Below are 56,516 nucleotides of genomic sequence, written 5' to 3'. Positions count from 1 at the left end.
GCGTTGCTGAATGAGGTAGACGGCGCCACCGATGAGGATGGCGATAGTTAACGCGAGAATCATTACTTCTCCCCTCCTCGGTTGGCGTTAGAACGGCGACGTTGCTTTGTCTTTGTCCTTGCCTCTTTGGGGCTCAGCAAAGCGAGCGGATCCGTCGACGGGTTGATTGGGTCTGGATACGGATCGTCCGCATCCTCAACGGCAATGCGCGGCGTGGCCGGCAGGGCCGAGTCATCGTCATGAATCCACGGCAGGTAGTCCCGCTCGGTACCAGGCCTGAGGTAGCCGCCCAAGGCGTTGATGGCCATCGTGAGCATGCCCAACACGGCCAGGTAAATACCGAGGTCGAAGATGAGGGACGTCGTCCAGTGCTGGCCAAAGGCTTCGCCGTGCAGGGCGGTGAGGAAACCACCATTGCCAAAGCCGTCGTGCCAGAAACCAATAAAGCCTGCCAATAGCGCCGTAATGATGCCAATGCCGGTGAGGTGCACTGGGGTCATCCGGCCGAAGACGATTTCATCGGAACCGCGGGACAGGTAGGTCAGGCCAATAGCCGCACCCATGATGAGCGCCGCGGGGAATCCGCCGCCGGAGGCATTGTGCCCGCGGAAGAAGACGATGACGGACATAATGATGAGCAAAGGAATGACAATATTGATTCCCTTGCGCAGCGGCACGGAGTTCAGCTGCGACTGACCGAATGGCGCCGGGCGCGTACCCGAGCTGAACGGGAAGCGCGGCAGCGTCGTAGTAATGGCTGCGATAACGACGGCGGCCATCCCCAGCACGGACAGCTCGCCCAAGGTATCGAGTGCACGGAATTCCACGATGATGGTGGCCACGACGTTATCGCCACCCGTGATATCCGGTGCCTTGTCGAGGTACCACAGCGCCAAATCCGAGCGTTCGTGGCGGCCCATCAGGCCCCACACGCCGAGGAAGGCCGCAATACCGGCCAAGACGGCAATGACGATGGAGCCTACCCTGCGGGATTTATCAGTAACCGGCTGGAAAGTCTCCGGCAGATAACGCAGCACCATCATCATGACGACCACAGAGAGTGCTTCCACCATGAACTGGGTAAGTGCCACGTCCGGTGCACCCAAGAGGAACATCTGCAAGGTAACTCCCGTACCTGCAATGCCGATCATGACGGCGCCGGTAAGGCGGTTCTTGGTGCGAACCAACCCAAATACGGACAAAGCAATGATGCCCAAAGGCAGCAGGTCCCACGGGTTGTCGAGGCCATCGACGCGCGGTTGCAACGGTACGCCGTCGACACCCTCACCAAACAAGGTAGTACCCGCGAGGACGATAACCACGATGACGATCGGCAGGATATGACGGGAAGGGTTGTGGGAATCGGACATCTTGCCCAATACCTGGCCGAGCTTGGCGCAGCCATCTTGCAGGCTTTGTAGGAGCTCGTTGCCGCTGCGCGGCATGAAGTTCCGGCCTTCGAAGGCCGGCCACATCTTCTTGCGGGCAAAGAGACCGGTGATGCCGGCCACCAGCACGAGGATCGAGATGATAAATGGCACGTTGATTCCATGCCATACCGCAAGGTGCGAATGCGTTTCCATGCCCACGGCGCCAACGGCATGCTCCAAAGGCTCATCGAAAATACCCAGGACGAAGACGAGCGGCAGGGACATAAAGCCTGGCAATGCCGCGGGAAGCCACAGGGCAACTGGGGCTTCGTGGACATCGTCCATAGAGCGCGGTCCATCGAAGAATGCGCCGAAGACGATCTTCGCAGAGTAGGTGAAGGTAAAGAAGGCACCGATACCTGCCACGATGAGCAGGATTGCTTGACCTGCGCCGCCGATCGGGGCGTCCTCGAAGGCGGTAAGCATGCCTTCCTTGGATACAAAGCCCAGTAGTGGAGGTACCGCAGCCATGGATGCGGCGCCGATGACTACAGAACCAAACGTCCACGGCATCTTATTCCACAGCGGGCCAAGGCGGCGGATATCGCGCGACCCTGCTTCATGGTCAATGACGCCGATGAGCATGAACAGCGAGGACTTAAAGAGCGCGTGTGCCAAGGTGTGCACCAGTGCTGCCCCAATAGCAAACGGGGTGCCCACACCGATGGTGGCGACAATCCAACCCAGGTGAGACACGGTGGAATAAGCGGTCAGCTTCTTCAGGTCCGTCTTTTGCACCGCGAATACCGCGGACATAACCGCCGTGCCCATACCGACGACGATGAGCACCCAGTTCCATACCGCGACATCGTAGAAGACCGTGGAGAAGCGAATAAGCAAGTAGATACCCGCCTTAACCACGGCCGCGGCGTGCAGGAACGCCGAGACTGGCGTAGCGGCGGCCATGGCTTCTGGCAGCCAGAAGTGGAATGGGAATTGAGCGGACTTGGTAAAGGCAGAAGCCGCGATAAGCACGGCAACGCTTGCAGTCACGCCTGGACGTTCATCCCATACCGAGGATGCAAGGATCTCAGAGATGGTGGTCGAACCGGTGGTCACCGCGGCGATGCCCAATGCCGTCAATAGCGTCAGGCCACCGATGAACGTCAGGATTAAGGTGCGCTGCGAACCTGCCTCTCCCCCAGAGCCAGAGCGCGCAATGAGCATGAAGGAAGCCAAGGAGACAAGCTCCCAAGCGAGGAATAGGACAACAACGTCATTGGCCAGAACCAGCAACAAGATAGACAGCGTGAATGCCGTCATCAATGTATAAAAGCTCGTATTTCCCTCATTTTTCGGGAGATACGCTGCCGAGTACGTCAACACGACAGCGCCAATAACGAGAGCCAACATGGCGAAGAAGATGCTCAATGCATCTCCGCGCAGAGCGAAACTTACGTCAACCCCCGGTGCAATAAAATCGCGTACCCAGGTGGCTTGGAAACTGAGTTCCTCCCCCGCTGCAATGGCAGAAAAATCCTTAGCAATGAGCACCGCTGCGATGAGAAAGAGGACGGCTAATGGATAGCCCGCCTGTCGGTCCATGACCTTTACGGTCACCGGTGCCAAGATCACTGCCAATGCCGCAAGGAGGACAGCAAAAAGTAGCGTCACGAAATACTTGCCTCACGAACCTTGGTCTTGGATTGGTGCGAATTTCGCACAAATCACTAAATACAGCCATACCAGATTACCATTGCTCACCAGCCCAATCCAGATCACAGTAATCCACGGCTCCCCATGCTCGCGGGGCATACGTGCACGGCACATAGACGAGCGAAAACTCCCCAGCGTCCGCGGCTCTCTCGCTTTTGTAAGCAGCCGGGGTACTGAGGAGTTATCTAAAACGATTGAGAGAGAAGACCCTATTTCTCACCTAACAAGGCATCGACGAATCCTTCGACTTCAAATGGCGCAAGGTCATCGGCGCCCTCGCCCAAGCCCACAAGCTTGACTGGAACGCCCAGCTCCTCTTGCACCTGGAAGACGATGCCGCCCTTAGCCGTGCCGTCCAGCTTGGTAAGCACCACGCCGGAGATGTCCACTACCTCGCGGAAAATGCGGGCCTGTGCCAGGCCGTTTTGGCCCACCGTGGCATCGAGGACCAAGAGAACCTCATCAACCTCGGTCTTCTTTTCTACAACGCGCTTGACTTTGCCCAGCTGATCCATCAGGTCGGTCGAGGTGTGCAGGCGGCCGGCCGTATCAACCAAGACGACATCGACCTGCTGCTCCACACCGGTGGCCACGGCGTCAAAAGCCACGGAGGCGGGATCTGCGCCTTCCTTGCCGCGCACGGTTTCGGCGCCCACGCGGCGTCCCCACGTTTCTAGCTGATCAGCTGCTGCGGCACGGAAGGTATCTGCCGCACCCAGCAGGACGCTGTGATCCATCGATACGAGGACGCGGGCGAGCTTACCGGTGGTGGTGGTCTTACCGGTGCCGTTAACGCCTACGACCATGACGATGGCTGGCTTGCCATCATTAGGCATCGCGCGAATGGAGCGATCCATTTCTGGGTGGCAGGCCTCGATGAGGCATTCACGCAGCATCGCACGCGCTTCTTCTTCGCTCGACACGCCACGCTCTGCGATCTTGTCACGCAAAGAATCGGTGACCTTCATCGTGGACTTGGTGCCGAGATCCGCCATGATGAGGGTATCTTCGATTTCCTCCCAGGCGTCTTCATCCAGATCACCGGCGGAAAGAATTCCCATCAGGCCTTGGCCGATGGCGTTCTGAGAACGAGAGAGGCGGCCGCGCAGACGGCCGAGGCGGCCTCCCGCCGGAGCGATGTCCTCGGTGGGTTGGGCCGCCGCAGCAGGTTCGCCATCTGGTACCGGGGTTTGTTCCTTCGCTGCTTCCGCGGCATCCGTTTGTGCATCGGCTGCAGCTGCGGCTTCTTCGGCTTCCTCGTGGTTATCGACGCGTTCTTCGATGTGGTCTGCGTCTTTATCATCTACTACCGCGTCAAAGACCGGCGATTCGTCCTCTACCTCGGCGGCCTCGACGGATACAACGTCTTCTGGGTCTTTTTCTTCATGGTCCAGCGCGCCGCGGTCGTCCGCACTTTCTGCCGCAGGTTTCTCGGCGGCGGCTGGGGCGGATTGCTCGCTGCCGTTCGCTTCTTTACCTTCTGCTTCCTTCTCACCAGAAGCAGGCATAGAAGCCTGCGCGGAATCCGGCTTACCAGAGTGATCCTCTGCTTGGCCTGCAGCTTCCTTTTCCGCTTCGTTATCTGCGGCGGATTCTTGTCGGTCACCAGAGGCTGCAGCAGCGGCACCGACTCCCCCAGTGGCGGCTGCAGCGGCAGCGGCCGTGCCGGCAGTGCCCTTACCCTCAGACTTATCCGCGACAGGCTTGGACTCGGACTCGGCCTTAGCTTCATCGCCAGCGCCGTCGTCTTTTCTTATGCCCTTATCCTGCTTGGCTACGCCGCCCTCGTCTGCAGGTTGCTCAGGTTCTGCGGGCTTCTTTGACTGCTCGTCAGATGCAGGTTCTTGGCGCTGCGGTTCTTCCTGCTTGGCCGCTTTATCGGGGGCAGCGTCCTTGTCCTTAGCCGGTTCAAGCCGCTTAGCCGCCGGTGGCTCTTCACCGTTGAGCTGGGCATTCGCGATATCGGTGGCGCTGGGCTCCGACTGCTCCGAAGATTCCGGCTGCTGCGGCTGCTTAGCCTGCTGCGGTTGGGTCTGCCGTGGCTTCTCCTGCGCTACCTTTTCGGGGTCTTTTGAGCCCGCTGGGGCAAAGTTGAAGCCGGACTTCGCCTGGTAATTGCCGGACTTTTGCTCTTGGGTTAGCTGTTTGGGCTCTTCTTCCTTGGGTTTTTCGAAAGAAACCTTCTTGGATTCACCGCGCTTTTTGCCGATTGCAATGAAGACGACAATCAGCACAATGACAACGATTGCTATGCCGATCCATAACCATAAAGAATTCATGCCTCTATAGTGCCAGCCTTTCGGGCTTGCGGCACATAGGGGCGGCGAAATCTTCTATTCCGTTGATTGCGGTGCATCAACTCCAAGCCGCGTCGCATCCCGGCTTGCTTGCTCGGCTCCCGGCGCGAGACCGGCTGGATTCATGCGCTGGGAAATGACCCGGGTGATGCCATCGCCGCGCATGGTCACGCCATAGAGGACATTGGCCACATCCATGGTCGGCTTCTGGTGCGTGATGACAATGAGCTGGGAATCTTTCCGCAGTTCCTCGAATAGGGCGATGAGCCGACGCAGGTTGACATCATCAAGCGCTGCCTCGACCTCATCCATGACGTAGAACGGGCTGGGGCGCGCGCGGAAGATCGCCACGAGCATGGCCAGCGCGGTAAGGGATTTCTCGCCGCCAGAAAGCAGCGATAGGCGCTTGACCTTCTTGCCTGGCGGGCGGGCTTCGACCTCGATGCCGGTGGTGAGCATGTCTTCTGGCTCGGTAAGGATCAACCGGCCCTCCCCACCCGGGAAGAGGGTATTGAATACCTTGGGAAATTCCGCTTCCACATCGCGCCAGGCATCGGTAAAGAGCTGCAGGATTTGCTTATCCACGTCCGAAATCACCCCGGCGAGATCCTGGCGGGCTTGGATGACATCGTCTAGCTGCGTAGAAAGGTAGCTGTATCGCTCCTCTAGCGCCTTATATTCCTCCAAGGCCAAGGGGTTGACCTTACCCAAGGAGTTCAAATCCTTTTCCGCCTGCTGCAGCCGCGACTTTTCCGCGCTGCGGTCAAAGTCTTCGCCCGGGGTGAAATCGCGCAGCAGGTCAGCGATGGCGATACCCAGCTGTTCGCCAATCTTTTTCTCCGCTTCATCTAGGCGCACCTGCGCCTGCGAGCGCGCCAGCTCTGCTTCGTGCGCCCGCGCCGTTAGCCGGTCGCTATTTTGGCGTGCGGCCGATACCGCCTGCTTGGCCTGCTGCAATTGGGAATTTAAGGAGTTGCGCTCGTGGACAAACTCATCGCGCTCAGAGGTGGCGCGGCTTAAAAGCTGGTTCGCCCGCGCGGCCAAATCCTGTGCATGCCGTGCCACTGCCGATGCCAATCGCCCCTGCGCCTTGCGGCGGGCCATCGCCTGTTCATGGCGGGCCTTTGCTTGGCGCTCGTGTTGAGCCTGGCGCCGCAAATTATCGGCCTTGCCGGCAACTTGACCCACGCGCTCTTGCGCCGAGCGGGCCGCGACTTGGGCCTCCATTTCCATGGATTTTACCTCTTCCAGCGCGGCCGAGGCGGCATCCCTATCGGCGGACGAGGGCTCGTCTGGTTGATCGTCGGCATCGACGCGGGCGAGCCTATCGCGGGCATCGGCAAGCTCCTGGTTGGCTTTCTGCAACCGGATCTCGATCTCGGTGGCGCGCTGCGCGGACTTTTCCAGCTCCGCCTTATTTGCCTCGTACTGCTTCTCCAGGCGGTGATGATCGCGCTTCCAGGCATCAACCTCGGTATCGTGCTCCCGCAATGCTGCCTTGGCGGATGCGGCCGTCACGCGGGCATCCTCGGCGGCAATCTTTGCCCCCTTCAAGGTGCCAGAAAGCTCGTGCAGGGCTTGATTTGCCTGCTCTAACTCCTCTTCAGCCTCCGCGATGCGGGCGGTGACCTCCACGGTGGACGAGGAACCGGTGCCGACCTCGACCCACCCTTCGCCGATGACAACCCCGGACGCGGTCACGGCGCGCAGGCGCGGATCATCGGCCACGAGGCGCCGGCCGTGGGCAATATCGGGGACGAGGGCGACATCGGCAAGCAGCCGGTGCAACGCCACCGAAACCTCAGGTTGCACCGTGACGTGATCCAGCAACCAGGAAGCTTGCGGCGGCAGATCGGCATCGACGCGCCACGAACTCGCGGGCGCTGAAGCCGCCGCATCTAGCAGCGCCGAGCGCGGGCCCTTCTCCAGATCCGCAATCAAGCCCTCGGTCAACTGCCCCGCCTGCGCCTCTGCGAAGGTGCCCAACGCGGCCGCAACCGCCGATTCATAGGTGGTGGAAATATACGCGGCCAATGGCTGGAATTCTTCGCCCACCTCGACCGACTCGGGGATGGTCTGGGACAGCGTATCGATGCGGGACCGCAACGTATAGACACTGCGCTCGCGCTCGCGCTGGGCATCGCGGAGCTGATCCAAGCGCTTATCGGCAGCACCGGACTCGCTGGCAGCCCGCGTATGCGCCTCCTCCAAAGGCTGGCGCTCCGCGGCATAATTATCCAACTTCTGCGCTACCTCAGCGGCTTCTGCCTGCGCATTCTGGGTGCGGCGCTGCAGCGAAGCCACGGCCTCTTCCTGCCGCGCCAGCTCTTCTTCCGCGCTGGCTACCTGCCCCGCCGCCTTTTCTTCGGCGGCAAAAAGGCGCACAACTCCCTCGCGGCGGTCCGCAATGGCGCGCACCTGTGCCATATGTTCGTGCTCGGCGGCCTCGAATGCTTGCCGACGCTCCGCCACTTCCTCCCGAATGCTTTCTAACCGCTCCGCAGCTTCTTCTGCCGCTACCACGAGCTCCTCGTGTTCCTCGTCCGCGCGCGTCGCCTTGGCCTCAAGATCATCCGGATCCTGGCCGGCATAGGCGACCTGGGACCCGGCATTATCCGCCCGCTCCTCTGCGATGCGCTGGGTCGCCGCAATGCGCTCGGACAAGGTCGAGAGATCAAACCACAGTTTTTGGGCCGCTTCCGCTTGCGGATTGACCTCCTCCAGCTGGGTTTCCAGCTCCATTTGGTGCTCGGTCGCTTCTTCGAGCTGCGCCGTGGTCTCTTCCACCTGGGTAGATAAGACCGTCGCGGTCTGCTCGGCAGCGGAAAGCTTCTGCCGCAGGCCGACGATGCGGTCTCCGGCCAGGCGCAGGCGCGCATCGCGCACATCAGCCTGCACCGTGGCCGCGCGCTGGGCAGCTTCTGCCTGCCGCGCCAAGGGCTTGAGTTGTTTTCCCAGCTCATCAGTCAAATCCTGCAGGCGGTCCAAATTGGCCTGCATGCCCGTGAGTTTGCGCTGGGCTTTTTCTTTGCGGCGGCGGTGTTTGAGGACACCTGCGGCTTCCTCGATATAGGAGCGGCGATCCTCGGGGCGCGATTCTAGAATTTCAGAAAGCTTGCCCTGCCCCACGATGATGTGCATCTCTCGGCCAATGCCGGAATCAGAAAGCAGCTCCTGGATATCCATCAACCGGGCCTTTGCCCCATTGATTTCGTATTCGCTCGCGCCGTCGCGGAACATGCGGCGGGTAACAGATACCTCGGAGTACTCGATGGGCAGCGCACCATCGGCATTATCGATGGTGAGCGTGACCTCGGCTCGGCCCAGTTGCTTGCGGTCGCCTGCCCCGGCGAAGATGACGTCTTGCATCTTGCCGCCGCGCAGGGTCTTTGCGCTAGCCTCTCCCATGACCCAGGCAAGGGCATCGACCACGTTGGATTTGCCGGAACCGTTCGGGCCGACAACAGCGCAGATGCCCGGCTCAAATTTGAGAGACGTCGCCGACGCGAATGACTTAAAGCCTTTGAGCGTCAGCGATTTCAGGTGCATTTGGGATAGTGTAGCAAGCCTTTAAGACACGAGTTGCAGCAAGCATTGGGTTGGCTATTAGCGCTCGACAAAGCCGCTTTCGCCCTTCGCAGCAGCCCACTGCTCGACCACTAAATCGACGCTGCCGGGGCGGCGGGTGGTGCTCGGTTGCTCCTGCAATAGTTCCAAGAGCTTCTCGCAGTCTGTGCGCGGGCCCTCAGCAACAACCTGCACGCGGCCGTCTGCCAGGTTGGTCGCATGCCCAGAAAGGCCTAATTCCAGTGCGCGCGACCGCGTCCACCAGCGAAAGCCCACTCCTTGCACGTTGCCGTGCACAAAAGCCGTCATTCTTTCCATGTCACTGCACCATCCTCATTAGTAGCGATCGGCCTCGCCGCGATCGCGCAAGATTTTACGGTCCGCAGCGCTGCGGCGGGTCACTGGGTCAGAACCGTCCCAGCACTCCACGCCGGGCACACCCGGAAGCATATCGCGGTGGAAGACCGGATCGACTCCCTTACTGCGCTGCTCGTTGAAGTTCTTCAGCAATTGAATGGCCACGCCGGATAACGGAACAATGGCGATGATATTCAGGATCACCATCGTCGCCGCACCGGTATCCGCCAGGGCGAAGACCAATGGCAGGGACCCGACGGCACCGAACCAGACAAAGAACAGCACCACGAGGCGGAAGGTATTGAGCACCGTCTTATTGGTGGTGAGGTATTCCAGGTTGGCTTCTGCCAAATAGTAATTGCCCAAGATGGAAGAAAAAGCCAGGAAGAACAGGATGAAGCTGACGAAGTGAATGCCCCAGTGGCCAACCTCGGCGGACAAGGCCGCCTGGGTAAGGGAAACGCCCTCGGCCTCTTCACCGTAGGCAACTTCCGGGCCAAGCAGGATCAGGAAGGCGGTAATGGTACAGACCACGATGGTGTCGAAGTACACGCCCAAGGTCTGCACCAGGCCCTGCTTTACCGGGTGGGAGACGGTGGCGGTCGCCGCCGCGTTAGGAGCAGAACCTTCGCCGGCCTCATTGGAAAACAGGCCACGCTGGATGCCCTTCATCATAGCGGTGCTGATGCCCGCACCGGCGATTTCCTTAAAGCCAAGCGCGTGGCCGATGATATCGCCCAGCATGCCCGGGACCTTGTCAAAGTTCGTAATGACCACGAAGCCACCTATGAGCAGGTACGCCAGGGCCATAAACGGAACGACTACCTGGGTGATATTGGCAATGCGCTTCACGCCGCCAAAAATGATGAGGCCCGCGGCAATCGCGATGATGATGCCAATGATGGAGCCAAAGGTGGCATCGTCTTCGCGGCCGAAGGAAAAGGCCACGGCCTCTACAATGGCGTTGGTCTGGAAGGAGTTATAGACCAAGCCAAAGGTAAAGACGATAGCAATAGAGAAAAGAACGCCGAGCGGGCCCCAGCCCAGGCCACGCTTCATGTAGTAGGCCGGCCCGCCGCGGTACGTATCGCCATTGCGGACCTTCCACAGCTGCGCCAGGGTGGATTCCACGAAGGCGGTCGCACCACCAAGGAGGGCGATGATCCACATCCAGAAGACGGCGCCAGGTCCGCCTACGGAGATGGCCACCGCGACGCCGGCAACGTTGCCGGTGCCCACGCGCGATGCTGCGGAGATGGTAAATGCCTTAAATGCGGAGATTCCCCCGCTTCCTGCGCCCTCATCCTCATCATCGCTGTTGGGTCGCTCGACCACGGCGCGCAGCATATCGGGTACTTTGCGAATCTGCACCACCGCGGTACGAGCGCCAAATAACAGGCCTGCACCGATAAGCAGCCAGGGCAGGATGTATGTCCACACGCCATCGTTAAATGTCGTGACGACATTTTCGAGAAATTCCATGCGAATTAATTTACTGCCTGAAGGTGCACAACGTGAACCTCACGGGTGCGAGATTATTGGCAGTGGGGGCAATAATGGCTCGAGCGTCCCCCGATAACACACCGCTCAATGGGCGTGCCGCAGCGGGAACATGGCTGGCCAGCGCGGCCATAAGCTGCAAGCGAGCGCGCGAAATAGCCGGATTCACCATTGACGTTAACGTACAAAGAATCAAAGCTCGTTCCCCCCGCTTTGAGGGCGGCAGACATCACGGTCTGCGCCGCGCTTAATAGCGCCACGGCGTCTTTTTGCCGCAGCGCAGAAGCTTTCTTGCGCGGTGAAATGCGTGCTGCCCACAGCGCTTCATCTGCGTAGATATTGCCAATGCCAGATACCAGCGATTGATCCAATAGCGCCGTTTTTGCCGCGGTTTTCTTCTGCCGCAGGCGGCGCGCAGCGCTAGCGATATCAAAATCGGGTTCCAGGGGATCCAAGCCGATATGGGAGATCTTGGACCACGGCGCATATAGCCAGTATCCAAAGGTGCGCTGGTCCACAAAGTGCAGGTCGGTGCCATCGCTGAGCCCTACCGTGATGCGGCGGTGCGGCGAATCGGTAGGGCCGATGCGCAACTGACCCGACATGCCTAAGTGAATAAAAAGCACGTCGCGGTGGCTATCCATCGGATCCTCCCCCACGAATTCCAGCCACATGAATTTGCCGCGGCGGGCGACCGCTGCGATTTCCTTACCCACTACAAGGCCCGCTAGCGGTTCATCTTGGCCGCGGTTCGCCCGCGGATGCGCAATGTCTACCGCCGTAATCTCTTGGCCCACGACATAGCTTTCCACCCCGCGGCGCACCGATTCCACTTCGGGCAATTCTGGCATTAGTTAGCCTTCTTTATGGGCGGTTCCTTGCACCAGCAACGGGGTTTCGCGCAGGGTTTGGCACGCCTCTTGCGCGGCCTGCTGCTCCGCTAATTTCTTATTGTGGCCCTGCCCATGGCCCACGGTCAGCCCGGCAACGGTCGCGACCGCGCTGAAGGTTTGATCGTGTTCTGGGCCGGTAGCGGTAGCCGAATAGACCGGCATGGGCGCCTTCAACTCGGCACACAGCTCTTGCAAGGTGGTCTTCCAGTCCAAATGGCGGCCGCTGACGGAGGCATTATCAATCTTTTCCGCGAAGAGGCGCAGGATCACATCGCGGGCGGTTTCAAAGCCGTGCTCGCGGTAAATGGCGCCGAAAATCGCCTCGGTGGTATCCGCAAGGATGGAATCCTTATCGCGCCCACCGGTGGACTGTTCGCCCTTGCCCAGCAGGATATGCGGGCCCAGGTTGATTTCACGCGCGATATCGGAAAGCCCATAGCGCGAGACAATGGACGCACGCATCTTCGAGATATCGGATTCGGGGCGCGATGGATACGTCACGTACAGCTTCGCGGCCACCGACAGACCCAAGACGGCATCGCCCAAGAACTCGAGGCGCTCATTATTAGGCAAGTGCCCGTTTTCATTAGCAAAAGAACGGTGCGTCAGCGCCAAGCGCAGGTTTTCCGGTTCAAGGGCAACACCGAGCGATTCCAAGAGCGGGGTGTGATCGACCGCCGCAAAGGTGGCCTCCCACGCTTCTTGCCCGGTTAGCTTCTTCGTGCGGCTCATAGGAATTTCTCCAGACCTGCCCAGCGCGGGTCTATCTTCTCCTCTTCCTCTTCTTCCCCGGAGATTCCGGTGGTCACACCCTCGGGGGTCTGGATATCGCAGCCGTCTTCGCAGACGGGGGCGAAGGGAAGATTCAGGCCTGCTTCATCGATAACCGCCTGGAGTAGATCCAGTTCATCGTCCTGGATTTCGGGGATTTCATCGCCCGAACCGGCATCGTCGGATTCGGCTTCGTCGCCGCTGACAAAGGACTCATCGGCGGCGAAGACCTGGGTCACGTGCAGGTCTAGCTGCGGGTGGAGCTCTTTTAAGCAGCGCGCACATTCGCCCGTGAGGACACCGGAGATATCCGCATCAACCAGCACTCCTGAGCCCAACGGGGTCAGGGTCGCGGCAACGGTGAGATCTTCGCCCTTGGGGATGGCGATCATTTCCACGCCGATCCTTTCCGGTGCAGGGCCCGTCTGGGTGCGTTGTTCCGGCATTGCGTCAGCGCCTTGGGCGTTTAATAATTCGCCCACATCGAACTTCAATGGAGATGTCATAACAGTTGGTAGTCTACCCTGCCTCGCAAACTCCGCGTAGTTGCTGGCACGACCGCATTTTCTGGCAAGAAACTGAAGGTTTGGGCATAAAGCGCTATGGCTTGCCGGTTTTCCCTTTCCTGCAGGCCGCGGCGGCCTTAGCCTAAAGACATGACTTACAACTTGGCCGCGGCCTCAGGAGATTTGAGCGCTATCGCTCCAAGATTCGGAGTGTTGTGCTGCCTTCCCGCCACCTTCTTGGTCATCTCTGGGGCAGTCCTCCATCGCCTGCCCAAGGCTGACCACTCTGGCATCTACGGCGACAAGGGCCTGCGCCTTTCCTCCGCCCTCATCCTCAGCATGTGCGCCGGGCTTATCGCCGGCGCGATTTTGGTCATCCCCTCCGGCCTCGACCTCACGGTGCTTACCGGCGCCCTTGTATTTTCTGCCAGCGCCGCCGCCATCACGTGGCTCTCGCGCGAAGCCCTTGCCTGCGCGTTGCTTAGCGTCGGCGCCATGTTCCTTACCGCGGGCGCGGTCATTAGTCTTAGCGCGATGTTCTTCCCCCAAGACTTTATGAACGGTTCGGTGACCTCACTCTCGTCCTACTTCACCACGGCCTTGGTCACCTTCCTCTTCCCCGGCCTGGTCAGCGCGGGAATCGTGGCCTTCGTGGCGGTCCAGAGCCAGCGCCCTCATTCCGCGAATTATGCTGATGCCGCCGCGCTTGCCGATGCCCCCTCATCGTCCCCCACCCCGCGCTACTCCAACTCGCGCAGCTCGGTCTAGCCTCCCACAGGCACAATAAGTCCTGCTACACGGTGCCGCGATTTTCTTTTCGCGAATAACCCCGTGCAGCAGGACTTTTTTAAGCGTCGTGCCTTGTAAATTAAGCGTTTAGCGCTCGGTATAACGGCGATCGTAGCCGTCGTCTGCGCCATAGCGCGGAGCACCAGCACCGCCGGCACCACCGGTAGCACCACCGCGGGAAGACCCAGCGTTAGGGGACGGCAGGTAGTCGCCGCCGCGAGAGCGCACGCCAGCCCCACCGCGCAGGGCGGAACGATCGGAGTTTACGGTGCGCAGCAGTCCGCTAAGAGAGCTTTCAAATTCGCTGAGCTTGCTATCTACAAAGTCATCGCATTCCGTGCGCAGCCGGTTAGATTCGGTGTATGCGGTTTCCACGATCCGGTTGGCTTCTTCATTGGCGCGGCGGACGACTTCAGACTCGGAGACCAACCGCTCTTGTTCCTGGCGGCCTTCCGCCACCGAGCGTTCATATTCCTCGTTGGCCTGAGCAATGGTGCGGTCTGCATCTGCCCGGGCTTGCTCCACGGTGTTTTGAGCGCGCGCCTCAGCATCGGCCACCAGCCGCTGGGCATGTTCTTCTGCCTGCGCGACCGTGGTATCGGCCTCTTGGCGCGCCTGATTCACCATGTCGGTGGCCTCCGCAGACGCCTCATTAATGGTGTTATCCGCGCGCTCTTCGGCGCCGCGGATAATCTCGTCTTGCTTGTCTAAAACGTCCTGCGCATCGTCGATTTCTACAGGTAGCGCGTTGCGTAGGTCATCGAGAAGCGCCAGCATCTCATGGCGGGGGACCAAGCAATTGGAGGTCATGGGAAAGCCAGAAGCCTGCTCCAAATGCTGAACTAATTCATCAAGGGATTCAAAGACACGGTACATGCTGGGAATTCTACAACGCAGGACCTCCATTGTGTGGAGGGCGCGCCTTGGGTTCTCAGGCCGGGGCAAGGAAGGCTAAAGCTCTCCGAGTTCGATTCGCTTCCCGTGTTCGTTTAACCTATTTTCCCTCCACATACCCGCGGCACTGGCGCACACGGCCGCCGTATCCTCGCAGCAATGCAGAAACTCCCCACCTCTCCGCGAGTACGGAGAAATGGGGAGCCGTGGTTTATGGGAGTTTAGATAACACCCTGTGCCAGCATGGCGTCAGCCACCTTCTTGAAGCCGGCGATATTGGAGCCAGCCACGTAATCGCCTTCACGGTCGTATTCCTTGGCCGTGTTGTCGATGTTCTTGAAGATGTTGCTCATGATGCCACGCAGGCGGTCATCGGTGTACTCGAAGGACCAAGAGTCGCGGGAAGCGTTCTGCTGCATCTCCAGTGCGGAGGTTGCCACACCACCGGCGTTGGCAGCCTTGCCGGGGGCGAAGTTGATCTTGGAGTCCTGGAAGACGTGTACCGCATCCGGGGTAGACGGCATGTTAGCTCCCTCTGCAACGTAGCGCACGCCGCCCTCGACGAGCTTCTTAGCGGATTCGCCATCGAGCTCGTTCTGGGTTGCACACGGCAGTGCAACGTCAGCCTGCACATCCCAGATGTTGCCACCCTCGTGGAACTCCACGCCGTTGCCAGCTTCCTTGGCGTAGGTGGAGATGCGCTCGCGGCGAACTTCCTTGACATCGCGAAGCAGGTCAACGTCTACGCCATTCGGGGTGGTGATGTAGCCGGAGGAGTCAGACATTGCGACGACGGTAGCGCCCAATTCCTGTGCCTTTGCGGCGGCGTAGATGGCAACGTTACCGGAGCCGGACACGATGACCTTGGCGCCATCGAAGGACTCGCCGTGGGTCTTCATCATTTCTTCGGTGATGTAGACGGCACCGAAACCGGTCGCCTCGGTACGTACCAAGGAACCGCCCCAGGTCAGGCCCTTACCGGTCAGGACGCCGGACTCGTGCTGGGTGGTCAGGCGGCGGAACTGACCGAAGAGGAAGCCGATTTCGCGGCCGCCGACGCCGATATCGCCGGCAGGAACGTCGCGGTACTCACCGATGTGGCGGTGCAGCTCGGTCATAAAGGACTGGCAGAAGCGCATAACTTCCTGCTCAGACTTGCCCTTCGGGTCAAAGTCGGAACCACCCTTGCCGCCACCGATGGGCAGGCCGGTCAGGGAGTTCTTAAAGATCTGCTCGAAGCCCAAGAACTTAATGATGCCCAGGTTTACCGAGGGGTGGAAACGCAGACCGCCCTTGTACGGGCCGAGCGCGGAGTTGAACTGCACACGGAAACCGCGGTTGACCTGCACCTCGCCGTTGTCATCAACCCATGGGACGCGGAAGATGAGCTGGCGCTCCGGCTCACACAGGCGCTCAACCAGACCGTAGTCTGCGTAGTGCGGATCCTTATCCAGGACGATCTTGAGCGAATCCAGCACCTCGGACACCGCCTGGTGGAATTCCGGTTCACCGGCGTTGCGCTTGAGTAGCTTGTCGTAGTACTCAGAAATCTGGCTATCAACAGACATAGTGTATAAATCCCATTCTCGTGGAGTTTGACTAGCAGGAACTAGTTTCCTATCAATCTACCGATAATGCAAGTACAATTATTCCCCACTCCCCCACTTACCCGCATTCACCTGCGACAATAAAGATAAATATTTTCTGTAGAACGTTCGGATTCCTAGTAAAAGCCGCCGCGCGGGTCGCGGGCTTTATAATCGCGGGCATGCATATTGTTGTCGCGCCTGACTCTTTTAAAGGTACCGCTTCTGCCACGGAAGCCGCAGCCGGAATCGCCAACGGAATCCGCCAGCACTACCCCAACGCCACCGTCACCACCTTACCCATGGCCGATGGCGGCGAAGGCACCGCCCAGGTGCTGGCCCAGGCCGCCGCGGCGGGCGGGCAAGAAACTCAAACCATTACCCTGCCCACGACGGATGCGGTGGGGCGCTTGACCGAGGCGCAGTATTTCCTTGCTGGGCACACGGCATTCATCGACGTCGCCGCCGCCACCGGGCTGCCCGCGGTCCGCGACGCCCTCGATCCCCTCCACGCGGATTCTTATGGCACGGGCGTGCTGCTTGCCGATGCCCAATCCCGCGGCGCCACCTCCATCGTGCTCGGCCTTGGCGGCACGGCAAGCATCGACGGCGGCATGGGCATCCTTGCAGCACTCGGCGCCGCCGCCCACGACAAACGCGGCTATGCCCTACCCAAGGGCGGTGCCCCGCTGGTGCAGCTCGATTCCATCGATACCGCGCAATTAAATATCAAAGCGGGCATGGTTGATTTCACGCTCTTGGCTGATACCCGGGCTATGGCCATGCAGGCTGCCACCATGTACGGACCCCAAAAGGGCGCGGAAGGCGAACAAGTAGCCCTTCTCGCCGGGGCACTCCTCCAAATGTGCAAGGTCACCGGCACAGATCCGGAAACGGAATTTACCGGTGCGGCGGGCGGCATTCCCATCGGGCTTACCTGGCTTTCTCGCACCCTGTGGGGCAGCGATGAGCACGCCCGCGTCGTTTCTGGCGGGGCCCACGTAGCGAAGGCACTCGGCGTTGCGGAAGCCATTTCTCAGGCTGACCTCGTCATCACCGGCGAAGGCGCCTTTGATGAGCAATCCTTAACCGGCAAGGTCGTCGGCACCGTTGCGGACTTGGCGGCGGAAGCTTCTACCCCCGTCGGCATTATTGCCGGGGCCATCAACCAGGACACCGAGCACTTCACCGCGGAGCTAGACCAAGAAGGTGGAATGCCGGAGCAGCTGGCTAGGGCCGCCAGGGACATCGTCAAGCAGCTGGGCTAAGGGCGAATCTCGACCGTCCACGGAAAGATGGCGGGGCGCTCATGCGCTAATTCATCTTCTAATAGCACGTGATCCTTGGGCAATACGGCGTGCGGCGTGAGCAAACGCGACAACACCATAGCCAGCTGGTTCACGGATCCGGTCGCCCCCTCCACCGCGATGTTATAGCGGTGTGCGTGTGCGCCTTCCAAATCGCGCTCTTCATGTTCATCGCGGTAATTTTGCTGCAGCTGTTCCTCCAGCCCCTCAGGGAATCGGGGATCTGCTGGGCGAGTAACCTCGGCGGAGGTAAGCGATCCGCCCGCTACCAGCTTATCGGTGGCAGTGGTAAAAATTTCCTCCACGCGGTCCGCTTGCTCATCTGGAACCAATACATCGAATTGAATAGTCGGCATATAGCTGACCCTACCCTAACCAAAGGGATGAAAACTATGTCTTATTCCACAAACATCGCTTCCGTGGTCCACTCTGCGGATACTGACCTGGCGTGGCAGCGGGATTTTTACGAAGATCTGCACCGCCACCCCGAGCTCTCCCACGAGGAAGAACGCACCGCGGCGCGCATCCGCGCAAAGTTAGCGGAGTTTGATTGCGAGGTAGAAGAAAACATCGGCGGGCACGGCATGGTCGCCATTTTCCGCAATGGCGATGGCCCCACCGCGCTGATGCGCGCCGATTTCGATGCCCTGCCGGTCAAGGAAGCCACCGGCGTGGAGTACTCCTCTACGAATGACTACATGCACGCCTGCGGGCACGACATGCACACCACGGCTCTACTCGGAGCCTGTGCGCTTCTCGATGCCTCCCGCGACACTTGGTCCGGCACCTTCCTCGCCCTGTTCCAGCCGGCGGAGGAATCATCCATGGGCGCGAAGTACATGATCGCCGATAACCTCACCGAGCGCATCCCCCGCCCCGATATTTGCCTAGGCCAACACATCATGCCCGGCCGCGCCGGCACCGTACGCCATACCGCCGGTCCCATCATGGCCGGGTGCGATTCCCTACGCATCCGCATCTTTGGCAAATCCGCCCACGCCTCCATGCCGCATAATTCCATCGACCCGACCTATACCGCGGCGATGATCGTCACCCGGCTCCAAGCCATCGTCGGCCGCGAGGTAGCCCCGCACGAGTTCTTCGTCATCTCCGTAGGCGAGCTACATTCCGGCGATAAAAACAACATCATCCCGGAATCCGCCGAGCTCGTGCTCAATACCCGCTTCTATGATCCAGCTTTGGCGGAGAAGGTCTATGCCTCCCTCGAGCGCATGGTGAAAGCCGAATGCGTGGCCTCCGGCTGCGAAAAAGACCCCACCTTCGAGTACTACGCGCACGGCGAGGTCACCGATAATGACGCCGCCGCCTACTCGCCCATCGACGAGGCTTTTACGGCCACCTTCGGGGAAGAATCCGTTACCGCCTCGCCCTCGACCGCTTCTGAAGACTTTTGTTACCTCCCGCAGGCATGGGGCGTGCCCTACGTCTTTTGGCACGTAGGGTGCACCCCGGAATCCGAGTTGGCAGATCCCCCAGTCAACCACCAGGCCAACTTCCTGCCGGATTACGAGCCCACGGTCAAGGCCTCTACCCAGGCCGCCCATGCGGCGGTGCTGGCGTATCTGGGCGCATAAAAAATCCGCCGCGTCCACTCTCTCACTGGAGTGTGGGGGCGCGGCGGCTTTTTCAGTGCGCTAGTCCTTGATGGTTTCTCCCAAAATGTGGCACTGAATCATGTTGGTATTGCCGGAGATTCCCGGAGGGGTACCTGCAACGACGACGACCAAGTCATTCTCGTCGTACTCGTCCAAGTCCAGCAGGTACTTATCGATGGCCTCCATCATCTCATCCGTGGACTTGACATCGGGGCTCAAGAAGGTCTCCGCACCCCAGGTCAGCGCCAGCTGGGAGCGCACATCTTCGTGCGGGGTGAATACCAGCAGTGGTAGGTCAGAGTGCAGGCGAGCAACGCGCTTTGCGGTATCGCCGGAAGAGGTAAAGGCAACAATGGCCTTGGCGTTCAGGCGCTCTGCAATATCGCGGGCGGAATAGGACATCACGCCGCGCTTGGTACGCGGGACGTGCGCCAGCGGCGGGACCTGGCCATCGGTCTCGGAGCGCTTGACGATGCGCGACATCGTCCGCACCACGTTGTGCGGATCCGCGCCCACAGAGGTCTCGCCGGACAGCATTACCGCATCGGCGCCGTCGAGCACGGCGTTGGCCACGTCAGAAGCCTCCGCACGGGTCGGGCGGGAGTTCTCGATCATGGAATCCAGCATCTGGGTGGCCACGATGACCGGCTTTGCGTTCTCGCGGGAAATCTGGATAGCGCGCTTCTGGAATAGCGGCACCTCTTCCAGCGGAACCTCAACGCCCAAGTCACCGCGGGCAATCATCACTGCGTCGAAGGCCAAGATGATGGACTCGAGGGCATCGACGGCCTCGGGCTTTTCCAGCTTGGCAATGACCGGCACGCGGCGGCCTTCCTCGTCCATGATCTCGTGGACCTTGTCGACATCGGCAGGCGAACGCACGAAGGACAGCGCGATGTAGTCCACACCGAGCTGCAGGGCAAAGCGCAGGTCCTTGATGTCCTTCTCAGACAGTGCCGGCACCGAAATGCTCATGCCGGGCAGGGACACGCCCTTGTTATTGGATACGGGGCCGCCCTCGGTAACCTCGCACACCACGTCATTGCCGTCTACTTCCTTGCAGACCACCGCGACCTTGCCGTCATCGATAAGCAAGCGATCGCCCGGCTTGGCGTCTTCTGCCAAGCCCTTGTAGGTGGTGGATACGCGGTCGTGGGTGCCTTCTACGTCGTCTACGGTGATGCGGACGATTTCACCGTTATCCCACTGCTCTTCGCCGTTCTTAAAGCGGCCGAGGCGAATCTTGGGGCCCTGGAGATCGGCCAGGATACCTACGTTCCGGCCGGTCTTTTCGGTGGCTTCGCGGACCCACTTGTAATTGGCCTCGTGGTCCGCATGCTCGCCGTGCGACATGTTAAGACGCGCGACGTTCATGCCGTCTTCTACAAGACGCAAAATTCCGTCCCCGCTAGCTACCGCGGGGCCGAGAGTACAGACAATTTTGGTTCTTCTATCCAGCATTATTGGCCTATTCCATCGGGGAAATTGAACAACCCCCAACCTACTCCCTCGCGCGCCGACAGGCCACAATTTTTTGGCGCCTTAACTACGGCAATCGGACACAATCACACATAACCGGTCATTTCCGACCGCTAGCAGTGCCCGAGGCGCCTTGTGCACGCGTGTTGTCGTATTCCTCACCGCCGTCTTCTGCAGATCCCTCAGTCTGCTCGCGGTAGTAACGCGGGTCGACTTCGGCCGGGGTCTCTGGGCCCTTGCGCTGCCTGTCCAGCAAGAAAAAGACGATGAGGCCTGCGATAAAGACAACGGCGGAGACGATGAGGTTTACGCGAACACCAAAGATTTCGGTGGCTTCATCAGAGCGCATGCCTTCGATGAAGAAGCGGCCCAGTGTGTAGCCCACGACGTAAAGAGCGAATACCCGTCCGCGCCCCAGCTTCCATGCCTTGTGTGCCCACAACAGGAACAGGCACACCAGCACGTTCCAGATGAGCTCATACAAAAACGTTGGGTGCACCGAAGCGATGACCTCACCGGTAGAGTGCCCGGAAACCGGCGCGTACTCCCCTGCCTCATCGACACGGTAGTAAATATCCAGCGCCCACGGAACGTCGGTCGGCCGGCCGTAGAGTTCTTGATTGAACCAGTTACCCAACCGGCCAATGCCCTGGGCAAGGATGAGGCCAGGCGCTACCGCGTCCGCAAATGGCGCCAGGGGGATCTTTTTGATCCGGAACATTACCCACAGCGCTACTGCGCTTAAGGCAACCGCGCCCCAAATGCCGAGACCACCATTGGTGACCTTGAGGGCATCGACCGGATTGCAGGTATCACAGAAGTACTTCTGGTTATCCGTGATGACGTGATAGAGCCGCCCGCCCACGATGCCTGCGGGGATAACGACGATGGTCGCGTCCCACACGGTATCGGGATTACCGCCTCGGGATGTGTATCTCCTCAGCGTCATCCACATACCCACAAGGATGCCGGTGATGATGCACAGCGCATACGCATGGATTGGAATGGAGCCAAGATGCCACACCACGCCCTGCGGCGGAGAGGGAATATTTGCAAGATTCTGAGTATGCACGTAGATAGTGTGCCTTATCAGCGTGCCCGTGAGCTAGTTTGGGGTCACTTTTCCTAGGAACTTTTACGCGAGGGGCACGCAGGGTGTTGGCCCGCAGCCACCAGAGAGCGCGCCAAGGCGGTGGGATCCTGGGCCGCCATGACGGATTCACCAACCAATACCGCATCCGCCCCACGGGAGGCATAGTGGAAAAGGTTGCGGGCATTATTCACTCCGCCCACGGCAATGCGCAGGATCGATTCCGGCAACCCCGGGGCAATATCGTTAAAGGCCTCCCGGTTGATCTCATCAGAGGCGAGGGACCAAGCATTGATCGCGATGACGCTACTGCCGGCCTTGATGGCGCGGTTGACCTCCCCGCAGGTTCGCACCTCCACGACGGCGGTCATCCCCAGCGATTCCGCGCGGTCCAAGAGGGCTTCCAATCGGGCTTGTTCTAAAAGCTCGACCTGCAGCGGGATCGCATCGGCGCCAAAGCAGCGGGCTTCGTGAATCTGGTACGGATCCACGATGAGATCGCGCGCCATCATCGGGATATCGATGGCAGCGCGCGCGGCCGCCATATCCTCAAGCGAACCGTTAAAGCGCCGCGTATCCGTCTGGCAGGCCATTAAATGCACGCCGCAGTTCTCAAAGGTGCGCGCCCATTCGGCCATCTGCTCGGCCGAGCCCACGTGGGCGATTTCTCCGGTATAAGGAACTGCGCGTTTAAGTTCAGTAATGACTGAACAACCGGGTTTTAAGAGGGCTGCGCGGGCATCGCGAGGAGGTTCCATATCCCGTGAGCGCGCCTTTATATCTTGGAAAGAAACGCGGGATTCGCGCGCGGCGACATCCTCTAGCACCCCAGCGACCAGGTGATCGACGGCAATGGGTGTGGGCATGAGCACCTCCCTCCGAGCGCGATTAAAATCACACTTAGATTAACGCTATTCGGGGCGTTTCCGGAAACTGCGCTGTGCGAACGGGGCTATTTACGGCCCACATCGGTCGGGTCGATATCGCTATCAAGCGCGTCCCACATCACGCGGCCGGAATCAGATGAGGTCTCCAAATCTTCCGCCAGCTTTTCCTGGCGGGCGGCGGGGGTTTCGTATTTGCTCGACGCCTTGACCTTGTCCTTGCCCGGGTTCTGGGCCAAGAGTACGGCGCCGAAAAATGCCAGTGCTGCCCCGATAATGGCGACGATGGGGCCGAGCTTGGTGACCTCCGTGGAAATGACGGTCGCCCAATCAGAGATTGCGGCTGAATCCACCGCGTTCTCATTCGCGGACGCGCCTTGCAATATTTTTTGCGCGCGCTCGGCATCGGCACCGCTGGTCAGCAGGCTAATGGGACTCCACGCGGCGGCTGCTGCGGCAAGGGCACACACAATGGCCACGATGCGGCGCCCCGTTCGGCGCAGCGCAATCCCCGCGAGGACCCCGGCGAGGAGGACCAGCGTCAATGCCATCAACTCTAGGGACCACGCGGAACCCACGATCTCATTGGTTGCTGAGCCCGATTTATCGTCCTCGCTTACGGCTTTTACCCAGGTGCTGCGGGAAGAAAACCACAGCACTGCCGTGCCCACCGCGATAAGGAGTGGGCCAAGTCGCCTCGTCATTAGGAATCATCCCCTAAAAGAACTGTTGCATCGAAGCAGGTCCGGTCACCGGTGTGGCACGCGGCACCGCGCTGGCGCACGGTCAGCAAGATGGTATCGCCATCGCAATCAAGGCGCACACCAAGCACCTCCTGCGTATGTCCTGAGGTCTCGCCCTTAATCCAATACTCACCGCGCGAGCGCGAGAAGTAGGTGCCCTTGCGCGTGGCCAGCGTGTGTGCGAGCGCGTGGTCATCCATCCAGGCAAGCATCAGTACCTCGCCGGAATCGGCCTGGGCAATAGCTGGCACGAGCCCTTGCTCATTGCGCTTGAGCAGCGCAGCTATCTGTGGGTCTAGCTCATAGTCTGCGGGATTGCTCATCGGCGTACCTCGTATCCGGCATCTGCCAAGGCCTTTTTGACCTCGCCAATTTCTACCTCCCCAAAGTGGAAAATGCTAGCTGCTAGGACGGCATCGGCACCGGCTTCAACGGCGGGTGGAAAGTCCGCTGCCTCGCCCGCTCCGCCGGAGGCAATGACGGGAATATTCACCGTCTCCCGCACCGCGCGCAGAAGCTCGAGGTCGAATCCGGCCTTCGTGCCATCTGCGTCCATGGAGTTTAAGAGGATCTCCCCCACGCCCAGATCGGCGCCGGTGCGGGCCCATTCCACAGCATCGATGCCAGCCGATGTCGTCCCGCCGTGCGTCGTAACTTCAAAGCCCGACGGTGCGTGCGCCGCGTCGGTGCGCCGTGCGTCCACGGATAAGACGATGCACTGCGAGCCGAAGACTTCCGCCAATTCGCGCAGCAGGCTGGGATTGCCAATCGCGGCGGTATTGACCGATACCTTATCCGCGCCAGTACGCAGGAGCTCGCGGACATCGTCAACGCTGCGCACTCCCCCGCCCACGGTGAGGGGGATAAAGACCTGATCGGCGGTGCGGCGTACCACATCGAGCATGGTGGACCGGCCGTGCTTGGACGCGGAGACATCGAGAAAAGTCAGTTCGTCTGCGCCCAATTCCTCATAGCGCGCGGCTAATTCCACGGGGTCTCCTGCATCGCGCAGGTGGGCAAAATTCACGCCCTTGACTACGCGGCCTTGATCCACATCAAGGCACGGGATTATGCGTACGGCTACAGCCATGCGGGGCTTACTCCTTCACAGGTCGGTGGGGTGGGATTAAGTTGAGTGGTGAGATAGGATTTCCAGGATTGTCTCGTGTACCTGCGGGGTACCGGAGACCATACCCCCCGACTTCACGGTCCATGGATTGCCCTCTGGATCCGTGACGATGCCCCCGGCGGCCTTAATAAGGAGCGCTCCCGCCGCGTTATCCCACGGGTGCGGCGAGAAATTAACGGCGCCGTCAAAAACTCCCTGGGCCACGAAGGCACTATCTAGTCCCACCGAGCCCGTCATGCGCGGGCGCAAGCCGGTTTCGCGCAATTCGTGGATTGCCGCAGTGGGAAGATAGGAGGAACAACCCACGTGTCCACGGGCTTCATCCAATTCTGGGGACTCTTCCCCGCCACCGAATCCGCCGGACGGCCCGCCTGCAGAACGCAGCGGCGAACCGTCGCTGGCAACCAAGCGCCTGCCCAAGAGCGGAAAGTCGGAGACAGCCGCGATGGGCTGGCCTTCGTGAACCAGGGCCACCAAGATGCCAGCCATCGGGTTGCCCGCGGAATAGTTTGCGGTCCCATCGATTGGATCGACGACCCACACGGTGTCGTGGATACTACCGCCGGATTCCTCCCCGTAGACCGGGATACCGGTCATCTGCTGCAAGATATCGCGCAGCTGCTTTTCGATGGCCAAGTCCACCTCTGTGGCGAAATCGCCCCGGCTCTTAAAGTGGGCCGGTGGCGCCCCGATGCCGGATCGAAAGATGGGCTCGACCTGGTCAACGGCCGCCTCCGCGAAGGCCACCAACTCGCGCGGATCCATCATCGTTTACTCTTCCTCGGGGTCATAAGGATCGATGGGCACCTCTGCGGGAAGCGGCTCTACCTCTGCCACTACCGCTAGTGCCTCATTCAGGCTGAAGTTTCCCTCATATAGCGCCTTGCCGATGATCGCCGAATCGATGCCCTCATTTTCATACCGAGCCAGCTCGCTAAGATCTGCCAGGGAGGAAATGCCGCCGGAGGCGGTCACCTTGGCATCGGTTGCCATAGCTACCTCGCGCAGTAATTCCACATTGGGCCCAGTCAGCGTCCCGTCCTTGGACACGTCCGTGACCACGAAGCGCTGACATCCTGCGGCATCGAGGCGCTCGAGTACCTCCCAGAGATCCCCGCCATCGGAGACCCAACCATTGCCCTTCGTGCGCCACTCGCCATCTTCTAAACGCACAGCCAAATCCACGGCAACTTTCTCGCCATACTGCCCAAGGATCTTTTCTATCCACTCTGGGTTTTCTAAGGCGGCGGTGCCAATATTGATGCGGTTCGCGCCAGTGGCCAGTGCGCGCTCTACCCCTGCATCATCGCGGATGCCGCCGGTAAGCTCGACATTAATACCGAGTTCTTGGGTAATCCCCGCCATTTGCTCGTGGTTGGAGCCGCGGTTAAAGGCAGCATCGAGATCAACAAAGTGCAGCCACTGGGCGCCTTGGCGCTGCCACTCGAGAGCGGCGTCCCGCGGGGCGCCGTAGACCTTTTCGGTGCCGGCTTCTCCCTGATCCAAGCGCACGGTCTTGCCGCCGACGACATCGACTGCGGGCAAAAGCGTAAAAGTCATGGTTTCATCCTACCTAGAGAGTCTGCATCCAGTTTTCCAGTAGCTGCGCGCCCGCATCTCCGGATTTTTCGGGGTGGAATTGCGTAGCCCAGAGCGCGCCATTTTCCACTGCCGCCACGAATGAATCACCGGCGTGCGTGGACCAGCTCACCAGCGGCGGGCGGGTAATGACGGTTTCTAATTCCCAGCGGCGCACGCCATAGGAATGCACAAAATAAAAACGCTCGTCAGCGCTAAGCCCGGCAAACATGGCGCTGTCATCCGGCATCTCGACGGTATTCCAGCCCATGTGCGGCAAAACATCGGATTGCAGGCGCTCGACCGTCCCCGGCCATTCACCGCAGCCGGTGGAGTGGATGCCGTGCTCGACGCCGGCATCGAAAAGCACTTGCATGCCTACACAAATGCCCATGACCGGCCGTTCGCCTGCTAGGCGCTGGCCGATGACCCTCGGCCCATTTACTGCCTTAAGCCCTTTCATGCAGGCATCGAACGCGCCCACGCCGGGAACCAGCAACCCATCAGCCTCGAGGGCCTGATAAGGATCCGCCGTGACGGTTACCTCCGCCCCGACGCGCTCGAGGGCACGCTGCGCGGAGCGAATATTACCCGCGCCGTAGTCCAATAACACCACCGATTTTGTCATGGGCTATACCTTACGCATTCGACGCAAACGGGTGCGGATATCGTTGGTCTCGCTGATTCGAGTCCGGCCCAAGATGAAGTCCGCCGTGGTGAGGAGCAGCCCGGCGATGAGGATCGCAACCCCCGCTCCGAAGGCGCCGTCGTAGCCGTAGCCGGCCACCATGGCGCCGAGCAAGGTCGAGCCTAAGCCGGTGCCGCTATCGTAGAAAATATTCCAAATGGCCGAAGCCTCCGAAACTCGCTCGCGGGGCAGCCGGTCAAACATGGATAGCAAGGCCTCGTTTTGTGCGATACCGAAGGCGCCACCAAAAAGAACGGCGCCGAGCACCAGCCACCAGATGGAGCTTTCCATAAACAGGGTCAGGGAAATCGTCCCGACGCCGATGATCGCCATGATCTGGCTTGGAATGTACAGGCTACCTGGGGCCCCGGTGCGGTCTGCCACCACGCCGGCGAAATACCGGAAGATCATCGCCGCACCGCCCACGATGGACAGCATGACGCCGGCCAGGCTGGCGCCCTTTGCGGCATCGAGTTCTTGCATTGCGGGGGACAAGAAAGAGGAAATGGCACCGTAGCTCATGGAAAAGGTAGTCAAGGCCAGGGCCGGGACCAGTACCAGCTTCCAGGTGGGAACGCGGATGATATTGACTTCCTCGTCATTATCCTCGGCCAAGGTGACCTTGATCTTGGGGATACGCAGGCACATAGCAAAGCCCAAGAAGCCGATGAGACCGGCGGTGATATAGGTAGAGGCGTATCCTAACGAATCCGCCATGAACAGGCCGAGCGGCAAGAAGATCATCTGCCCCAAGCCTGTGAATACACCAATCATGCCGGTGGCTTTGCCCAACAGACGCACCGGGGAGAGCTCTGCAATCAGCGCGGATTCGGACACGGTGAGAGCGCCGAAGCCCACCCCGCGCATGGCGGAAAATAGCAAGACGATCCAGGCGTCGGTGCCCAGCAGGTGGCCAAAGGCCGGGACGCCTAGGGTAAAGGCGGATAGCGCCATCACGCGCCGGTAGCCCCAGCGACGCAATAGCCACGGGGACATGATCTGCGTGGCTACGGTAAAGGCCATGAAGATACCGGTGGATCCACCCGCCAAAGTCGCGGAACCGCCGGAGTCAATGACGGCCAGCGGGACTACGGGAAGCAGGATGGACCAGGCGCCAAAGGCGGCTGCGATGGCTACCATCGTCGGCGTATAGCCGGGCACCTTCCAAATATTGGTCTCTTGGGATTCGCTCATTTGCTAAAGCCTCCAACCATCCAGGCGATGGCCGCGGCCACGGTAATAACGGCTAAAAGCGCGGCGACGACCGTAAAAAACTTCGAGTCCTGCTGATACGCGGACCAGGCCCCTCCTACCAAGAGGCCCGCCACCAAAAACAGGATAAGGATCATAAACTGCACGGGCTACAGGGCTCCCTTCGTCGAAGGGATGCCATTCTGGCGCGGATCTTGGTCCACGGCAGCACGCAGCGCGCGGGCTACTGCCTTGTATTCCGCCTCGGTCACGTGGTGCGGATCGCGGCCGTAGCGCACGTTGACGTGCAGGGTAATGGCTGCGTGGGTGGCCAGGGATTCGAAGAAGTGGCGGTTAATCACCGTTGCATAGTGCCCGCCGATGACCTGCCACTGCAGGTGCTCCGGCTCGCCATTCATCACGAAGTATGCGCGGCCCGAAAAGTCTGCGACCGCTTCAACCAGCGCTTCATCCATGGGTAGTAATTGGGAGCCGAAGCGGCGAATCCCGGCCTTATCCCCCACGGCTTCACTCAGGGCCTGGCCCAGCACGATGGCGGTGTCTTCCACGGTATGGTGGGCGTCAACCTCCACGTCACCAGTGGCCTTTATCTGCAGGTCAAATAGACCGTGTGTGGCAAATGCGGTAAGCATATGGTCAAAGAACGGCAGCCCAGTGGAAATATCGCTTTTCCCGGTGCCGTCTAGGTCGATGGAAACGGTGATATCCGATTCCGATGTTGCTCTTTGGGCACGCCCCACACGGTTTGTCATATCTCACTCCTTTGAAGTATCCGCTCCTACTGTAGTCGCTAGCTTTTCCGCCGCAGCCAGAAAGGCCGCATTTTCTTCCGGCAGGCCAATGGTCACGCGCAAGTACCCATCAATTCCTACATCGCGGATGAGCACCTCTTCATCGAAGAACTTCTCCCACACGCGGTGCTGGTCCGCAAAATTGCCAAAGAAAAGGAAATTCGATTCGCTCGGCATGACGGTATAACCCATCTCGCGCAGGCGCCCTGCCACCATGTCGCGTTCGGCGGCGATGGTCGCCACGGTGGCGAGGGTATCTGCGCTGTGGCGCAGGGCCACAGTGGCCGCTGCCTGGGATAAGACGGACAGGTGATACGGCAGGCGCACCAGCATGATGGCCTCCACGAAGGCCGGGTCCGCCACGAAGTAGCCCAAGCGCCCTCCGGCAAAGTCGAAGGCCTTCGACATCGTGCGCGAGACCACGAGCTTGGTGGGGTATTTTTCTAACAGGCTCGTCGCGGACGGCGAGTCAGAAAACTCGGCGTAGGCTTCGTCCACGATGACGATGCCGGGGGCGACATCGATAAGCGCGGCAATATCTTCCAGGCTGGTTACCCCACCGGTGGGGTTATTCGGGGTGGTAACAAAGATGACGTCGGGCTGGTGCTCGGCCACTGCTGCCAAGGCACGGTCCATATCGATGGCGAAGTTCTCATCGCGCGGGCACTCTATAAAACGCGTGTGAGTACCGGCAGAAAGGATCGGGTGCATGGAATACGACGGCGTAAATCCCAGCACGCTGCGCCCGGGCCCGCCGAAGGCCTGCAAAAGCTGCTGCAGGATCTCATTGGAACCGTTGGCTGCCCAGATCTGCTCGTAGGTGACATCCACCCCGGTTTGCTGCGAAACATAGCGGGCCAGCTCGGTGCGCAGCTCGACTGCATCGCGCTCTGGGTAGCGGTTCAGCGAGCTGGCACAGCGGCGGACCTCGTCCACGAGGGCATCGACAAGCGCGGACGAGGGCGGGAAAGGATTCTCGTTGGTATTGAGCTGGTAGGCCACCCTCAGCTGCGGGGCGCCATAGGCGGTCTCGCCGCGCAATTCCTCGCGCAGCGGTAGGTCATGTAGCTGGGCCATTTATTTCTCCTCGAATCGGGCGCGGATAGCCTCCCCGTGGGCGGGAAGGCGCTCGGCATTAGCAAAGGCGATGACGTTGGGGGCGATTTCTTCCAGGGCGCCGCGGTCATAATCGATGAGATTGACCGGCCGGAGGAAGGTGTGGGTGGAAAGCCCGGCGGAAAACCGCGCCGTACCCGAGGTAGGCAGCACGTGGTTGGAACCGGCCGAATAGTCCCCCAAAGGCACCGGGGAATACGCCCCGACGAAGATGGCGCCGGCGTGGTTGATGCGCTCTGCCACCGCGTGCGGCTCCGCGGTGTGGATTTCTAAGTGCTCGGCGGCATATGCATTCGCCACGGCGATGGCCGCGTCCACGGAATCCACCAGCACGATGCCGGATTGCTCGCCGGTTAAGGCCTCGGCGGCGCGGGCGGAGTTCTCCGTCGCCGTATAGCGGCGCTCGACTTCTTGTTTCACCTGCTGGGCCACGCTTTCCGATGCCGTGATTAACACGCTTGCCGCCATCGGATCATGCTCCGCCTGAGAGATGAGGTCATAGGCAACGTAGACGGGATACGCGGTCTCATCCGCCAAGATGGCGATTTCGGTCGGGCCGGCCTCCGAATCGGTACCGACCACCCCGCGCACCGCCCTTTTGGCCGCCGCGACAAAGATATTGCCCGGCCCGGTAATCATGTCCACGGGCTCTACGTCCTCTTCCGCATCGCCGTAGGCCAAAAGCGCGACCGCCTGGCCGCCGCCTACGGCCCATACTTCTTCCACGCCCAGCATGTGGCACGTGGCCAAAACCGTAGGGTGTGGCAAGCCACCGTGTTCCTTTTGCGGCGGGGAGGCCACCACCAAGCTGGAGGCACCGGCCTCTTGCGCGGGCACGGTATTCATGATGACTGAGGACGGGTAGACCGCCTTGCCGCCGGGAACATAGAGGCCAACGCGTTCGATGGGGCGGAATACCTCGGTCACCGTGGCGCCGGGGGCCAGCTGAGTGGTGTGCGAATCCGGCTTTTGGTCCGCATGCACGCGGCGCACCCGCGCGATGGAGGCCTCGATGGCCGCGCGCACCTGGGGATCAAGTTCTTCGGCAGCCCGCTCCAGTTCCGCCTGGGGCACGCGCAGTGACGACGGGCGCACCCCATCGAATTGCTCCCCATAATCCAACGCCGCTTGGACGCCTTCGTCGCGCACCTTATTCACCATCGGCACGACGGTGCTCATGACGGAATTGACATCGGTGCCGCCGCGCGGAAGAACGCGGCGCAGCGTGGCGGGGCGGAGCTGTTGACCGCGGAGATCGATGGTTCGAAGCATTCCTGGCTCACTTTCTGGTTGATCACCGTGGGCTATATCTGTAGACAAACCAATATACTATCGCCCAAAGCGGCGCGGGGACACCCTCTTGAGCGATAGACTCAAATCAACTTCCAGCGAAGGCGAGTGTGCGGTGCATGATGATCGAATTTGAATCCACCAGTCTTGAGCGGCACCTGCGCGCCATCGTCCGCGAGCACGATTTTTCCTATTGGGCGCTACCTTCTGGGGAACTCGTTATTTCCCATGGGCAGGAGGGGTCCACGCTGGTGTTTGTGTCGCAGGCCGACGATGCGATCGTCCACCTGCACACCACTCTGCGCGGCGCGGTTGACTTGGGCGAGGCCGCCGCGCTGTCTCGGTTTATCACCATGTGGAACGCCGATTGCCTCTACCCCACCGCCGTGCTGGACTATGACGAGGCCGGGTCGCTAGTACTGAGCGGGCAAAGCCACTTCACCACCGGGTCTGCACCAACGCACGATCAACTAGCCGCGTTCGTGCCCGCCGCACTTAACGGCGCAGAGGTGCTAATTAGCATAGCGACTCGCGAATTTCCGGCCCTGGCCCAAGAGCCCGAGCTTCTGCTGGCACCAGACGGCACCGTCGCACCACCGGCGTTCACCTTGGATTTCCTCGCCGCGGCACTGCCGCAAATAGGCATCGACCGCTTCCATAGCGATGGTGAAATCTGCCTATTTGCCCTAGTCAATTCCATCGCCTGCACCTTTACTCTCGATTCTGGGCCGAGCCTCATCATCACTGGCCGGTGGGATCTGAATGCGGATGAGGACGAGTTCACCCGCTTGTTTCTGATCTGCAATGACTGGAATCTAGCGAGCCACAGCGCCACGGCCTACTGCCGCTCCACCGACGACGGCATCCATGTCCATGTCGATGTGCCGACCCTGACTGGAGCGGGCCTTAACCAAGGCCAGCTGCTGCGGGTTTTAAGCCACAGCCTCGATGCGGTCCTGCACGCAATCGATGACATCGCGCGGGAATTCTGTGGCAGCTCGCCGGTTAAGTGGGCGTAATTACTTCCTGTTGCGCACTGCCGTTTTGAGCAGACTCTTTGCCAGCAGCTTCCCAGTCCGCGTCGGAACTAATAAACGCAGTGCACCAGTAGGAAAACATGGCCAAAAATGGGGCAACCGCCCAGGCCACGGCGGGAGAAAAATTCGGCGCAAATTCCACGACTTCCCCGGGATTCTCCGGCGGGTGCGTCGCGGTGATGCCGCCAAAGACGTAGAAGGAAGCAGCACCGGCGAGGGCGCATAGGCCTACCCACAGCAACATCGTGAGACCGCGCCCGCGGCGCTGGGAAAATGCGGCCAGTCCGAGGCACAGTCCCAAGAAACCCGTGACTAGCGCAAAGGTCATAAATGCGACAAATTGCGCGTTACTTACGGCTTCAATGGCATAGCCCCCACCGTCGACAGCATGGCCGGTCATCGTGGGGCGCATAAAACCCCAGAGTGCGCCACAGATGCCAAAAACAAACAGGGAACACGCGAGGAGCCCCGCACCGAAACCGAGAGTGCGGGGCAAGCGAGCTTGGCGGGAAGACAATTTAGTTACAGAAGGTCCAGTTGTCGCCCTCGCGGCGGAAACGAACGGTGGAGGTATCGGTGCCTTCTGGGTTCGAAACGCTCACGGTAGCGGAGGCATCATCGCCATTGACCACAACGTCATTGATCGATTCCAGCTTGGTGGAGGTAGGGATGGCCTCTAGCTGGTTGGCGAACTCGTTGACCTTGGCATTGCCTTGGCTTTGCTGGCGCATGGAGTTTGCGTATTCCGAAAAGGACTGGCTGGGAAGACTATCGACGTAGTTGAGGTACTGCTGGAAATCCCCGGACTCGCCTTCGCGCACGGCCTTGCAAGCATGGGCAGGCATGTAGCCAAAGTAGTCCTTGACATTGTCAATCTCATGCTGCCCGCGCACCAATTGCTCAATGGCCTGCTTATCGCCGTCGTTTGCTTCTTGACCGCCCTCAATGGGCTTGATGTCCTGTGCGTTGGCGAAGGGATCATCCTCATTCTGCATGGGGTTCGCGTCGGCGCCCTCATCGCCGCCTTCTTCGTCCTTCTCCTTAGTGCCCTCGGTGGCCTTTTTATTGTCCTTTTCTTCCTTTTCCTTCTTTTTGTCCTTATCTGCGTCTTTGTCCTCAGACTTTTTCGCCGATTCCTTCGCAGAGGTCTCAGAAGACGAGGAAGCAGACGAAGACGACGTAGTCTTCGTCGAATCGTCCTCATCGTCCGAGCTACATGCAGCTAAGGCAAGCGGGGCAACCATTGCGACCGCGAAAAGGGACTTCTTTGCAGGGGTCAAAAAGGACAAGGGATAGCTCCTGAATCAATCTTTCGAATGCGAAGCCGCCTCACGACGGGTTCTTTTGTCCCCGCAATCTTAACAATGCAAGTTTGCAAGAGACATTATTGCAGTCTTAAAAGTACCTGTGAGCTATTCCTTGCCGCGCTGAAGCACGTACAATTTCCACTGTGCAACTACATCGCGAGAGCATCATCGAGGCCGCCACGACCCTATTGAATACTTATGGGCTTGCCGATGTCACCATGCGCCGCGTCGCTTCTTCCCTCGGCGTTGCTCCAGGCGCACTGTACTGGCACATCGCCAATAAGCAGGCGCTCATTGCCGCTCTTGCCGAAGATATTATCGCCCCCGTCGCCGGTTCCACGCTGGAAGAAATTAGCCTGCACCTGCGCGAATTGCTCCTAGCCCGGCGCGATGGAGCGGAGGTTGCCATAGCTGGGCTCTCGCAGCCTGATTCCCCGGCTTGGGAGCACCTCGTCGCGCAGTTTAGCTCCGCCACCTGTCCCGATTTCGATGATACCGCCCGCAAGGCCGCCGCCCTTACTGCCGTTCACCTCGTCTTGGGCGCCACGCTGCTCGAACAGTCCCAGCGCCAACTGCTAGAAACCACCGGCGGGACCACCGCGGCCGACTACCGCGCCGATTTGGTGCATGGCGTGCAGATTATCAATGCCGGTTTGCAACACAGCGGGGCGGATTAAAACCCTTCACCCCCCGCGGCGGATTTCCGCCGAGCACAAGCGAGTACGATCTCTGTGCAGCAGCCCTCCCTAGATTGTCACCTCAGAAGAAAGGCCATTTTCGTGTCGTATCCCGCGCATGGCGTATTCATCGATGTCACTGCGGAAAAAATAGTGCTTCACCGCAGCCTGCTCTCCCGCAGCTTGGGCGAGCCTGCCACCGCAGAAATTGCGCTTGATGCCATCGATGACCTGCGCGCCCACGAACCCACCGCCACCGGTTTTGGCTCGCTGTCCCTAGGCAGCGCCGGCAGCATTGCCTTCGCGCCGCACCAGGATCCCCACCGCGTGGCGCGCGCCATCGAGGCGGCACAAAAGGGCGACGCACCGGCGGAAGCCGCAGCCGCACCCGAACCCGCGGCAGCCACGGCCGCAAGCACATCCGCTAAAGAAGAAAACCCAGGGCTTGATTTCGTCGCGCTAGATGTGGAAACCGCCAATGATAATTGGGGCTCCATCTGCCAGATCGGCGCCGTGCGTTACCGCGATGGCCAAGAAACCGCGTCCCAGTCGTGGCTGTGCACCCCTCCCCCAGGCTTGGAGCACTTTGCCGAGATCAATATCTCCATCCACGGGATTACCGCCGCCGATGTCGAAGGAGCCATGCGCTTTGCCACAGCGGCTGCAGAGCTCTTTGACTTCATCGGCAGCGATGTCATCGTCGCGCACAATGTTCAGTTCGATTCTTCCGCGCTGCGCTCCGGATTGCTGGCCGCCGGCGCCGATGTCCCCACCGTCCCACTCGCCTGCTCGCTCGCTTTGTCCCGCGATGCTTCCAAGCAAGGTGTTATTTCGGTGGCCAACCACAAGCTTCCTACCGTCGTGAAGCACCTTGGCGGGGCCTCTTTTACCCACCACGATGCCACCGAGGATGCCCGCGCAGCCGGCACCATCATCACGGGGCTGGCCCAGCGCTTCGGGCATACCGGAAGCATCACCGATCTCTTTACCAGCCGCGAGTTTCGCCTCGGGCGGCTCAAATCCTCAGCCATCCTGCCGGTCCTGCGCGCGCATACCGCGCCCACCTCCGGCGACGATTTGGGCGCCGGCACCGATTTCCGCGATTCCACTCGGTCTGCGGGAACCAGCAAGAAGTCGGCGTCCTCCAACCGGGCGCCGTGGCAGGCCGTTGCCACCCCGGATACCATCCCGGATCCCAATCCCGACGCCGATCCCCATGGCGCGCTCTACGGCCAGCACGTCACCCTAACCGGCGATTTCGAGCCGTACGATAAGGGGATGCTGTGGCAGGGCATCGCCAAGCGCGGCGGGCAAGTGGGCAAAAACGTCACCAAGAAGACTACCCTGCTCGTCGTCGGCGAATGGGCAAAGAAGACCTCCAAGGAAAAGCGCGCCGAAGAGCTGCAGGAAAAGGGCCAGGACATCACCATGTGGTCCGGCGCCCAGCTCTTTTCCGAGCTGGAGCTCGACGCCGAGCCGCCTTTTTAACCCCGCAGGGAACCACCTGGCCATTTCTCCAGTCCAATAGGGGCGGATACGCACTACCTTGGAGAAATCGCCATGACCCTTACGCTCGACGCACCCCGCCCCACCACCACTAATCTGCTGCCGGCGCTGTTCGCGCGGTCGTGGATTAAACACCAGCGGCTTTCCGATGACGGCTTTTGCGACTCCCTCGCCACCATCCAGCTCTCGCCCAATCTGTCGATGGCGCTGGTCTTTCCCGGGCAGCGCACTTTTCGCAGGCTTAGTCACCGCGGGCTCGCTGATCTGGATGTCTCTACCCGCCAGGCGTGGAATTGTGCCTCGCTGAACCTGCAGCGCGCCGCGCTCGACTCGCAGGGCCTGCGCTTTTGGACGCGCCCGGCTCGCTGCGCTCTGCCTGCCGCAGCACCCTATGGCGGCTTGCAAGTCCGCTCCCACGGCGCCCCGATTTCCTCCTGGTTGGCCCACCCGGAAACCTTCACTGTGCTGGATAAACACATGCGCCGACTCATGCGTTCGCATTCTTTGACCTACCTGGTGCCGGATTCCGCGACGGTTTTCGTCTTCGCCCACCTACCCGATGAGTATGCCCGCGACCTCGCGCGCGCCGCCGCCGAACAACTTCCCCGCCATCGCACCGTTTTACATTCGCGCCCGCTAGTATGGTCTAACGGATTTCCCCGCGAATTATGAGAGGAGCACCATGGTGGAAAGCAGGATGTCGCGGCTGAGCAATCAGTACCATGCCTGGACCCGCAGCCACCCCACGGCGGCGGAGGATTTTCGCACCGCCATCGAGGACCTGCTCAATGACGCCGGCATCATCTTTGACCGGGTATCGACCCGCGTCAAGACGTGGTCCTCACTCAAGCGCAAGGCCAAGAAGCGGGGCGAGGGCGGCGATTTTATCTACCCCGCCCCGTGGGACGATATCCACGATGTCATGGGCGTGCGCGTTACTCTGTACCACTCCACCATTATCCCCAATGCGCTAGACGTGCTGGGCGAGTCCTTCAAGGTCGTGCGTTCCGTGGATAAGGCGGCCGAGACCCGCATTTCCGGCGGCTTTGGCTACGGTTCCCACCACCTGGTGCTCACCGTGACGGACGACAGCGCGGCGGCCATGGAGGAGCTCGCCGATTTCGTGGGCTGGACCTTTGAGGTGCAAATTCGCACCGTGCTGCAGCACGCATGGGCGGAATTCGAACACGATATCCGCTATAAGCAGGGCCCTACCCCGCCCTCGCCCGAGGTCGACCGCCTGTTTACGCTGGCCGCCGGCCTCATCGAATTGGCCGATCAGCAATTCGATGAGATCGCCGCGCTCAAGGCCCCTCGCACGGAGGGGGATACGGACGTGGAGCTTACCCCGGAAACCCTGCCTGGCGTCCTGGCCATCATTTTGGGCAATCGCTTCCCGCTTTCGCGCTCGGAGCACTACCGCTTCCTCGCGGAAATCTTGGAGGAAAACGATATCCGATCCTTGGACCAGCTCGAGCAGCTGCTTGACGATGACGCCATTGCCCACGTCCACGACACCATGCGCTACCGCTTTCGGCCAGGCCAAGTGCGCCTTATCGATGATCTGTTGCTCAATAAGTTTGGCAAGCAGCACATCGAGGCCACCGCAGAATCCGGCGACCGCGCCGGCCGACGGCGCCGCCTGAACGCGCGCCTTAAGGCGCTGCGCGCAAACTCTTAGCGGAATCCGCCGCGGAATTTTTCCATGTCGCGGCGCTCCTTCTTCGTCGGCCGACCCGCGCCGCGGGGGCGCACCGGTACGGCGGGCTGGAATTCCTTGGGCGGTGGCGGAGGCGCGTGATCGGTATAGCAGGTGCGCGCCACCGGCGCGCCCACGCGCTTGGCAACGGTAGCCAGCACCTCCAAGTCGTGCTCGTGGTGGTTGCGCCACACGCGCACCCTATCGCCTGGCACGACTTGTTGGGCGGGTTTTACCGCCTCACCATTAATTTTCACGTGCCCAGCGCGCACCGCGGTGGCTGCGGCGGAGCGGGTTTTGAACATGCGCACCGCCCATACCCAAGCATCAATGCGGACGGGGCGGCCGCTTGGCTGCGGGGTAGGCATTAATAATTATTGTGGTTCTCGTTGACGATTTTGCGGATCTTCAACCAGTTATATCCACCACCCACCACGGCGATAATAAGGCCCAAAATCATCCAAGCGGCAAAATTAGCAGAAAGCACACCTAATACGACTCCTGCACCAACACCACCGGCAACGGAAATAACGGCGTTGCGGGAGTGCTTGCGCACCTGCTGCTTGCGCTGCGCAATGGGGTTATTCGGTCGCTGCTGCATAGTCATGCTCCAGATCCTACCTCAACCCAGGCAGAACCTGCTTCGCGCGCGCTGATTTCGCCTTGGGAAAGCGCCGCGAGCATCGCCTGGAGCTCATCGAGCCCACCCGGGCGCACGGCCACGGTAAAAGTCACGGCGGCGCCGTATTCGGTGTCGGTGATGTCGATGCCGCGCCCGCGCAAATCCACCTCGAGGCGCCCGGCCGTGGCGTGCGGGCATTCCACCGTATAAAGCTCCCGGCGCGCCCGTGTGACCGCCTCGACCTTCTCCATGGCCTCGCTCACCGCCCCGCCGTAGGCATGCACGAGCCCGCCCGCGCCCAGCTTGATGCCGCCGAAATAACGCACGACCACCGCACAAATATCGAGCATTCCAGAGCCCTTCACCACATCCAGCATGGGCTTTCCAGCCGTCCCGGAAGGCTCGCCATCATCGGAGGAGCGCTCCACGGGGTTCGCGTCGTCGACGTGGTAGACATAGGCGGAGCAATAGTGGCGGGCATCGGGAAAGCGCTGGCGGGCGGCATCGATAAACGCCCGTGCTTCTTCCTCATTTGTCACCCGGCCGATCAAGGTAATGAACCGCGAGCGTTTGATCTCAATTTCGTGCTCCACCTGGCCGGTGGGGCGCCGATACGAATCGCGCATTAGGCCACCAAGAAATCGTACTCGGGGGTATTCGGCTGCAGGTGCTGCACCGAAATCTTGGACTCAGCCATTCGCTCCTTCAGCCCTGCCAGGTCTTCGGCACGGCTGAGCTGTATGCCCACCAGCGCGGCACCGGTCTCGCGGTTATTGCGCTTGAGATATTCAAAGAGCGTGATGTCATCGCTAGGCCCCAGGATTTCAGACAGGAAGTGGCGCAGCTGGCCCGGTTCCTGCGGGAAATTGACCAAGAAGTAGTGCTTCAGGCCGCGGTGCACCAGCGAGCGCTCCATGATTTCGGCGTAGCGCAGCACGTCATTATTGCCCCCAGAAATCACGCAGACCACCGTCGAACCCGGCTCCAGCGGCACCCGCTGCAGCCCAGCCACGGACAGCGCACCGGCGGGCTCGGCGATAATCCCCTCATTCTGGTACAGGTTGAGCAGGTCCGTGCACACCGCTCCCTCAGAGACGGTGTCCCAGTGCAGGCGCGATTGGTTGGCCTCCAAAATCTCATACGGCAGCGAACCCAGGCGCTTGACCGCCGCGCCATCGACAAAAGGATCCACGCTATCGAGCGCCACCGGCCCGCCGTTGCGGAAGGCTGCTCTTAGCGATGCCGCCCCTTCCGGCTCCACTCCTACCACCTTGGCGTGCGGTGCCATATCCGCCATATAGGAGGTGATGCCAGAAATCAGCCCGCCGCCGCCGACGGGAACGACGATGGTATCGACCGAGGCGCCCTTTGCCGAAAGCTGTGCCAAGACCTCCGCAGCAACGGTGCCCTGGCCGATGATCGTATCGCGGGCATCGAAGGGCTCGATGAAGGTGGCGTGGCGCTCGGCGGCATCGGCATGCGCGGCGGCCGCAGCCTCGTCGAAGTTGGCCCCCACAACCACGAGCTCCACCTGGTCCCCGCCATGCACGTGGATGCGATCGCGCTTTTGCATGGGCGTGGGTTCTGGAACGAAAATCTTGCCCGGAATCCCCATGGTGCGGCATGCATAGGCCACGCCCTGAGCATGGTTGCCTGCCGATGCCGTCACGATGCCCCGCTCCCGCTCCTCCTGCGACAGGCTGGAGATGCTGTTGAGCGCGCCGCGAATCTTATACGAGCGCACGTCCTGGAGATCTTCACGCTTCAAATAGACCTCACAGCCCGTTTCCGCAGAAAGCCGGGGGCAATACTGCAGCGGCGTCGGCGCGATTTCGGAGCTGATGCGTGCCTGTGCCTGCTGGATATCGGATGCGTGGATGGTCGAATCAGTCATGACTTAACAGTCTACCGATTTACTGGAAATTCACTGTCCTTTAGTTGCACCGTTACCTACATCAGCAATAGTGGACATAACCACAAGAAAGGACAAACTATGCTTAAGCGCATCTTGCTCTGCGTTACCTCCTCGCACGCCCGCATTGTGGATAGCGTGCTGGAGCACTCCGCGCCCAGATCCACACTGCAGCTGCCCCTCATCGGTTCCCTTGAATGCAGAGTATTGGAACCGACGACGAATGCTCTCAAGCAGCTGGGCGTGCGCTTCTAAACCCTCAATAATTTAGCCGCTCCGGAGTTCCGGAGCGGCTTTGTACGTTTTAGAAGAGTTCGCGGGAAGCGATATCGGCGCCCTCCACTAGGGATTGCAGCTTCGCCCATGCAATCTGGGGGTGCAGGCGGCCGCCCAGGCCGCAGTCGGTCGACGCAATGACGTTTTCTGGGCCGACTACCTCCGCAAACTGGATGATACGATCGGCCACAAGGCGCGGGTGTTCTACCGCGTTGGTCGAGTGCGAGACCACGCCCGGGTAAATCACGGTGCCTTCCGGCAACGCGTGGTCTTGCCAGACGCGCCACTCGTGCCCGTGGCGTGGCGAAGCGGCCTCGAAGGAGAAACCGCCGACCTTGGCGCGCAGGATTTCTTCGATGATATCTGCAAATGGCACGTCGGTGACGTGCGGGCCGTGCCAGGAGCCCCAGCAGATATGCAGGCGCGTTTGGTCCTTGGGCAGGCCGGCGATGGAATCATTCAGGACGTCGATACGCTCGCGGATAAAACCACGGAAGTCCTCGACCGACGGCTCCGGGTTGATTTGGTCCCAGGCCTCGGCCAGGTCGGGGGCGTCGAATTGCACAGTCAGCCCAGCATCGGTGATGGCCTGGTATTCGGTGCGCATGGCTCGGCCGACGTCGGCAAGCAGCTCATGCTCATCGTCATAGTAGCGGTTGGTCAGTCGTGCGGCCGAGCCAGGCGAAAGGGCGGCGATGAACCCGGGGGTGTCGGCTGGGAGGGCGTCGGCAAGCAGGCGAACATCGGCGGCGACCTCGTCCTGGCCGATGTAGGTTACCGGTCCGGTGAACTCTGGGTTCGCCACCTTGGCGCGGCCGGTGAAGATGCCAGAATCCGGATCATTATAGGCCTCCGAGAACAACGCGCGGTCGCGGCGATCAATAAACGACGTCAGCCGCGGCTCACCCGGCTTGGAGCGGACCACCTCGGCCGATTCCCAGCGGTCGGTATCCGTCATCGTCAGCCCGCCCAGGCGGCTAAACGAATAATTCCACCACGCGCCATAATCCACCGCACCGGAGGTAATGTGGCCGTACTCGCCCTCGCTAATGATGTCGAGGCCAAGGTCGAGCTGCCGCTTGACGACGTCCGCTACCGCAGCCTCCAAAATCCCCTGGAACTCCGCGGCTGGCAGCTCCTCGCGCTTCAGGTTGGCTTCCAACAGCTCCGGGGTGCGCGGCAACGAGCCGACATGAGTGGTGCGAATCTTGTTAACCATCAGGTTTCCTCCATCGATATAGACTGTACTGTCTAGATTAGTGGAGGGTGCCTGCCGCCGCTGAGTTTAAATTCAGCCTAATATGCCCGCACCCATGGTGGCCTTCAGGTCTCCCATGAGGTTGCCGGATCGTTCCACGCGGAGGTGCTCACCGAGGACCATGGTGGTGGATTGGTCGCCCTCGACAAGTTCAAGGTACACATCGGACTCACCGTGGTTTTTGACCAAGACCTGCTTGAGTCGGGCGATATTTTCCATCGTGCACTGGTCCGTGCGCATGGTCAGGCGCAGTGGCAGGCTTGCGCCACCGCCCGGGCCCAACTCGGGAACGCGAATATCGGAGCAAAACAGCGACCGGCGCTCATCGCGCACCTTGACATTGACGCGCGCCAAGATGATGTTGTCCTCCACAATATGCGGCGCTGCCAGCGAGTAGACCTTATTGAATACCAAGATCTCTACCTGCGCGCCGTTGTGGTCTTCTACCGTAACAATGGCCCAGGGGGAACCATCGCGCTTAGAAAAGCGTCGGTCCACACCGGAGATGATGCCGCCGATGATTAGTTCCTGCCCATTGTGCACCTCATCGTTAAGGATCTTGGTCAGCGGCGTATTGGTCTGCGCTGCGAGGGCCTCTTCAAACCCATCGAGTGGGTGGCCAGAGACGTAGAGCCCCAGCATCTCTCGCTCTAGCGCCAACTCGTGTTTGCGGTCCCACGAGTCGTCCGGAACATCAATGGCAAAGGCGCCCTCTGAGGAAGCATCGTCGCCGCCGCCGAATCCGGCAAAGAGGTCGAATTGCCCCTTATCCGCCGCCTTCTTGGTGGTCTGCACGGCATCGACGGCGTCCTCGTGAATCAGCATGAGGCCCTTGCGCGGCTGCTGGAAATCATCAAAGGCGCCGGCCTTGATCAGCGCCTCGGTCACGCGCTTGGAACACGCAGCCAAGTCGATCTTGTCAAGGTAATCACTAAAGGACGTAAACGCCCCCTTTGCTTTGCGGGAGGCAATGATGGATTCGACGACTTCCGAGCCCACATTGCGGATAGCGCCCATGCCGAAGCGGATATCCTCGCCCACAGCTTGGAAGTCTTCTTCGGATTCATTCACCGAGGGTGGCAAAACGTTAATGCCCAAGTGGCGGCAGTCCGACAGGTAGATGGCGGATTTATCCTTCTTATCGCCCACAGAGGTCAACAGCGCTGCCATGTATTCCGGCGCGTAGTAGGCCTTAAGATAGGCCGTCCAGAACGAGACCAACCCGTAGCCCGCGGCGTGGGACTTATTAAACGCGTACGACGCGAAGGGCTCGATGGTCCCCCACAGCGCATCCATGGCAGATTTAGAGTAGCCATTTTCTTGCATGCCGCCCCAGAATTTATCGTACTGCTGGGCTAGGACCTCGGGCTTTTTCTTACCCATCGCCTTACGGAACCCGTCTGCCTCACCGGCGGTGTAGTTCGCCACCTTCTGCGAGATACGCATGATCTGCTCCTGGTAGACGATGAGACCATACGTCTCATCCAGGATTTCCTTCAGCGGCTCTTCGAGCTCAGGGTGAATCGGGGTGATTTCCTTGCGCCCGTTCTTGCGGTCGGCGTAGTCCCAGTGGGCATTCACACCCATCGGGCCGGGGCGGTACAGGGCCAAGGAGGCCACGATGTCTTTGAAGCCGGTAGGCTTCATGCGCTTGAGCAGCTCCTGCATACCGCCGGAGTCCAGCTGGAACACGCCCAAGGTATCCCCGCGCGAGAGCAGGTCATAGACCTTGGAGACCTTGGGGTCATCGGCATGCAGCTGCTCGAGTTGCACTTCCTCGCCGCGGTTGCGCTTGATGTTTTCGATGGCATCACCAATAACGGTGAGGTTGCGCAGGCCCAAAAAGTCCATCTTCAGCAGGCCAATGGCCTCGCAGGCGGGGTAATCCCAGCCAGTGATATAGGCGCCATCGGCAGGCCGCTTCCACATCGGGATGTGGTCCATCAACCGCACGGAGGCCATAATCACCGCACAGGCGTGCACACCAGCCTGGCGAACGACGCCCTCCAAACCGCGCGCGGTGTCATAAATCTTTTTCACATCCGGGTCGGTTTCCACCATCTGGCGGACCTCGGCGGCCTCGGAATAGCGCTCGTGGTCGGGGTCAGTAATGCCCCGCAGCGGAATATCCTTCGCCATAATCGCCGGCGGCAGCGCACCGTTGATGCGGTCGGCCATCTGGAAGCCCGGCTGGCCAAAGTGCACCTTAGCGGAGTCCTTAATGGCCTGCTTGGTTTTCACCGTGCCGAAGGTAATAACCTGGGCAACCTTGTCCTCGCCCCAGCGCTCGGCGGCGTAGGTAATCATCTCGCCGCGGCGGCGGTCGTCGAAGTCGATATCGATATCGGGCGCGGACGGGCGCTCGGGGTTCAAAAAGCGCTCGAAGAGCAGGTCGTGTTCCAGCGGATCAATATTGGTAATGGTCAGCGCGTAGGCCACGAGCGCGCCCGCCGCAGAACCACGGCCGGGCCCCACGCGGATGCCTACAGAACGCGCGTATTTAATAAGTTCCGCCACGATGAGGAAGTAGGACGGGTAGCCCTTCATCTCAATCACGGAAATCTCGTACTTGGCGCGCTCGATGTAGTCCTCGGGCACCTCGCGCCCGGGGAACCGTCGCTGCAGCCCCTCCATTACCTCGTGGGTCAGCCAGGAGGTGGGCGTGTGGCCCTCGGGGACATCGGCAATGGGCATGCGGTCGTGGGTGTGTTCTTCCCACACCTCGCTGTAGTCCTGGACGCGCTCGGCAATCCACAGGGTGTTATCGCAGCCATCCGGAATCAGGTCGTCCCAAGTATCGCGCATCTGCGCGGCGGACTTGATGTAGTAGCCGGTACCGCCGAACTTGAAGCGGTCTGGGTCCATGAACGTCTTACCGGTTTGCACGCACAGCATGGCCTCGTGCGCGGGCGCCTGGGATTCCAGCACGTAGTGGCAGTCATTGGTTACCAGCGGTGGCAGGTCCAGCTTGCGGCCGATTTCGAGCAGCCCATCGCGCGTGCGCTTTTCGATGTCCAACCCATGGTCCATCAACTCCAAGAAGAAGTTGTCCTTGCCATAGATGTCTTGCCACATGGCCGCGGCCTCGAGCGCCTCGTTGAATTGGCCGAGGCGTAGGCGGGTCTGCACGTCGCCGGAGGGGCAGCCGGTGGTGGCGATGATGCCATCGGCATGCTCGGCGATGAGCTCCGCATCCATGCGCGGCCACTTGCCCAGCTGGCCCTCGTAGGAGGCGAGCGAGGACAGCGTGAACAGGTTGCGTAGCCCGGTGGCGTTTTCTGCGATCATCGTCTGGTGCAAATACGCGCCCGAGGCGGAGACATCATCGCGTTTTTGGTCAGGAGTGCCCCACAGCACGCGCTTTTTATTAAAGCGCGATTCCGGAGCCATGTAGGCTTCGATGCCGATGATGGGCTTGACCCCGGCGCTGGTCATGCGCTTATAAAAGGCATCGGATCCATACATATTGCCGTGGTCTGTCATGCCCACGGCGGGCATGTTTTGCTTGACCACCTCATCAGCCAACATATCGACCTTGGCCATGCCGTCCAGCATGGAGAACTCGGTATGGTTATGTAGGTGGACGAAGGAGGAATTTTTGGCCATGCGGTCATCTTAGCGGGGCGGTCAAGATGACGATATTATGCGGTGATGTTCTACACTCTCGCCGCATACATCATGTGGGGGTTCTTCCCCGCGTTCTTCCCGCTCCTGCTGCCGGCCACGCCGCTGGAAATCCTCGCCCACCGCGTGTTGTGGACCGCGGTTATCGTCACGGCGTTTTTAATATGCAGCGGCGGCTGGCGCGAATTGGTGCGCCTGGACAAACGCACGTGGGGCTGGCTTGCCGCCGGGGGCGTATTCATCACGGTCAACTGGGGCACCTATGTGCTGGCGATTAATACCGATCACGTGGCCGATGCCGCTTTAGGCTATTTCATCAATCCCCTGGTATCGGTGGCGCTGGGCATGATCTTCTTAAAGGAGCAGCTGCGCCCATGGCAGGCGACCGCCGTCGCCGTGGCGGCAATCGCGGTGCTGTATCTGACCTTCTTTACCGGCCAGGCGCCGTATATCTCACTGCTGTTGGCGGCATCGTTTGGCATTTACGGCCTCATCAAAAAACAGGTGCGGGTATCGGCGGCGGTCTCGGTCGCGGCGGAGTCTTTGGTGGTCTCCCCCGTTGCCATTGCCTATATCGTGTGGATTGAACAGGCAGGCCAAGGCACCTTCGTCACGGAAGGCACGCCACACATGCTGCTCTTAATCAGTGCCGGTCTTATTACCGCGCTGCCGCTATTGTGCTTTGCCCAGGGCGCGCAGACGCTGCGCTTGTCGACGATCGGCATGCTCCAATACCTCACCCCTATCATGCAGATGCTGTGGGCACTCTTTGTCACCCAAGAGCACTTCTCCACGCACCGGTGGATTGGCTTCGGCATCATCGGCGTGGCAGTCAGCATCTACATTGCTGATCTCATCCGCGTTCGCCGCAACGCGCCGCGCAAGAGTGCGCGGCGCAGGTAAGCCGGCACGGGAGAAGGGCGACAGAGCGCTGCGTGCAGGAGTGTGCGGCGCAGGTAACCCGGCGTGCAGAAATTCGCAGCGCGGGAAAACGGCACGCAGAAATGCGCGGCGAATGAGCTCCGCGCTTAGGAATTCGCGGGCGGGAAAGTCGCCGCTGAGGGTTGGGGCCCGGCTCAACGTTGTGGGCTATCTGGGCCCGGTATCGACGAGATCCGGCGGTGGCGGCTGCCAGGGATTTACCCACCGCACGCCGCCGTGTACGCGCTCGAAGCGGCCATTGCGGGGGCGGGCGGCGCGGTCGTCGTCATTGCGGCCGTTGTGATGCGGACACGCTACGGTGAGGTTCTTGGCATTGGTCCAGCCGCCGCCGGCCCAGCTGAAGATGTGGTGGACCTGGCACTCATCGGCTGGGCGGTGGCACCCGCGCGCCGGGCAGACGGGGTTTTCGGCGGCGGCCATCATAAATTGCTTCCACGTTGCCCCGCGCCGCATGCGGTACAGGTTCACCGGCCCCTCCACGGGGTGGAGAAGAGTGATAAAACCTTCCTCCGCCATTGCGCGCTGGGCCAGCTCGGCGCCGCTTATCTGCGCGCCGTTGGTCATGGTGACCGTGACGTCTTTTTCGCCCTGCGCGATAGCGCTCAGCTTGTCCAGCGGGATTACCACGTTTGTGCGCACGGTGGAGGTGGAAGCGCCGGAGTGGAAGAGGGCAGCGACATCGGCAAGCGTGCCTGCTTGGTTATGCAGCTCCGCGACGAGGCTGGAGTTGCCCGTAATCGTCAGCGTCCATGGTTTGCCCGCGGCGCGGCGGCGCAGCCTCACCCCGGGTTTGGGCTCGCGCGGCGGGCGCAGCGCACGCATCTTCTTGCGGGCGAGCTTGTCCATCGCCTGGGTATCGGCGGATATCTGGGCGAGCTCCGCGCGCAGGGCCCAGGCCCGGGCTTGGGTGGGCGCGCGGCGGGCGTGCTTTTCGATGACCTCCAGCGTCGGCAACGAATGCCCATTGCGCCGCGCTCCCTCGACCGCTCGACGCTGGCGACGCGTGAAACTGGTCGGCCCGAAATAGATCTGGGAAAGGTGGGCTATCGACTCGGCAGCGGCATCCGGCATGCCGACGGCGGTCAGCTCGGAGGCGGGCATATCAGCAGCCTCGGCGAGAATGTCCATCGCCGAGTTTAAAGCCGCAATATATGCCCGAATGTGTTCCATGCCCTCGATGCTAGGCCGCCACCCCACGCCTCGCGCACCAGAGTGTTCAGGATGGCAAATTTAGCTGGGTGGGCGCACGGCAAAGCTGCCCCAGGCGGCATCGGCAGGCGCGGGTTCGACGGCGGCGACGGCGGGGAGGGAGGCGACATCGGAAAGCTGGGTGCCCGTGCCCCACACCACGGCGGCGCTGACTGCGCTGGGGCGCTGGCCGTAGGAGGCGCCGATGCGGTCAAAGGTGCGGTTGATCACCGCCGCGCGATCCTCCCCTGCGACGGGCTCCGGCACTGCGATGGGCGCGGTCGAGCCCATAAGGATGGCATCCATGCGCGGAATATCAGTCAACGCAGCGGCGACGGCGACCGGTGGCAACTCGGTATCGAAGGTGACCAGCGCATACGTAGCGGCATCCGGATCGATGTCCATAGAATTGACGCGCTCAATATACTCCGCGTGCGATTCGCCGTCCGGGCCCAGCTGATCGCCCTGCACGCGCGTGGATGCCTGCGTGCCCAGCGTGCCAAAAAGCACCAAAGCCACCACGACAGCCACCAGCACCAGCGCCAGTGCCGCTAGACGGCGCCGCCAATAAAACTTCCTCATCCCTGCAGTCGCTCCAGGGCATGCTGCAGGTCATCGGGGTAGGGCGCGCGGGCCTCGAACCATTTCCCGGTGCCTGGGTGGGTAAAGCCTAGCTGCACCGCATGCAGCCACTGGCGCTCCAGGCCCAGGCGGGCGGAAAGCTGCGGGTTCGAGCCGTACATGGGATCGCCGACGCAGGGATGCCCCGTGGCGGACATGTGGACGCGGATCTGGTGGGTGCGGCCGGTTTCCAAGTGCACCTCGATGAGGCTGGCTTCGCGAAAGGCCTCGATGAGGCGGTAGTGGGTGACCGCGGCCTTGCCATCGTCAAGCACGGCGAATTTCCAGCCCGACTTCGGGTGCCTGCCGATGGGCGCATCGATGGTGCCCTCGATCGGATCGGGCAGGCCCTGGACCACCGCGTGATAGGTCTTTTTCACGGTCCGGTACTTAAATGCCTGCTTGAGCGCCGAATAGGCGCGCCCTGAGGAGGCCACGACCATGACCCCGGAGGTGCCCACGTCTAGGCGGTGGACAATGCCCTGCCGCTCGGTAGGTCCTAGCGAGGCCACGTTATATCCTGCCGCGCGCAGCCCGCCGATGACCGTCGGCCCATCCCAGCCCACGCTTGGGTGCGCGGCGACGCCCACGGGTTTGTGCACGCAGATGATATCGGCGTCGCTATATAAAACGTCCATGCCCTCTACTAGCTCCTCGCGCGGCAGCAGGGGCTTTTCGGGCTCTGGGAGCAGCACCGAGACCACCTGGCCGGACGCTAGGCGCTCGGATTTCCCCAGCTCCTGCGAATCCACGGTGACCCCGCCCTCTGCGCACAGCTGGGCAGTGGCCGAGCGGGAAAGGCCTAGGAGCTTGGCAAGCGCGGCATCGGCACGCATGCCCTCTAGGCCTTCTGGAATGGGAAAACTGCGCAATTGCCTATTCATTTTCCGCCCTCCGTTCCGCAATCAGCATGGCGACGATGAAGATGACGACGCCGCAGGTTATGGCCGCATCTGCGATATTAAAGACCGCGAACGAGCCGACCGAGATGTAGTCCACGACGTGCCCAAACCAGAAGCCGGGGTCGCGGAAGATGCGGTCTGCAAAGTTGCCCAATGCCCCACCGGCAATGAGCGCCAGCCCCAGCGCTTGGCCCGTATTGTGGATGCGCGGGGCGGCGATGGCAACGCCCAAGACGAACGCCAATTGAATGGTGGTAAACAGCCAAGTCGAGCCCTCGCCACCGATGGAAAACGCCGCGCCCGGGTTAAATAGCAGGTTAAACCTGAACCAGTCCCCGATGACATAATGCGGCTCGCCCTCCGTCAGAACGGTAAGCATGAGTTGTTTTACGGCTTGATCCACAACCGCCACGGCGATGACCACCGCAGCGATAAGACCTGTCTTACTCCTTCGTTTTTGGCTCACCCACATCATTCTAATCTGGAGTGTCCGGTATTTTGGTAAGCGTGTTTCGAGTCAAAGTTTTTACAGCCCTTTCCGCCGTCGCCGTAGCGCTAAGCGCCTGTTCTTATGAGACCCCCGGCCCCGCCGTGGAGCAGCCCGTTGGCCTGACTATCGATGCCCCTCGCCTGACCGTCGAAGAGGCCGGAACCGGTGAGAAGAAACTGCTGGAATATCACGATATCGACTCCTCGCAGGAGGTAACCTACCGCGCCACGCAGGGATTCTCGCAGGACCTGCTGAATAAATCAGCCGCCGCCGATTTCCAGGCCGCGGACGTAGATAAGGCGACCACTACCCTGCCGCTTTCGGCGTCGGTGGATAAAGCCACCGAGGACGTCGAGGATCAATTGCCGGCCTCGCGCAACGCGTTTGTCACCGCGGGGGATCCGGAATATTCCGGCGATACCGATATCTCTTCTGCCTCCGGGTTCCAATTTGGCTGGCGCGGTCAAGATAATGGCCAGATGAATTCCCTGCGCCTGGCCGCCCCGCAGGACGCGAGCGATGAGGCGCGCGGCACTGTCGAGCAGGCGATTATGAAGCTGACCGCGCTGCCCATCGTTTTCCCAGAGGAAGAGGTGGGCACCGGCGCGACGTGGACGGTGGATTCGCGCGTAACGGGGGAATCCACGCTCTTGCAAACGACCCGCTATACGGTTAAGTCCATCGATGGTGACCGCGTCACGCTATCCGTCGAGGTGGAACAACGCCCTACCCTGGGCGCTTTATCCTTCGAGGGCCAAGCCGAGGGCACGGAGTTGGAGGATAAGGAACTCGACGTGCTGGATTCTTCCACTAATTCCTCGGGCAACGTCACGGTGGATCTGACTAAGCCGCTCCCCGTGGGCGGTGACGTGTCCTTCGATACGAAGGTAACCTACGGCACCGCCGATTCAGACCTGCGCATCGTGCAATCAAGCCTGACGGAGTTGGCTTTTTCGGAGTAGAGCTACTCGGCGGGGGCCTCTACGGGGGCCTCGGCGGGCGCCTGCTCTGCGCCGGCCGCGGGGGCATCGCCTTGGGCGGGGGCGCCGTCGCCCTCATCATCCGAAAAGACACCCGCACCAGCATCCGCACACATCTCCGGTACCTGCTCAGGCGGCACCGTGTTTTGAATCAGCGTGCAGGCCCAAGTCTTCGATAGTTTCCAAGTGTCGTCCTGGTAAATAAATTCCACCTGGTCCGTCGTCTGCTCCTGGCCATCGGCCGTGGTGAAATTCACCGTGGTCAGCACGGATTGCGGGTCATAACCGGGCAGGACGGGATCCACGACCGCAAACTCCGCGCCGGATTCTTCCTTGGAGCGCGCCATGGTGTCAAAGATCTCTGGGGCGGATTCGCCGCCTTCCACCGTGGCGGTCTTTTCTTCCTGCGATGCCGCCGGATCCGTGGCCTTTGCCAGGATGGCGTTCAGATCAGCGGCGGACGGCAGCGCGGGAGCCGCGGAGTCGCCGTCGGCGGACGCGGATTCGCTGGATTCACTGTTCTTGGTGGTGTCTTCTTGCTCGTCATCAGAAGAGCAGGCGGACAGAGCGGCCGCCGCGCTCAATGCGAGGCACGCGGCACCAAATTTGCGGAATTTCACTTCTCACTCCTCACGTCTGGGATATAAACTCCCATCAGTTTACATTTGCCCCAGCTTTTCTGGTCCGCGCCTGCCGCCTCGGCGCGTCTTCTTTTATTCTGGGATGCATGACTCATCTTGCCCTCATCGCCACCGGCGGCACAATTGCCTGCACCACGATGCAGGATGGTTCCCTCGTTCCCACCGTTACCGGCGCGCAGCTCGCGGTCGGTATCGACGCCGAGGTGGTGGAATTTCGCCAGCTCGATTCCTCTTCTATTACGCTCGCTGACCTCGATGAGCTCATTGCCGTGGTCAACGAGCAGACCGCCCGCGCGGACATTGATGGCGTCATCATCACCCATGGCACCGATTCGATGGAAGAGACGGCGATGGCGCTGGAGATTTTTTGCGCCGGTGATACGCCCATCGTGCTCACCGGCGCGCAGCGCTCCTACGATCACCCGCGCCCAGATGGCCCGCGCAATCTCCGCGATGCGCGCGAGCTCGCCCTCAGCGGGCAGCCCGGCGTCTTCATCTGTTTTGGCGGCATGACCATCCCGGCGCGCGGGGCCCGCAAGCAGCACACCTCTGACCTGTGCGCTTTCGAGTCCCTGCGGATACCGGATGCCACCCCGCGGCTGCGGCCGCGCCCCTTGGCGCCGCACCCAGTAGAAATCATCCCTGCCTACCCCGGCGCGGGGCGCGCGCTTGTCGATGCCGCCCGCGCTTCCGCCGCCGGCCTCGTCGTCGAGGCCATGGGCGCGGGCAATATGAGTGGGGACATGGGCCGCGCGGTTGCCGATGCCCTGCGCGACGGACTCCCCGTCGTCATTTCCACCCGCACCCCGTACGGGGTAACCGCGTTGTCCTATGGCGGCGACGGCGGCGGGGCGAACCTGCATAGCTTGGGCGCGATCAACGCGCGGGCCTTCCGCCCCAGCCAGGCGCGCATCTTGCTGGCCGCGGCGCTGGCCACCGGCACGGCCCCTGCCAAGGTATTCCGGCAGAACCCTGACCCCAAGCGCTACGTTGCGATCTAGTCTTGGGTTTCCAGCCAGTCCTGCCAGTCTAAGGAATCGAGCGGATCGGCCGGCACCAACTCTGGGTCACTGGCGGCAAAGGATTTCGTGCGGCCGGGTCCGGTGGCGCGGGTTTCAAATCGCACGCTGACCACCCCGTGCCCGGTGCCTTGGATCCAACCGTGGCCGAATTCCGGGTGGTAGACGTCTTGGGTGGCGTGCCATTGATCTTCCACATCGTCTTCGACCACCACGGTGGTCGGCGCCGGCGGCGGTGAATCATCGCTTACGCCAGTTTCATAATCGGTATCCGGCAGCACGGGCCGCACGATTTCGCGGTCGAGCTCCGGAAAAAGTACGTCTTGGCGCGCGGCTTCCAGCCCGGAATAACTCACCCCGACCAAGCGGATAGGGCCCAATTCATCCGGGTAGCGCGCCAGCTTGAAGGCGGCTGCCGTCAATACCTCCAGGTCATCGGTGGCATAGGCCAGGGTCGTCGAGCGCGATTCGATATGGAAGTCTGCCATCCGGAGCTTTACCGTCACCGTGCGCGCCCCGCGGCCATCTTTAAGCAGGCGGCGGTGCGCACCCTCGGCCGCGCGGGTAATCGCCGCATCGACATCGGCAACCGTGAGCAGGTCTTTGGGATAGGTATGCTCCGTGGAAATCTGTTTGGAAATCGCGCGCGGGGCCACCTCCCTATCGTCAATGCCTTGCGCCAGCTGCCACAGCTGCACGCCGACGACGCTGCCGATGGAGATTTCCACCTCCTTTTGGGTCATGGCGGCCAGCGCGCCGATGGTCTCCACCCCGATACCCTTGAGCTTGGCCTCCGTGACCGGACCCACGCCCCACAGCTTTCCCACCGCGAGCGGATGCAGCATCTCCAGCTGCTTTTCCGCCGGTATGACATAGGTGCCATCGGGCTTAGCTTCACCGGAGCCGATCTTGGCAAATTGCTTGCCGGAGCCAGCGCCAATGGAACACGGCAGGCCCGTTTCCTCCCGAATGAGCGCGCGCACGCCATCCGCCCACTGTTGCACCTCGTCCGCCGTCGCACCCACCAATGCCTCTGGCTCCATAAAGGCCTCATCGATGGATAGCTGCTCGATCACCTCCACGTGCTGGGAGATGATCTCAAATACCCGGCGCGAGGCCGCCGAATACACCGCCCGGCGCGGGCTGACCACCACCGCGCGCAGGCCCACCAACTGCTGGGCGCGATACATCGGCATCGCCGAGTGCGCGCCGTATTCGCGCGCCTCATAGGACGCGCCGGCGACGACCCCGCGGCCGCCGACCCCACCGACGAGCACCGGCCGGCCTTGCAAAGTCGGTCGGGTCAATTGCTCGACGGAGGCAAAAAACGCATCCATATCGATGTGTAAGACCCAACGCTGCATGCCTTCCAGTCTAAGACACTCTAACCCCAGAATTGGGAATAGGTTGACGCTTAAACTAACTTGTATGCAAGATGTATGCATGAGCGATACAAGCATGCAGCCTGCCGCGGAGCGGGTTTATGAATTAGTCAAAGAAAGGATCATCGACGGCACCATCGATTCCTCGCAGATGCTGTCAGAGGCCGCACTCGCGGCCGAGGTAGGAGTCAGCCGCACCCCGGCCCACGAGGCTTTCCTGCGCCTAGAGCTCGAGGGCTTTTTGCAGCTTTACCCCAAGCGCGGCGCGCTGGTCGTACCGATTAGCCCCCAAGAAATCCGCGAGGTCTATGAGGCACGCCTGCTTGTCGATGCCCACAGTGCCGAGAAGATCTGCCAGCTGGGCGAGGAAGAACGCGGGGGCATCGCCAAGCGCCTGCAAGAAAACATCGCGGCCCAAGACGCCGCGCTGGATGCCGAAGACCTTCGCGAATACACGCGCCTAGATGCCCAATTCCACCAAATCATCATGGATAGCGCCGGCAATAGCCTGCTAGCCAATGTTGGCCACCAGCTGCGCGAGCGCCAGCAGCGCTTTACCGCCACCGCCATCGGGCGCAATGTGGCACGGGCCCGCGCGTTCGTCGACCAGCACCGCACGCTTGCCGATGCCCTCCTCACCGCCAACCTGCCCGACTATCTCTCCGCACTCCGCTCGCACCTGAAAAATTCGAAGGATCAACTATGAGTCAAGACACCGCCAATCGCGATTGGTTACCCGTCGCCGGCAGCATGGTGGCCGTTGCCTGGGGCGGCAATGAATTTACTCCCCTGCTCGTGATGTACCGCGAGCAATCCCACTTCTCACAAGTCACCGTCAATGGCCTCCTAGCGGCCTACGTCATCGGCATCGTGCCCGCACTGCTCATCTCCGGGCCGCTCTCGGACTATATCGGCCGCCGCCCCACGATGCTGCCCGCCGCACCGCTCTCCCTGGCCGGATCCTTCCTGCTGTCCATCGCTCCCGAAGAGCCCCTCATCATTGCCGCCGGCCGCGTACTGTGCGGCCTCGCCCTAGGCATCGTTATGGCGGTCGGATCCACCTGGATTTCCGAGCTCATCACCCGTTCCGGCGGTGACCCGGCCGCAGGCCCCCGAAAGGCATCGATGTGCCTTACCCTGGGCTTCCTCATCGGCGCCGCCCTGGCCTCGGTACTGGCGCAATGGGGCCCGTGGCCTACTCACCTGGCCTATGTCCTGCACATCCTGCTCACCGTCGTCACCGCGGTCTGGCTACTGAAAACCCCCGAAACCCGTCCACCCCGCGGCGAGACCGTCAAAGACACATTCTTGGACTTAAGCATCCGCGATATGCTGCACATGCTGCACATTCCATCCGCTGCACACCGCCGCTTTTCCCGCGTCGTCCTTCCCGTCGCCCCCTGGGTATTCGGCTGCGCGGGTGCGGCCTATGCCCTCTTGCCGCAGCTGCTTTCCGATTCCGCCGGCGATGCCCCCATCGCCTTTTCCGGCCTCATGACCGTCATTACGCTGGGCTGCGGGGTTGGCATCCAAATGTTTGGCAAGGTCATTGACACCCACCGCTCCGCCCGGGCCTCCGCAGTTGCCATGGCCGTCATTACCGTCGGCACCATTTTCGGCGCCATCGCCGCGCGCACGCTCTCCCTCCCGCTCGGCATCACCAGCGCCGCCGTCATGGGCGCCGGCTACGGCCTAGCACTTGTCGCCGGCCTTTCCGAGGTCCAGCGCATCGCCGGAAAAGATGACCTCGCTGGCCTTACCGCCGTGTTCTATTCCGTGTCCTATACCGGCTTCTTTATCCCCATGGCTTTTAGCGCTCTCGCACCCTATATCGGCTTCACTGCGCTATTCCTCATCGGCTCCCTGCTCGCCATGTGCTGCCTCATCAACGTGATTCACGGCTGGCGCGCCCACCTGCCCGGCCCGGTGCGCTAGGCCAAGTCCCGTAAAATTTCACCAGAAAACACAGAAACCGGAGCACCCCTTCATGGAGGGCTCCGGTTTAATCACTGCCGGTAGCCAAGTCCGAGCCTCAAGCCCGCACTAATCCGCTCATCCGCTAATTCAGGCGAGATTAGAACTTGAACAGCGAGAAGAAGTTACGCAGTGGTTGCAAGATTCGAGCGAGGCCTGAGTTCTTGTTGAAGAACTTAGCAACACCTTCAACCAAAGCAGCCAGACCAGGAATAGCTTCAAAGACCTTGCCGAATTTAGAGCTGCCCTCTCCAGCACCAGGGGTACCTTCAGCGCCCGGAACCGATGGCTGTGCCGGCTTTGTGGAACCGCTGCCGCCCTCCTTACCATTACCGTCACCAGGGGTCTGCTCGGGTTGCGACTCGCTGCTCTTATCAGCAGCCTTCACGATGAGCTCTACGCTGTTGCTTTCACCGGTTTTCGGATCCGTGACGTGAGGAATCGGAGAAACGGATACCTTGTCACCTGCCATTAGCTTGACGTCTGCAGGTACATCGATTTCGAACGGGACAAACTCACCTGCAGGAACTTGGCCCTCCTGTGCAGACTTTTTCTCTAGCTTCACGACAGTTGTCTGAATCCTTCCGCCGGGGAAATAAGCCTCAATTTCCACCTCTTGGCCCGAGTACAAACGAACCTTACCGGTAACCTTTTTGTCTCCTGCCTTGATGTCATTTACTTCCGCAGTAACAGCAAACGGGAATTCGCCTTCAAAATCCCCAGAATCTGAGCCCTCTTCCTCAGACACATCCGCAGGTTTAACGACTACTGGTATAGATTTGCTCTTACTATCGTCCGTAGCCAAGGAATCATATAGCGAACTAAAAAATAGTGTTTCACCTGCCTTTAGGTCAATCCCTTCAGGAACGTCGAATTTAAAGGTGACAGCTTTACCTTTAGAGGATCCACCTTCCTCAACAGAGTTTTCCTTTAGTTGTACGTCCGTAGTTAAAGCCCTGAAGTTTGGGAAATTAACTTGAACTCTCTTCTTTTGACCTGGGAGCAAAAACACCGAGCCAGTAATTTCCCTGTCCCCTGCCTTGACATCATCCACCATCAGAGGAGCCTCAGACTGCTGTCCGTCTTCAGCAGAACCCTTTCCATCATCGTCAGACGAAACACCATTGATCCGCGCTTCCCTGACAACCTCAGAATGTGACATACGCTTCAACTCTTCTTCAGAATAAAGTGGAGTGTTGTCCTTCCCCAGGAGTGACGCGGGCTTGTTTTAGGGACCGGTAAGGCGGTACCAGGTACCGGGGTGGCGGTAGCCGCCCGGTAGCCGGTTTT

The 56,516-nt window shown here is 60.8% G+C and carries 55 protein-coding genes (1 of these 55 running past the window's edge); 14 read left to right on the top strand and 41 right to left on the bottom strand.

Annotated features, from left to right (window positions below):
• The 9 genes from QP908_RS00275 to QP908_RS00235 all read right to left on the bottom strand — a co-directional run.
• A protein-coding gene (locus QP908_RS00275; RefSeq protein WP_005278605.1) for a sodium:proton antiporter crosses the window boundary here: on the bottom strand, positions 1–63 show its start. Its footprint begins 414 nt before the window's first position; only the first 63 of its 477 coding nucleotides appear in the window; the start codon lies at positions 61–63; its stop codon lies off the left edge, out of view.
• Entirely contained in the window at positions 63–3,044 is a 2,982-nt protein-coding gene (locus tag QP908_RS00270; RefSeq protein ID WP_284771429.1) for a DUF4040 family protein, read from the bottom strand. The genes QP908_RS00275 and QP908_RS00270 overlap by 1 nt, the downstream gene beginning before the upstream one ends.
• 251 nt (positions 3,045–3,295) lie before the next feature.
• Entirely contained in the window at positions 3,296–5,365 is a 2,070-nt protein-coding gene (ftsY, locus tag QP908_RS00265) for a signal recognition particle-docking protein FtsY (protein ID WP_284771428.1), read from the bottom strand.
• A gap of 54 nt (positions 5,366–5,419) precedes the next feature.
• Complete coding sequence (gene smc, locus QP908_RS00260; protein ID WP_284771427.1) at positions 5,420–8,932, bottom strand: chromosome segregation protein SMC; 3,513 nt, start codon at positions 8,930–8,932, stop codon at positions 5,420–5,422.
• Between the two features lie 57 nt (positions 8,933–8,989).
• Positions 8,990–9,268: an acylphosphatase gene (locus QP908_RS00255; protein WP_239269455.1), complete on the bottom strand. Its 279-nt coding sequence runs from the start codon at positions 9,266–9,268 to the stop codon at positions 8,990–8,992.
• Positions 9,269–9,286: 18 nt separating this feature from the next.
• Positions 9,287–10,789: an alanine/glycine:cation symporter family protein gene (locus tag QP908_RS00250; protein ID WP_239269454.1), complete on the bottom strand. Its 1,503-nt coding sequence runs from the start codon at positions 10,787–10,789 to the stop codon at positions 9,287–9,289.
• Positions 10,790–10,842: 53 nt separating this feature from the next.
• Complete coding sequence (mutM, locus tag QP908_RS00245) at positions 10,843–11,658, bottom strand: bifunctional DNA-formamidopyrimidine glycosylase/DNA-(apurinic or apyrimidinic site) lyase (RefSeq protein WP_284771426.1); 816 nt, start codon at positions 11,656–11,658, stop codon at positions 10,843–10,845.
• Positions 11,659–11,661: 3 nt separating this feature from the next.
• Positions 11,662–12,432, bottom strand: coding sequence for a ribonuclease III (gene rnc / locus QP908_RS00240; protein WP_284771425.1), 771 nt, complete (start codon positions 12,430–12,432; stop codon positions 11,662–11,664).
• A complete protein-coding gene (locus QP908_RS00235) occupies positions 12,429–12,977 on the bottom strand; it encodes a YceD family protein (protein ID WP_284771424.1) in 549 nt (182 codons plus the stop codon). The genes rnc and QP908_RS00235 overlap by 4 nt, the downstream gene beginning before the upstream one ends.
• A 150-nt stretch (positions 12,978–13,127) precedes the next feature.
• On the opposite strand from QP908_RS00235, the gene QP908_RS00230 reads away from it, so the two are divergent.
• Complete coding sequence (locus QP908_RS00230) at positions 13,128–13,745, top strand: hypothetical protein (protein ID WP_284771423.1); 618 nt, start codon at positions 13,128–13,130, stop codon at positions 13,743–13,745.
• Positions 13,746–13,853: 108 nt separating this feature from the next.
• Here the strand turns inward: QP908_RS00230 and QP908_RS00225 are convergent, their stop codons facing one another.
• Complete coding sequence (locus QP908_RS00225; RefSeq protein WP_284771422.1) at positions 13,854–14,642, bottom strand: SPFH domain-containing protein; 789 nt, start codon at positions 14,640–14,642, stop codon at positions 13,854–13,856.
• Between the two features lie 239 nt (positions 14,643–14,881).
• Positions 14,882–16,228, bottom strand: coding sequence for an NADP-specific glutamate dehydrogenase (gene gdhA, locus QP908_RS00220; RefSeq protein ID WP_023022958.1), 1,347 nt, complete (start codon positions 16,226–16,228; stop codon positions 14,882–14,884).
• Between the two features lie 200 nt (positions 16,229–16,428).
• On the opposite strand from gdhA, the gene QP908_RS00215 reads away from it, so the two are divergent.
• On the top strand, positions 16,429–17,514 hold the full coding sequence (locus QP908_RS00215; protein ID WP_284771421.1) for a glycerate kinase: 1,086 nt from the start codon (positions 16,429–16,431) through the stop codon (positions 17,512–17,514).
• Here the strand turns inward: QP908_RS00215 and QP908_RS00210 are convergent.
• Positions 17,511–17,909 carry a hypothetical protein gene (locus QP908_RS00210; RefSeq protein ID WP_023022961.1) on the bottom strand — a complete coding sequence of 133 codons (399 nt, stop codon included), beginning with the start codon at positions 17,907–17,909 and terminating at the stop codon, positions 17,511–17,513. The genes QP908_RS00215 and QP908_RS00210 overlap by 4 nt on opposite strands.
• A gap of 36 nt (positions 17,910–17,945) precedes the next feature.
• On the opposite strand from QP908_RS00210, the gene QP908_RS00205 reads away from it, so the two are divergent.
• Positions 17,946–19,148, top strand: coding sequence for an amidohydrolase (locus tag QP908_RS00205; RefSeq protein WP_284771420.1), 1,203 nt, complete (start codon positions 17,946–17,948; stop codon positions 19,146–19,148).
• Positions 19,149–19,208: 60 nt separating this feature from the next.
• Here the strand turns inward: QP908_RS00205 and pyk are convergent, their stop codons facing one another.
• From pyk to hisD, 14 genes are all read right to left on the bottom strand, one after another.
• Positions 19,209–20,627 carry a pyruvate kinase gene (gene pyk, locus QP908_RS00200; protein WP_284771496.1) on the bottom strand — a complete coding sequence of 473 codons (1,419 nt, stop codon included), beginning with the start codon at positions 20,625–20,627 and terminating at the stop codon, positions 19,209–19,211.
• 121 nt (positions 20,628–20,748) lie between these two features.
• Positions 20,749–21,720: a prolipoprotein diacylglyceryl transferase gene (gene lgt / locus QP908_RS00195; protein ID WP_284771419.1), complete on the bottom strand. Its 972-nt coding sequence runs from the start codon at positions 21,718–21,720 to the stop codon at positions 20,749–20,751.
• Between the two features lie 53 nt (positions 21,721–21,773).
• A complete protein-coding gene (locus tag QP908_RS00190; protein ID WP_284771418.1) occupies positions 21,774–22,604 on the bottom strand; it encodes an indole-3-glycerol phosphate synthase TrpC in 831 nt (276 codons plus the stop codon).
• A gap of 86 nt (positions 22,605–22,690) precedes the next feature.
• Positions 22,691–23,326: a TIGR02234 family membrane protein gene (locus tag QP908_RS00185; protein WP_284771417.1), complete on the bottom strand. Its 636-nt coding sequence runs from the start codon at positions 23,324–23,326 to the stop codon at positions 22,691–22,693.
• Entirely contained in the window at positions 23,326–23,688 is a 363-nt protein-coding gene (hisI, locus tag QP908_RS00180; protein WP_284771416.1) for a phosphoribosyl-AMP cyclohydrolase, read from the bottom strand. The genes QP908_RS00185 and hisI overlap by 1 nt, the downstream gene beginning before the upstream one ends.
• Positions 23,685–24,455: an imidazole glycerol phosphate synthase subunit HisF gene (gene hisF, locus QP908_RS00175; protein WP_284771415.1), complete on the bottom strand. Its 771-nt coding sequence runs from the start codon at positions 24,453–24,455 to the stop codon at positions 23,685–23,687. Before hisF ends, hisI begins: the two co-directional genes overlap by 4 nt.
• Positions 24,456–24,491: 36 nt before the next feature.
• Entirely contained in the window at positions 24,492–25,262 is a 771-nt protein-coding gene (locus QP908_RS00170) for an inositol monophosphatase family protein (RefSeq protein WP_284771414.1), read from the bottom strand.
• Positions 25,263–25,265: 3 nt separating this feature from the next.
• Positions 25,266–26,054: a bifunctional 1-(5-phosphoribosyl)-5-((5-phosphoribosylamino)methylideneamino)imidazole-4-carboxamide isomerase/phosphoribosylanthranilate isomerase PriA gene (priA, locus tag QP908_RS00165; RefSeq protein WP_284771413.1), complete on the bottom strand. Its 789-nt coding sequence runs from the start codon at positions 26,052–26,054 to the stop codon at positions 25,266–25,268.
• A gap of 13 nt (positions 26,055–26,067) precedes the next feature.
• On the bottom strand, positions 26,068–26,700 hold the full coding sequence (hisH, locus tag QP908_RS00160; protein ID WP_284771412.1) for an imidazole glycerol phosphate synthase subunit HisH: 633 nt from the start codon (positions 26,698–26,700) through the stop codon (positions 26,068–26,070).
• 3 nt (positions 26,701–26,703) lie between these two features.
• A complete protein-coding gene (locus tag QP908_RS00155) occupies positions 26,704–27,954 on the bottom strand; it encodes an MFS transporter (RefSeq protein WP_284771411.1) in 1,251 nt (416 codons plus the stop codon).
• On the bottom strand, positions 27,951–28,109 hold the full coding sequence (locus tag QP908_RS00150; RefSeq protein WP_034659193.1) for a CG2302 family histidine operon protein: 159 nt from the start codon (positions 28,107–28,109) through the stop codon (positions 27,951–27,953). The genes QP908_RS00155 and QP908_RS00150 overlap by 4 nt, the downstream gene beginning before the upstream one ends.
• 12 nt (positions 28,110–28,121) lie before the next feature.
• A complete protein-coding gene (gene hisB, locus QP908_RS00145; protein ID WP_284771410.1) occupies positions 28,122–28,724 on the bottom strand; it encodes an imidazoleglycerol-phosphate dehydratase HisB in 603 nt (200 codons plus the stop codon).
• Positions 28,725–28,727: 3 nt separating this feature from the next.
• Positions 28,728–29,840: a histidinol-phosphate transaminase gene (locus QP908_RS00140; RefSeq protein WP_284771409.1), complete on the bottom strand. Its 1,113-nt coding sequence runs from the start codon at positions 29,838–29,840 to the stop codon at positions 28,728–28,730.
• On the bottom strand, positions 29,841–31,151 hold the full coding sequence (gene hisD, locus QP908_RS00135; protein ID WP_284771408.1) for a histidinol dehydrogenase: 1,311 nt from the start codon (positions 31,149–31,151) through the stop codon (positions 29,841–29,843).
• Positions 31,152–31,288: 137 nt separating this feature from the next.
• Between hisD and QP908_RS00130 the strand changes: the two genes are divergently transcribed.
• Positions 31,289–32,188: a YbjN domain-containing protein gene (locus QP908_RS00130; protein ID WP_284771407.1), complete on the top strand. Its 900-nt coding sequence runs from the start codon at positions 31,289–31,291 to the stop codon at positions 32,186–32,188.
• Here QP908_RS00130 and QP908_RS00125 read toward each other — a convergent pair.
• Together QP908_RS00125 and QP908_RS00120 are read right to left on the bottom strand one after the other, a co-directional pair.
• Positions 32,175–32,618 (bottom strand): hypothetical protein, encoded by a 444-nt coding sequence (locus QP908_RS00125; RefSeq protein WP_284771406.1) that lies wholly within the window; start codon positions 32,616–32,618, stop codon positions 32,175–32,177. The two genes, QP908_RS00130 and QP908_RS00125, sit on opposite strands and share 14 nt — an antisense overlap.
• A gap of 106 nt (positions 32,619–32,724) precedes the next feature.
• A complete protein-coding gene (locus QP908_RS00120; protein ID WP_284771405.1) occupies positions 32,725–33,495 on the bottom strand; it encodes a hypothetical protein in 771 nt (256 codons plus the stop codon).
• 161 nt (positions 33,496–33,656) lie between these two features.
• Here QP908_RS00120 and QP908_RS00115 point away from each other — a divergent pair, with 161 nt between their 5' ends.
• The 4 genes from QP908_RS00115 (at position 33,657) to QP908_RS00100 (ending at position 37,377) form a co-directional block, all read left to right on the top strand.
• The gene (locus QP908_RS00115; protein ID WP_023022998.1) at positions 33,657–34,190 is read left to right on the top strand and encodes a TetR family transcriptional regulator; all 534 of its coding nucleotides are present in this window, start codon (positions 33,657–33,659) and stop codon (positions 34,188–34,190) included.
• Positions 34,191–34,292: 102 nt separating this feature from the next.
• Positions 34,293–35,678, top strand: a complete 1,386-nt coding sequence (locus tag QP908_RS00110) for a 3'-5' exonuclease (protein WP_284771404.1) — start codon at positions 34,293–34,295, stop codon at positions 35,676–35,678.
• Between the two features lie 72 nt (positions 35,679–35,750).
• Positions 35,751–36,368 (top strand): hypothetical protein, encoded by a 618-nt coding sequence (locus QP908_RS00105; protein ID WP_284771403.1) that lies wholly within the window; start codon positions 35,751–35,753, stop codon positions 36,366–36,368.
• Positions 36,369–36,378: 10 nt separating this feature from the next.
• Complete coding sequence (locus QP908_RS00100; protein WP_284771402.1) at positions 36,379–37,377, top strand: GTP pyrophosphokinase; 999 nt, start codon at positions 36,379–36,381, stop codon at positions 37,375–37,377.
• Here QP908_RS00100 and QP908_RS00095 read toward each other — a convergent pair.
• The 4 genes from QP908_RS00095 to ilvA are packed head-to-tail and all read right to left on the bottom strand — an operon-like array spanning position 37,374 to position 39,911.
• Positions 37,374–37,763 (bottom strand): RNA-binding S4 domain-containing protein, encoded by a 390-nt coding sequence (locus tag QP908_RS00095; protein ID WP_284769542.1) that lies wholly within the window; start codon positions 37,761–37,763, stop codon positions 37,374–37,376. The two genes, QP908_RS00100 and QP908_RS00095, sit on opposite strands and share 4 nt — an antisense overlap.
• Positions 37,763–38,002, bottom strand: a complete 240-nt coding sequence (locus tag QP908_RS00090; protein ID WP_284769541.1) for a hypothetical protein — start codon at positions 38,000–38,002, stop codon at positions 37,763–37,765. Before QP908_RS00090 ends, QP908_RS00095 begins: the two co-directional genes overlap by 1 nt.
• Positions 37,999–38,643 carry a YigZ family protein gene (locus tag QP908_RS00085; protein WP_284771401.1) on the bottom strand — a complete coding sequence of 215 codons (645 nt, stop codon included), beginning with the start codon at positions 38,641–38,643 and terminating at the stop codon, positions 37,999–38,001. Before QP908_RS00085 ends, QP908_RS00090 begins: the two co-directional genes overlap by 4 nt.
• Positions 38,643–39,911 (bottom strand): threonine ammonia-lyase IlvA, encoded by a 1,269-nt coding sequence (ilvA, locus tag QP908_RS00080; RefSeq protein ID WP_284771400.1) that lies wholly within the window; start codon positions 39,909–39,911, stop codon positions 38,643–38,645. Before ilvA ends, QP908_RS00085 begins: the two co-directional genes overlap by 1 nt.
• A gap of 99 nt (positions 39,912–40,010) precedes the next feature.
• Between ilvA and QP908_RS00075 the strand changes: the two genes are divergently transcribed.
• The gene (locus QP908_RS00075) at positions 40,011–40,184 is read left to right on the top strand and encodes a hypothetical protein (protein WP_284771399.1); all 174 of its coding nucleotides are present in this window, start codon (positions 40,011–40,013) and stop codon (positions 40,182–40,184) included.
• A 49-nt stretch (positions 40,185–40,233) separates the two neighbouring features.
• On the opposite strand, the gene QP908_RS00070 is transcribed toward QP908_RS00075, so the two are convergent.
• Positions 40,234–41,424, bottom strand: coding sequence for a cobalamin-independent methionine synthase II family protein (locus tag QP908_RS00070; RefSeq protein WP_284771398.1), 1,191 nt, complete (start codon positions 41,422–41,424; stop codon positions 40,234–40,236).
• A gap of 72 nt (positions 41,425–41,496) precedes the next feature.
• Entirely contained in the window at positions 41,497–45,069 is a 3,573-nt protein-coding gene (gene dnaE / locus QP908_RS00065; RefSeq protein WP_284771397.1) for a DNA polymerase III subunit alpha, read from the bottom strand.
• Between the two features lie 45 nt (positions 45,070–45,114).
• On the opposite strand from dnaE, the gene rarD reads away from it, so the two are divergent.
• The gene (rarD, locus tag QP908_RS00060; RefSeq protein ID WP_284771396.1) at positions 45,115–45,990 is read left to right on the top strand and encodes an EamA family transporter RarD; all 876 of its coding nucleotides are present in this window, start codon (positions 45,115–45,117) and stop codon (positions 45,988–45,990) included.
• Positions 45,991–46,176: 186 nt separating this feature from the next.
• On the opposite strand, the gene QP908_RS00055 is transcribed toward rarD, so the two are convergent.
• From QP908_RS00055 to lspA, 4 genes are read right to left on the bottom strand one after another with little or no spacing between them, the layout of a single operon-like run.
• Positions 46,177–47,199, bottom strand: a complete 1,023-nt coding sequence (locus tag QP908_RS00055; protein WP_284771395.1) for an HNH endonuclease signature motif containing protein — start codon at positions 47,197–47,199, stop codon at positions 46,177–46,179.
• Positions 47,200–47,259: 60 nt separating this feature from the next.
• Positions 47,260–47,799, bottom strand: coding sequence for a hypothetical protein (locus QP908_RS00050; protein WP_284771394.1), 540 nt, complete (start codon positions 47,797–47,799; stop codon positions 47,260–47,262).
• Positions 47,796–48,722, bottom strand: a complete 927-nt coding sequence (locus tag QP908_RS00045) for an RluA family pseudouridine synthase (protein ID WP_023023021.1) — start codon at positions 48,720–48,722, stop codon at positions 47,796–47,798. Before QP908_RS00045 ends, QP908_RS00050 begins: the two co-directional genes overlap by 4 nt.
• Complete coding sequence (gene lspA, locus QP908_RS00040) at positions 48,715–49,215, bottom strand: signal peptidase II (RefSeq protein ID WP_284771393.1); 501 nt, start codon at positions 49,213–49,215, stop codon at positions 48,715–48,717. The genes QP908_RS00045 and lspA overlap by 8 nt, the downstream gene beginning before the upstream one ends.
• A 32-nt stretch (positions 49,216–49,247) precedes the next feature.
• Here lspA and QP908_RS00035 point away from each other — a divergent pair, with 32 nt between their 5' ends.
• Positions 49,248–50,192: a hypothetical protein gene (locus tag QP908_RS00035; protein WP_284771392.1), complete on the top strand. Its 945-nt coding sequence runs from the start codon at positions 49,248–49,250 to the stop codon at positions 50,190–50,192.
• A 2-nt stretch (positions 50,193–50,194) separates the two neighbouring features.
• On the opposite strand, the gene QP908_RS00030 is transcribed toward QP908_RS00035, so the two are convergent.
• On the bottom strand, positions 50,195–50,830 hold the full coding sequence (locus QP908_RS00030; protein WP_284771391.1) for a WKL family lipoprotein: 636 nt from the start codon (positions 50,828–50,830) through the stop codon (positions 50,195–50,197).
• 107 nt (positions 50,831–50,937) lie between these two features.
• Between QP908_RS00030 and QP908_RS00025 the strand changes: the two genes are divergently transcribed.
• Complete coding sequence (locus QP908_RS00025) at positions 50,938–51,852, top strand: asparaginase (protein ID WP_284771390.1); 915 nt, start codon at positions 50,938–50,940, stop codon at positions 51,850–51,852.
• Here QP908_RS00025 and QP908_RS00020 read toward each other — a convergent pair.
• The gene (locus QP908_RS00020) at positions 51,849–53,234 is read right to left on the bottom strand and encodes a DNA polymerase IV (protein ID WP_284771389.1); all 1,386 of its coding nucleotides are present in this window, start codon (positions 53,232–53,234) and stop codon (positions 51,849–51,851) included. The two genes, QP908_RS00025 and QP908_RS00020, sit on opposite strands and share 4 nt — an antisense overlap.
• A 79-nt stretch (positions 53,235–53,313) precedes the next feature.
• On the opposite strand from QP908_RS00020, the gene QP908_RS00015 reads away from it, so the two are divergent.
• Positions 53,314–53,958 carry a GntR family transcriptional regulator gene (locus tag QP908_RS00015; protein ID WP_034659114.1) on the top strand — a complete coding sequence of 215 codons (645 nt, stop codon included), beginning with the start codon at positions 53,314–53,316 and terminating at the stop codon, positions 53,956–53,958.
• Positions 53,955–55,187 carry an MFS transporter gene (locus tag QP908_RS00010; protein ID WP_284771388.1) on the top strand — a complete coding sequence of 411 codons (1,233 nt, stop codon included), beginning with the start codon at positions 53,955–53,957 and terminating at the stop codon, positions 55,185–55,187. Before QP908_RS00015 ends, QP908_RS00010 begins: the two co-directional genes overlap by 4 nt.
• Positions 55,188–55,326: 139 nt before the next feature.
• Here QP908_RS00010 and QP908_RS00005 read toward each other — a convergent pair whose 3' ends face one another.
• Positions 55,327–56,388, bottom strand: a complete 1,062-nt coding sequence (locus QP908_RS00005; RefSeq protein ID WP_284771387.1) for a hypothetical protein — start codon at positions 56,386–56,388, stop codon at positions 55,327–55,329.
• Between the last annotated feature and the right edge of the window lie 128 nt (positions 56,389–56,516).

Source organism: Corynebacterium sp. MSK204 (assembly GCF_030229885.1).
Classification (GTDB): Bacteria; Actinomycetota; Actinomycetes; order Mycobacteriales; family Mycobacteriaceae; genus Corynebacterium.
This window is presented reverse-complemented; position numbering and strand designations above follow the sequence as displayed.

Coding starts and splice junctions, on each gene's coding strand:
- ftsY (WP_284771428.1), bottom strand. CDS start 5,365: ATGAATTCTTTATGGTTATGGATCGGCATAGCAATCGTTGTCATTGTG.
- smc (WP_284771427.1), bottom strand. CDS start 8,932: ATGCACCTGAAATCGCTGACGCTCAAAGGCTTTAAGTCATTCGCGTCG.
- QP908_RS00255 (WP_239269455.1), bottom strand. CDS start 9,268: ATGGAAAGAATGACGGCTTTTGTGCACGGCAACGTGCAAGGAGTGGGC.
- QP908_RS00250 (WP_239269454.1), bottom strand. CDS start 10,789: ATGGAATTTCTCGAAAATGTCGTCACGACATTTAACGATGGCGTGTGG.
- mutM (WP_284771426.1), bottom strand. CDS start 11,658: ATGCCAGAATTGCCCGAAGTGGAATCGGTGCGCCGCGGGGTGGAAAGC.
- rnc (WP_284771425.1), bottom strand. CDS start 12,432: ATGAGCCGCACGAAGAAGCTAACCGGGCAAGAAGCGTGGGAGGCCACC.
- QP908_RS00235 (WP_284771424.1), bottom strand. CDS start 12,977: ATGACATCTCCATTGAAGTTCGATGTGGGCGAATTATTAAACGCCCAA.
- QP908_RS00230 (WP_284771423.1), top strand. CDS start 13,128: ATGACTTACAACTTGGCCGCGGCCTCAGGAGATTTGAGCGCTATCGCT.
- QP908_RS00225 (WP_284771422.1), bottom strand. CDS start 14,642: ATGTACCGTGTCTTTGAATCCCTTGATGAATTAGTTCAGCATTTGGAG.
- gdhA (WP_023022958.1), bottom strand. CDS start 16,228: ATGTCTGTTGATAGCCAGATTTCTGAGTACTACGACAAGCTACTCAAG.
- QP908_RS00215 (WP_284771421.1), top strand. CDS start 16,429: ATGCATATTGTTGTCGCGCCTGACTCTTTTAAAGGTACCGCTTCTGCC.
- QP908_RS00210 (WP_023022961.1), bottom strand. CDS start 17,909: ATGCCGACTATTCAATTCGATGTATTGGTTCCAGATGAGCAAGCGGAC.
- QP908_RS00205 (WP_284771420.1), top strand. CDS start 17,946: ATGTCTTATTCCACAAACATCGCTTCCGTGGTCCACTCTGCGGATACT.
- QP908_RS00190 (WP_284771418.1), bottom strand. CDS start 22,604: ATGCCCACACCCATTGCCGTCGATCACCTGGTCGCTGGGGTGCTAGAG.
- QP908_RS00185 (WP_284771417.1), bottom strand. CDS start 23,326: ATGACGAGGCGACTTGGCCCACTCCTTATCGCGGTGGGCACGGCAGTG.
- hisI (WP_284771416.1), bottom strand. CDS start 23,688: ATGAGCAATCCCGCAGACTATGAGCTAGACCCACAGATAGCTGCGCTG.
- hisF (WP_284771415.1), bottom strand. CDS start 24,455: ATGGCTGTAGCCGTACGCATAATCCCGTGCCTTGATGTGGATCAAGGC.
- QP908_RS00170 (WP_284771414.1), bottom strand. CDS start 25,262: ATGATGGATCCGCGCGAGTTGGTGGCCTTCGCGGAGGCGGCCGTTGAC.
- priA (WP_284771413.1), bottom strand. CDS start 26,054: ATGACTTTTACGCTTTTGCCCGCAGTCGATGTCGTCGGCGGCAAGACC.
- hisH (WP_284771412.1), bottom strand. CDS start 26,700: ATGACAAAATCGGTGGTGTTATTGGACTACGGCGCGGGTAATATTCGC.
- QP908_RS00155 (WP_284771411.1), bottom strand. CDS start 27,954: ATGAGCGAATCCCAAGAGACCAATATTTGGAAGGTGCCCGGCTATACG.
- QP908_RS00150 (WP_034659193.1), bottom strand. CDS start 28,109: ATGATCCTTATCCTGTTTTTGGTGGCGGGCCTCTTGGTAGGAGGGGCC.
- hisB (WP_284771410.1), bottom strand. CDS start 28,724: ATGACAAACCGTGTGGGGCGTGCCCAAAGAGCAACATCGGAATCGGAT.
- QP908_RS00140 (WP_284771409.1), bottom strand. CDS start 29,840: ATGGCCCAGCTACATGACCTACCGCTGCGCGAGGAATTGCGCGGCGAG.
- hisD (WP_284771408.1), bottom strand. CDS start 31,151: ATGCTTCGAACCATCGATCTCCGCGGTCAACAGCTCCGCCCCGCCACG.
- QP908_RS00130 (WP_284771407.1), top strand. CDS start 31,289: ATGATGATCGAATTTGAATCCACCAGTCTTGAGCGGCACCTGCGCGCC.
- QP908_RS00125 (WP_284771406.1), bottom strand. CDS start 32,618: ATGCGCCCCACGATGACCGGCCATGCTGTCGACGGTGGGGGCTATGCC.
- QP908_RS00105 (WP_284771403.1), top strand. CDS start 35,751: ATGACCCTTACGCTCGACGCACCCCGCCCCACCACCACTAATCTGCTG.
- QP908_RS00100 (WP_284771402.1), top strand. CDS start 36,379: ATGGTGGAAAGCAGGATGTCGCGGCTGAGCAATCAGTACCATGCCTGG.
- QP908_RS00095 (WP_284769542.1), bottom strand. CDS start 37,763: ATGCCTACCCCGCAGCCAAGCGGCCGCCCCGTCCGCATTGATGCTTGG.
- QP908_RS00090 (WP_284769541.1), bottom strand. CDS start 38,002: ATGACTATGCAGCAGCGACCGAATAACCCCATTGCGCAGCGCAAGCAG.
- QP908_RS00085 (WP_284771401.1), bottom strand. CDS start 38,643: ATGCGCGATTCGTATCGGCGCCCCACCGGCCAGGTGGAGCACGAAATT.
- ilvA (WP_284771400.1), bottom strand. CDS start 39,911: ATGACTGATTCGACCATCCACGCATCCGATATCCAGCAGGCACAGGCA.
- QP908_RS00075 (WP_284771399.1), top strand. CDS start 40,011: ATGCTTAAGCGCATCTTGCTCTGCGTTACCTCCTCGCACGCCCGCATT.
- QP908_RS00070 (WP_284771398.1), bottom strand. CDS start 41,424: ATGGTTAACAAGATTCGCACCACTCATGTCGGCTCGTTGCCGCGCACC.
- dnaE (WP_284771397.1), bottom strand. CDS start 45,069: ATGGCCAAAAATTCCTCCTTCGTCCACCTACATAACCATACCGAGTTC.
- rarD (WP_284771396.1), top strand. CDS start 45,115: ATGTTCTACACTCTCGCCGCATACATCATGTGGGGGTTCTTCCCCGCG.
- QP908_RS00055 (WP_284771395.1), bottom strand. CDS start 47,199: ATGGAACACATTCGGGCATATATTGCGGCTTTAAACTCGGCGATGGAC.
- QP908_RS00050 (WP_284771394.1), bottom strand. CDS start 47,799: ATGAGGAAGTTTTATTGGCGGCGCCGTCTAGCGGCACTGGCGCTGGTG.
- QP908_RS00045 (WP_023023021.1), bottom strand. CDS start 48,722: ATGAATAGGCAATTGCGCAGTTTTCCCATTCCAGAAGGCCTAGAGGGC.
- lspA (WP_284771393.1), bottom strand. CDS start 49,215: ATGATGTGGGTGAGCCAAAAACGAAGGAGTAAGACAGGTCTTATCGCT.
- QP908_RS00025 (WP_284771390.1), top strand. CDS start 50,938: ATGACTCATCTTGCCCTCATCGCCACCGGCGGCACAATTGCCTGCACC.
- QP908_RS00020 (WP_284771389.1), bottom strand. CDS start 53,234: ATGCAGCGTTGGGTCTTACACATCGATATGGATGCGTTTTTTGCCTCC.
- QP908_RS00015 (WP_034659114.1), top strand. CDS start 53,314: ATGAGCGATACAAGCATGCAGCCTGCCGCGGAGCGGGTTTATGAATTA.
- QP908_RS00010 (WP_284771388.1), top strand. CDS start 53,955: ATGAGTCAAGACACCGCCAATCGCGATTGGTTACCCGTCGCCGGCAGC.
- QP908_RS00005 (WP_284771387.1), bottom strand. CDS start 56,388: ATGTCACATTCTGAGGTTGTCAGGGAAGCGCGGATCAATGGTGTTTCG.